Source organism: Ideonella sp. sgz306126 (genome assembly GCF_056032705.1).
This window is the reverse complement of sequence record NZ_JBVYWP010000006.1, coordinates 1-56,140: the sequence shown is the minus strand read 5'-3', so window position 1 is coordinate 56,140 and position 56,140 is coordinate 1. Positions and strand designations below refer to the sequence as shown.

General features: G+C 70.9%; 49 protein-coding genes and 1 riboswitch (1 of these 50 cut by a window edge). Of the genes, 25 read left to right on the top strand and 24 right to left on the bottom strand.

The features are described from left to right. The 3 genes in view from dapF to AC0N04_RS16485 are tightly spaced (at most 34 nt apart) and all read right to left on the bottom strand, a layout consistent with a single transcriptional unit that may run on beyond the window. On the bottom strand, positions 1–646 hold the 5' portion of the coding sequence (dapF, locus tag AC0N04_RS16495) for a diaminopimelate epimerase (RefSeq protein WP_474283363.1). Its footprint begins 212 nt before the window's first position; only the first 646 of its 858 coding nucleotides appear in the window; the start codon lies at positions 644–646; its stop codon lies beyond the left edge, outside the window. A gap of 34 nt (positions 647–680) precedes the next feature. Next, the gene (locus AC0N04_RS16490; protein WP_474283362.1) at positions 681–1,589 is read right to left on the bottom strand and encodes an LpxL/LpxP family acyltransferase; all 909 of its coding nucleotides are present in this window, start codon (positions 1,587–1,589) and stop codon (positions 681–683) included. Further along, positions 1,586–2,464, bottom strand: a complete 879-nt coding sequence (locus tag AC0N04_RS16485) for a lysophospholipid acyltransferase family protein (protein WP_474283360.1) — start codon at positions 2,462–2,464, stop codon at positions 1,586–1,588. The genes AC0N04_RS16490 and AC0N04_RS16485 overlap by 4 nt, the downstream gene beginning before the upstream one ends. 197 nt (positions 2,465–2,661) lie before the next feature. On the opposite strand from AC0N04_RS16485, the gene metK reads away from it, so the two are divergent. Continuing rightward, positions 2,662–3,843 (top strand): methionine adenosyltransferase, encoded by a 1,182-nt coding sequence (gene metK / locus AC0N04_RS16480; RefSeq protein ID WP_474283359.1) that lies wholly within the window; start codon positions 2,662–2,664, stop codon positions 3,841–3,843. A gap of 457 nt (positions 3,844–4,300) precedes the next feature. Next, positions 4,301–4,936: a c-type cytochrome gene (locus AC0N04_RS16475; RefSeq protein ID WP_474283358.1), complete on the top strand. Its 636-nt coding sequence runs from the start codon at positions 4,301–4,303 to the stop codon at positions 4,934–4,936. Between the two features lie 25 nt (positions 4,937–4,961). Here the strand turns inward: AC0N04_RS16475 and AC0N04_RS16470 are convergent, their stop codons facing one another. The 3 genes from AC0N04_RS16470 to purT all read right to left on the bottom strand — a co-directional run bounded on the left by AC0N04_RS16470 (position 4,962) and on the right by purT (position 8,088). Beyond that, complete coding sequence (locus tag AC0N04_RS16470) at positions 4,962–5,753, bottom strand: ProQ/FINO family protein (RefSeq protein WP_474283357.1); 792 nt, start codon at positions 5,751–5,753, stop codon at positions 4,962–4,964. Between the two features lie 110 nt (positions 5,754–5,863). After that, positions 5,864–6,829, bottom strand: a complete 966-nt coding sequence (locus tag AC0N04_RS16465) for a hypothetical protein (RefSeq protein WP_474283356.1) — start codon at positions 6,827–6,829, stop codon at positions 5,864–5,866. A gap of 56 nt (positions 6,830–6,885) precedes the next feature. Continuing rightward, complete coding sequence (gene purT / locus AC0N04_RS16460) at positions 6,886–8,088, bottom strand: formate-dependent phosphoribosylglycinamide formyltransferase (protein ID WP_474283355.1); 1,203 nt, start codon at positions 8,086–8,088, stop codon at positions 6,886–6,888. A 68-nt stretch (positions 8,089–8,156) separates the two neighbouring features. On the opposite strand from purT, the gene AC0N04_RS16455 reads away from it, so the two are divergent. The 7 genes from AC0N04_RS16455 (at position 8,157) to AC0N04_RS16425 (ending at position 16,877) form a co-directional block, all read left to right on the top strand. Beyond that, the gene (locus AC0N04_RS16455) at positions 8,157–9,239 is read left to right on the top strand and encodes a DNA glycosylase AlkZ-like family protein (RefSeq protein ID WP_474283354.1); all 1,083 of its coding nucleotides are present in this window, start codon (positions 8,157–8,159) and stop codon (positions 9,237–9,239) included. A gap of 207 nt (positions 9,240–9,446) precedes the next feature. Then, on the top strand, positions 9,447–10,616 hold the full coding sequence (gene ppk2, locus AC0N04_RS16450) for a polyphosphate kinase 2 (RefSeq protein ID WP_474283353.1): 1,170 nt from the start codon (positions 9,447–9,449) through the stop codon (positions 10,614–10,616). A 49-nt stretch (positions 10,617–10,665) separates the two neighbouring features. Then, positions 10,666–10,744, top strand: a riboswitch (S-adenosyl-L-homocysteine riboswitch). Positions 10,745–10,838: 94 nt separating this feature from the next. Beyond that, positions 10,839–12,287, top strand: coding sequence for an adenosylhomocysteinase (gene ahcY, locus AC0N04_RS16445; RefSeq protein ID WP_474283352.1), 1,449 nt, complete (start codon positions 10,839–10,841; stop codon positions 12,285–12,287). Positions 12,288–12,291: 4 nt separating this feature from the next. After that, positions 12,292–13,059 carry a TlyA family RNA methyltransferase gene (locus AC0N04_RS16440; RefSeq protein ID WP_474283351.1) on the top strand — a complete coding sequence of 256 codons (768 nt, stop codon included), beginning with the start codon at positions 12,292–12,294 and terminating at the stop codon, positions 13,057–13,059. Positions 13,060–13,064: 5 nt separating this feature from the next. Beyond that, positions 13,065–13,904, top strand: a complete 840-nt coding sequence (gene metF, locus AC0N04_RS16435; RefSeq protein WP_474283350.1) for a methylenetetrahydrofolate reductase [NAD(P)H] — start codon at positions 13,065–13,067, stop codon at positions 13,902–13,904. Between the two features lie 187 nt (positions 13,905–14,091). Further along, the gene (locus AC0N04_RS16430; protein ID WP_474283349.1) at positions 14,092–16,020 is read left to right on the top strand and encodes a methyl-accepting chemotaxis protein; all 1,929 of its coding nucleotides are present in this window, start codon (positions 14,092–14,094) and stop codon (positions 16,018–16,020) included. Positions 16,021–16,226: 206 nt separating this feature from the next. Beyond that, positions 16,227–16,877, top strand: coding sequence for an OmpW/AlkL family protein (locus AC0N04_RS16425; protein WP_474283348.1), 651 nt, complete (start codon positions 16,227–16,229; stop codon positions 16,875–16,877). Between the two features lie 99 nt (positions 16,878–16,976). Here AC0N04_RS16425 and AC0N04_RS16420 read toward each other — a convergent pair whose 3' ends face one another. Further along, the gene (locus AC0N04_RS16420) at positions 16,977–17,573 is read right to left on the bottom strand and encodes a 5-formyltetrahydrofolate cyclo-ligase (protein WP_474283347.1); all 597 of its coding nucleotides are present in this window, start codon (positions 17,571–17,573) and stop codon (positions 16,977–16,979) included. Positions 17,574–17,668: 95 nt separating this feature from the next. Here AC0N04_RS16420 and AC0N04_RS16415 point away from each other — a divergent pair, with 95 nt between their 5' ends. The 5 genes from AC0N04_RS16415 to AC0N04_RS16395 all read left to right on the top strand — a co-directional run bounded on the left by AC0N04_RS16415 (position 17,669) and on the right by AC0N04_RS16395 (position 23,088). Then, a complete protein-coding gene (locus tag AC0N04_RS16415) occupies positions 17,669–18,046 on the top strand; it encodes a TfoX/Sxy family protein (protein ID WP_474283346.1) in 378 nt (125 codons plus the stop codon). Positions 18,047–18,110: 64 nt separating this feature from the next. Further along, on the top strand, positions 18,111–18,791 hold the full coding sequence (locus AC0N04_RS16410) for a glutathione S-transferase family protein (protein ID WP_474283345.1): 681 nt from the start codon (positions 18,111–18,113) through the stop codon (positions 18,789–18,791). A 52-nt stretch (positions 18,792–18,843) separates the two neighbouring features. Continuing rightward, entirely contained in the window at positions 18,844–20,904 is a 2,061-nt protein-coding gene (locus AC0N04_RS16405; RefSeq protein WP_474283344.1) for a lytic transglycosylase domain-containing protein, read from the top strand. Positions 20,905–20,917: 13 nt separating this feature from the next. Continuing rightward, complete coding sequence (locus AC0N04_RS16400; RefSeq protein WP_474283343.1) at positions 20,918–21,868, top strand: complex I NDUFA9 subunit family protein; 951 nt, start codon at positions 20,918–20,920, stop codon at positions 21,866–21,868. Further along, the gene (locus AC0N04_RS16395; protein WP_474283342.1) at positions 21,865–23,088 is read left to right on the top strand and encodes a multifunctional CCA addition/repair protein; all 1,224 of its coding nucleotides are present in this window, start codon (positions 21,865–21,867) and stop codon (positions 23,086–23,088) included. The genes AC0N04_RS16400 and AC0N04_RS16395 overlap by 4 nt, the downstream gene beginning before the upstream one ends. Positions 23,089–23,108: 20 nt before the next feature. Here the strand turns inward: AC0N04_RS16395 and AC0N04_RS16390 are convergent, their stop codons facing one another. Then, on the bottom strand, positions 23,109–24,245 hold the full coding sequence (locus AC0N04_RS16390; protein ID WP_474283341.1) for a class I SAM-dependent methyltransferase: 1,137 nt from the start codon (positions 24,243–24,245) through the stop codon (positions 23,109–23,111). 20 nt (positions 24,246–24,265) lie between these two features. Here AC0N04_RS16390 and AC0N04_RS16385 point away from each other — a divergent pair, with 20 nt between their 5' ends. The 5 genes from AC0N04_RS16385 to glmU all read left to right on the top strand — a co-directional run bounded on the left by AC0N04_RS16385 (position 24,266) and on the right by glmU (position 28,548). Next, positions 24,266–25,099: an SDR family oxidoreductase gene (locus AC0N04_RS16385; protein ID WP_474283340.1), complete on the top strand. Its 834-nt coding sequence runs from the start codon at positions 24,266–24,268 to the stop codon at positions 25,097–25,099. Further along, on the top strand, positions 25,096–25,494 hold the full coding sequence (locus AC0N04_RS16380; protein WP_474283339.1) for a dihydroneopterin aldolase: 399 nt from the start codon (positions 25,096–25,098) through the stop codon (positions 25,492–25,494). Before AC0N04_RS16385 ends, AC0N04_RS16380 begins: the two co-directional genes overlap by 4 nt. Next, positions 25,494–26,432, top strand: a complete 939-nt coding sequence (ttcA, locus tag AC0N04_RS16375) for a tRNA 2-thiocytidine(32) synthetase TtcA (protein WP_474283338.1) — start codon at positions 25,494–25,496, stop codon at positions 26,430–26,432. Before AC0N04_RS16380 ends, ttcA begins: the two co-directional genes overlap by 1 nt. 34 nt (positions 26,433–26,466) lie before the next feature. Next, on the top strand, positions 26,467–27,087 hold the full coding sequence (locus AC0N04_RS16370) for a DUF4136 domain-containing protein (RefSeq protein WP_474283337.1): 621 nt from the start codon (positions 26,467–26,469) through the stop codon (positions 27,085–27,087). A gap of 81 nt (positions 27,088–27,168) precedes the next feature. Further along, a complete protein-coding gene (gene glmU / locus AC0N04_RS16365) occupies positions 27,169–28,548 on the top strand; it encodes a bifunctional UDP-N-acetylglucosamine diphosphorylase/glucosamine-1-phosphate N-acetyltransferase GlmU (protein ID WP_474283336.1) in 1,380 nt (459 codons plus the stop codon). Positions 28,549–28,552: 4 nt separating this feature from the next. Here the strand turns inward: glmU and AC0N04_RS16360 are convergent, their stop codons facing one another. The 3 genes from AC0N04_RS16360 to tsaB are packed head-to-tail and all read right to left on the bottom strand — an operon-like array spanning position 28,553 to position 30,805. Next, positions 28,553–29,428, bottom strand: coding sequence for a uracil-DNA glycosylase (locus AC0N04_RS16360; protein WP_474283335.1), 876 nt, complete (start codon positions 29,426–29,428; stop codon positions 28,553–28,555). A gap of 58 nt (positions 29,429–29,486) precedes the next feature. After that, positions 29,487–30,056 carry a ribosomal protein S18-alanine N-acetyltransferase gene (gene rimI / locus AC0N04_RS16355; RefSeq protein ID WP_474283334.1) on the bottom strand — a complete coding sequence of 190 codons (570 nt, stop codon included), beginning with the start codon at positions 30,054–30,056 and terminating at the stop codon, positions 29,487–29,489. Beyond that, positions 30,053–30,805, bottom strand: coding sequence for a tRNA (adenosine(37)-N6)-threonylcarbamoyltransferase complex dimerization subunit type 1 TsaB (gene tsaB, locus AC0N04_RS16350; protein ID WP_474283333.1), 753 nt, complete (start codon positions 30,803–30,805; stop codon positions 30,053–30,055). Before tsaB ends, rimI begins: the two co-directional genes overlap by 4 nt. Positions 30,806–30,935: 130 nt before the next feature. Here tsaB and dacB point away from each other — a divergent pair, with 130 nt between their 5' ends. Further along, positions 30,936–32,492 carry a D-alanyl-D-alanine carboxypeptidase/D-alanyl-D-alanine endopeptidase gene (gene dacB / locus AC0N04_RS16345; RefSeq protein WP_474283332.1) on the top strand — a complete coding sequence of 519 codons (1,557 nt, stop codon included), beginning with the start codon at positions 30,936–30,938 and terminating at the stop codon, positions 32,490–32,492. 88 nt (positions 32,493–32,580) lie between these two features. Here the strand turns inward: dacB and AC0N04_RS16340 are convergent, their stop codons facing one another. From AC0N04_RS16340 to purE, 6 genes are all read right to left on the bottom strand, one after another. After that, positions 32,581–33,255: an OmpW/AlkL family protein gene (locus AC0N04_RS16340; RefSeq protein ID WP_474283331.1), complete on the bottom strand. Its 675-nt coding sequence runs from the start codon at positions 33,253–33,255 to the stop codon at positions 32,581–32,583. A gap of 32 nt (positions 33,256–33,287) precedes the next feature. Further along, positions 33,288–34,382 (bottom strand): SGNH/GDSL hydrolase family protein, encoded by a 1,095-nt coding sequence (locus AC0N04_RS16335; protein WP_474283330.1) that lies wholly within the window; start codon positions 34,380–34,382, stop codon positions 33,288–33,290. Between the two features lie 137 nt (positions 34,383–34,519). Then, the gene (locus tag AC0N04_RS16330; RefSeq protein WP_474283329.1) at positions 34,520–35,473 is read right to left on the bottom strand and encodes an SGNH/GDSL hydrolase family protein; all 954 of its coding nucleotides are present in this window, start codon (positions 35,471–35,473) and stop codon (positions 34,520–34,522) included. A gap of 46 nt (positions 35,474–35,519) precedes the next feature. Beyond that, positions 35,520–36,512: an L-threonylcarbamoyladenylate synthase gene (locus AC0N04_RS16325; RefSeq protein WP_474283328.1), complete on the bottom strand. Its 993-nt coding sequence runs from the start codon at positions 36,510–36,512 to the stop codon at positions 35,520–35,522. 2 nt (positions 36,513–36,514) lie between these two features. Next, a complete protein-coding gene (locus AC0N04_RS16320) occupies positions 36,515–37,699 on the bottom strand; it encodes a 5-(carboxyamino)imidazole ribonucleotide synthase (protein ID WP_474283327.1) in 1,185 nt (394 codons plus the stop codon). Next, complete coding sequence (gene purE, locus AC0N04_RS16315; protein ID WP_474283511.1) at positions 37,696–38,160, bottom strand: 5-(carboxyamino)imidazole ribonucleotide mutase; 465 nt, start codon at positions 38,158–38,160, stop codon at positions 37,696–37,698. The genes AC0N04_RS16320 and purE overlap by 4 nt, the downstream gene beginning before the upstream one ends. A gap of 128 nt (positions 38,161–38,288) precedes the next feature. Between purE and AC0N04_RS16310 the strand changes: the two genes are divergently transcribed. Continuing rightward, positions 38,289–39,251, top strand: coding sequence for a tetratricopeptide repeat protein (locus AC0N04_RS16310; RefSeq protein ID WP_474283326.1), 963 nt, complete (start codon positions 38,289–38,291; stop codon positions 39,249–39,251). A 31-nt stretch (positions 39,252–39,282) separates the two neighbouring features. Here the strand turns inward: AC0N04_RS16310 and AC0N04_RS16305 are convergent, their stop codons facing one another. From AC0N04_RS16305 to AC0N04_RS16275, 7 genes are all read right to left on the bottom strand, one after another. Further along, entirely contained in the window at positions 39,283–40,386 is a 1,104-nt protein-coding gene (locus AC0N04_RS16305; RefSeq protein ID WP_474283325.1) for a hypothetical protein, read from the bottom strand. A gap of 13 nt (positions 40,387–40,399) precedes the next feature. After that, the gene (locus AC0N04_RS16300) at positions 40,400–41,296 is read right to left on the bottom strand and encodes a phosphoribosylaminoimidazolesuccinocarboxamide synthase (RefSeq protein WP_474283324.1); all 897 of its coding nucleotides are present in this window, start codon (positions 41,294–41,296) and stop codon (positions 40,400–40,402) included. Positions 41,297–41,501: 205 nt separating this feature from the next. After that, complete coding sequence (gene fba / locus AC0N04_RS16295; protein ID WP_474283323.1) at positions 41,502–42,566, bottom strand: class II fructose-bisphosphate aldolase; 1,065 nt, start codon at positions 42,564–42,566, stop codon at positions 41,502–41,504. A 167-nt stretch (positions 42,567–42,733) separates the two neighbouring features. Then, on the bottom strand, positions 42,734–44,164 hold the full coding sequence (pyk, locus tag AC0N04_RS16290; RefSeq protein WP_474283322.1) for a pyruvate kinase: 1,431 nt from the start codon (positions 44,162–44,164) through the stop codon (positions 42,734–42,736). Positions 44,165–44,286: 122 nt separating this feature from the next. Then, positions 44,287–46,605, bottom strand: coding sequence for an NADP-dependent malic enzyme (locus AC0N04_RS16285; protein ID WP_474283321.1), 2,319 nt, complete (start codon positions 46,603–46,605; stop codon positions 44,287–44,289). Between the two features lie 174 nt (positions 46,606–46,779). After that, positions 46,780–48,816 (bottom strand): acetoacetate--CoA ligase, encoded by a 2,037-nt coding sequence (locus AC0N04_RS16280; RefSeq protein ID WP_474283320.1) that lies wholly within the window; start codon positions 48,814–48,816, stop codon positions 46,780–46,782. A 45-nt stretch (positions 48,817–48,861) separates the two neighbouring features. Further along, the gene (locus tag AC0N04_RS16275) at positions 48,862–50,688 is read right to left on the bottom strand and encodes an ABC transporter substrate-binding protein (RefSeq protein ID WP_474283319.1); all 1,827 of its coding nucleotides are present in this window, start codon (positions 50,686–50,688) and stop codon (positions 48,862–48,864) included. 155 nt (positions 50,689–50,843) lie between these two features. Between AC0N04_RS16275 and AC0N04_RS16270 the strand changes: the two genes are divergently transcribed. The 4 genes from AC0N04_RS16270 to AC0N04_RS16255 all read left to right on the top strand — a co-directional run bounded on the left by AC0N04_RS16270 (position 50,844) and on the right by AC0N04_RS16255 (position 55,932). Beyond that, positions 50,844–51,782: an ABC transporter permease gene (locus tag AC0N04_RS16270; RefSeq protein ID WP_474283318.1), complete on the top strand. Its 939-nt coding sequence runs from the start codon at positions 50,844–50,846 to the stop codon at positions 51,780–51,782. A gap of 11 nt (positions 51,783–51,793) precedes the next feature. After that, positions 51,794–52,834: an ABC transporter permease gene (locus tag AC0N04_RS16265; RefSeq protein WP_474283317.1), complete on the top strand. Its 1,041-nt coding sequence runs from the start codon at positions 51,794–51,796 to the stop codon at positions 52,832–52,834. Further along, positions 52,831–54,534 (top strand): ABC transporter ATP-binding protein, encoded by a 1,704-nt coding sequence (locus AC0N04_RS16260; protein ID WP_474283316.1) that lies wholly within the window; start codon positions 52,831–52,833, stop codon positions 54,532–54,534. Before AC0N04_RS16265 ends, AC0N04_RS16260 begins: the two co-directional genes overlap by 4 nt. 120 nt (positions 54,535–54,654) lie before the next feature. Then, positions 54,655–55,932, top strand: a complete 1,278-nt coding sequence (locus tag AC0N04_RS16255) for a solute carrier family 23 protein (RefSeq protein ID WP_474283315.1) — start codon at positions 54,655–54,657, stop codon at positions 55,930–55,932. The last annotated feature ends 208 nt before the right edge of the window (positions 55,933–56,140 follow it).

Here is a 56,140-nt window from a genome sequence, read left to right as displayed (position 1 = left end):
GCAGCGCGATGTGGCTGCGGTCCTGCACCTGCATGAAGCCGGCGTTGACCTTGCGCGCAAAGCGCGGGTGCGATTCCACCAGCGGCCCCAGCTGGGCCACCGGCGTCTGGTTCAGGTCCTCCACCCGCTGCACCGCATGCGGGTTGCCCATCGAGACCAGCGCGACCTCGACCGTCGGCCCGCCCGGCAACGCCAGCGGCCAGAGCTCGAAACCATGGACCGGGCGCGGTGTCAGGCCACTGGCGTCGAACGGCAGGCTCTCGGGGTTGAAGCGGGGTTGGTTCATGTCGACGGTGACGCGGCCATCCGCCTGCAGCTGCAGCGTCAGCAGGTTGTTGACGGTCTCGACCCGCACCGTGTCCTTGTCGCTCAGGCCGCGATCGCGCACGTAGCGCACGAAGCAGCGCGCGCCGTTGCCGCAGTGCTCGACTTCGGCCCCGCTGCTGCCGTTGAAGATGCGGTAGCGGAAATCCACGTCGGGACGGGTCGGGCGCTCGACCACCAGGATCTGATCGGCGCCGACGCCGAAGCGCCGGTCGCCCAGGCGCTGCAACTGGGCCGCGCTGAGCGCGAACGGTGCCTGGGTGGCGTCGAGCACGACGAAGTCGTTGCCCGCGCCGTGCATCTTGGTGAAGTGCCATCGCATGGCGCGATTATCAGCGCTGGCCGGTGCCCCTCGCTCAGGCGTACAGGCTGGCCTCGCCCTCGGGACGGGTCTTGAAGCGCCGATGCACCCACAGGTACTGCGCCGGGTTGCGGCGCACCTCGGATTCGATCCAGGCGTTGATGCGGCGGGTGTCGGCCACCTCGTCGCCGCTGGGGAAGTCGGTCCAGGGCGGCAGGAAGCGAACGCGGTAGCCCTGGCCGCCCGGCAGCATCTCGGCCACCACCGGCTGCACCGTCATCTTCAGGCTGGCTGCCATGCGCGCCGGGGCCAGCAGCGTGGCCGCAGGCACGCCGAAGAAGGGCACGAAGGCCGCATCGCGAAGGCCGAAATCCATGTCCGGCAGGTTGAAGAACACCGCCCCGCGCTTGATCGCGCGCACCAGCGGCAGCGCGGTGTCGTGGCGCGAGAAGACCTCGCCGCCGCCGTGGCGCAGGCGGCCCTGCTTCATCGCCTGGTCGAACACCGGGTTGCTCTGCCGCTGGTAGATCGACCCGATCCAGCGCTGCTGGAACAGCGCGGTGGCCGCGCCGGCCACGTCGAGCGCGACGAAGTGCGGCACCAGCCACATCACCGCGCCGGCATGGCGCCCGGCGAAGCCCACGTCGCCCTCGACATGGATCAGCCGCCGCAGGCGCGCCGGGCTGGCGTACCAGAGCACGCCGCGCTCCAGGATGCTGCGGCCCAGCCAGCCGAAGTGGCGGCGCACCAGGGCTTCGCGCTCGCCGGCGTCCATCTCCGGCAGGCACAGCTGCAGGTTGCGCCGCGCGATGCGCCGACGCGAACCGCCCGCCCGGTAGAGCACCGCGCCCAGTCCCTGGCCCAAGGCGGCGAGCGCGCCCAGCGGCAGCCCATGCAGCAGCCAGAGCACCGCCAGCGCGAGCCGGGCGCCCCAGGCGGCGGCCCCGGTCGGCGACCGGCTCATGGCGCGGGCTCCGCCGCCGGGCCGCGGGGGTTCTTGTAGCGGTGGTAGCCCCACAGGTACTGCGATGGGCATTCCCGAATCAGGTCTTCCATCGCCCGGTTGATCGCGGTGGCCGCGGCCACCTGGGCCGCCTCGCTGGCGTCACCGGAAGCAGGCAGGGCGGCGCCGATCGGGCGGATGTGAACGACATAGCCCTCCCCGCGCGGCAGCCGTTCGCACCACAGCAGCAGCAACGTCGCGCCGGTCTGCTGCACCAGCCGGGTGGCCAGCGTCATCGTGTAGGCCGGCCGGCCGAAGAACGGCGCCCACACCCCCTGCCCCTGCGGCGGCACCTGGTCGGGCAGCAGGCCCACCATCTCGCCGCGTCGCAGTGCGCGCAGCATCTGGCGCACCCCGGCCAGCGAGGCTGGCGCGGTGGCCAACCCGGGCCGGTGGCGCGAGGTCTCCTCCATCTCGCGCAGCCAGGCCTGGCGCGCCGGGCGGTACAGCACGGTCAAGGGTTGGCGCGCGCCGAAACGCTCGACCACGGCCCGCGCCGAGACTTCGAAGCTGCCCAGGTGCGGCGTCAGGAACAGCGTGCCGCGGTGCTCGGCCAGCGCCCGCTCGATGTGCTCGGTACCGTCCCAGCGGACCCGGTCGGCGATCGTGGCTTCCGCCGGCATCAGCCACAGCCAGGGCACCTCGGCGACCATGCGGCCCGCTTCGCCGATGGCCCGCCGGCGCTCGGCCGCCGCCACGCCGGCCAGCTCCGCGTTGGCGCGCAGCCGCTGGCGGTAATCGGCCGACAAGGCCCAGGTCAACCAACCCAGCCCCGCCCCGACCGCGTGCAATAACCCCAGGGGCCAGCGTGAGATCCAGCGCAGCAACCACATCATGCTTCGGATAAAATCGGGCCCATCGCCGAGTTAACAGGACAACTTGCGGGGCGATGCCGGTCTTTTCCGAAAGGCCCGCCAGAGCGAGTCCGCCCGGAATCGCCTCTGACACAAATGCCGCTAAAGCGTTCGCCGCTCACCAGGTTGCCGAGTTGGACGACGCCGTCAGTCAACATGCAACCGAAAAAGTGAGCACCATGGCGAACGATTATCTCTTCACCTCCGAGTCGGTCTCGGAAGGCCACCCGGACAAGGTGGCCGACCAGATCTCCGACGCGATCCTGGACGCGATCTTCAAGCAGGACCCGCGCAGCCGCGTCGCCGCCGAGACCCTGACCAACACCGGCCTGGTCGTGCTGGCCGGCGAGATCACGACCAACGCCCACGTCGACTACATCCAGGTCGCGCGCGACACCATCAAGCGCATCGGCTACGACAACACCGAGTACGGCATCGACTACAAGGGCTGCGCGGTGCTGGTGGCCTACGACAAGCAGAGCAACGACATCGCCCAGGGCGTGGACCACGCCAGCGACGACCACCTCAACACCGGCGCCGGCGACCAGGGCCTGATGTTCGGCTACGCCTGCGACGAGACGCCCGAGCTGATGCCCGCGCCGATCTACTACGCGCACCGCCTGGTCGAGCGCCAGGCCCAGCTGCGCAAGGACGGCCGCCTGCCCTTCCTGCGCCCCGACGCCAAGAGCCAGGTGACGATGCGCTACGTCGACGGCAAGCCGCACAGCATCGACACCGTGGTGCTCAGCACCCAGCACCACCCCGACCAGAGCGAGACGCCGACGAAGATGAAGGCATCGTTCACCGAAGCCATCATCGAGGAGATCATCAAGCCGGTGCTGCCCCAGGCCTGGCTGAAGAACACCCGCTACCTGATCAACCCGACCGGGCGCTTCGTCATCGGCGGCCCGCAAGGCGACTGCGGCCTGACCGGGCGCAAGATCATCGTCGACACCTACGGCGGCGCCTGTCCGCACGGCGGCGGCGCGTTCTCGGGCAAGGACCCGACCAAGGTCGACCGCAGCGCGGCCTACGCGGCGCGCTACGTGGCCAAGAACATCGTGGCCGCCGGGCTGGCCAAGCAGTGCCAGATCCAGGTGGCCTACGCGATCGGCGTGGCCCAGCCGATGAACGTGACGATCTACACCGAGGGCACCGGTGTGATGCCCGACGAGAAGCTCGCCGCGCTGGTGCAGGCGCACTTCGACCTGCGGCCCAAGGGCATCATCCAGATGCTGGACCTGTTGCGCCCGATCTACGAGAAGACCGCGGCCTACGGCCACTTCGGCCGCGAGGAGCCGGAATTCAGCTGGGAAAGAACGGACAAGGCGGCCACGCTGCGCGCGGCCGCGGGCCTGTAAGGCCCCGAGCACGGCGAGCGTGTCTGATCTTGGTCTCTGCTCATATCCGCGCAGCGGATGTGAGCAGAGACCAAAGGCTCCCCCAGGCGCTGGGGGCAGCGGCCGGGCTGTCAGGCCCGGCGGTCGCACCGGCGAACCCTGGGACTTGGGGCGAAGTTCATGTCCGCGCAGCGGACGTGAACGCAGACCACAAGGCGGTCGCGCTGCGGGCAGCGGCCGGGCTGTCATGGCCGCCACACCGATGCCGGTCGGGCCGGGCATCCTGTGTCACGCTGACCTTTTTTCGAGACAGGCTGTCGCCGGGCCCGTTCGTCGCGGCACCCGTCCCCCGGCCGGCCGGTCTGCGCGCCTCCCCGGGCCACGGCGGCCGGAAGGCGTCGACGCGCTGCCCGGCCCCAGTCTTGCAACGCATCCGGCTGGCCTCGCAGCGGCGATGGCCTCTTGATCCGGAGGAGACATGCCCGCAAGCCCCAAGACCATCCGATGCCTCGCCCTGCTCGCCTGCCTGTGGGCGGCGGGAGGCGGCAGCGCCATGGCGCAAGACACCCCGACCGAGAACGAGACGGCGCGGCGCGCGATCCACGTCTGCGCGTCCTGCCATGGCGAGGGAGGACGCAGCACGACGACCGCCACCCCGGCGCTGGCCGGCCAGCCGGCCTTGTACATCGTGCACCAGCTGACCGACTTCCGCGCGCAGCAGCGCTCGGAGACCGATACCCAGGCCTACATGTGGGGCGTCTCGGCCCTGCTGGACGACCCGGCCATCCAGGCCCTGGCCGACTATTACGCGGCCCAGACGCCGCTGGCCGGACGCACCCAGGGCACGCGCGCACAGCGGCGTGAGGGCCAGCGCCTGTTCGCGCAAGGCCTGCCGGCCGTCGGCGTGCGCGCCTGCGCCGGTTGCCACGGCGACCAGGCCGAAGGCAGCGCCACCTTCCCGCGCCTGGCAGGCCAGCGGGCCGATTACCTGCTGCGCCAGTTGAAGGTGTTCGGCACCCGCCTGCGCCCGCACGGCGTGCTGATGAAGGCCGAGACCCGTCACCTCACCGTGGCGCAGATGCAGGCGCTGGCGGTCTACCTGCAGTCGCTCTGAACGACCGCCGGCCGGCGTCTGCGGTTCAGCGGCCGCCCGGCCGCTCTCGCCGCGGCGCGCCACCGGCCGGGCGCGCCCCGCGCTCGCCCGCAGGCCCCTGCGGCCGGCCGCCGCCGGGCCGGGCCGGGCGGCCGTCGCGCCGCTCGGGCATCGACGGGCGGCGTGCCTCCCACTCGGCCTTCTCGCGCCGGGCGATGTCCAGCAGGCCGTCCAGCTCGTCTTCGGCCACGCCCTTGAGCGCGCAGAAGTTGGCGCGGGTCAGCGTCGTGCTGTCGAAATCCCTCAGCAGGTGCGCCCGGTTCAGCCATTGCGCCTCCTCCTGGGCACGGCGCTCTTCGTGCAGGGCGCGGCGGCGCTTGAGCTCCTCGGCGGCCAGCTGGCGATGCTCGTCACTCAGCTCACCGGCCGGCTGGCCGTCGAGGTCGAAGCGCGACTTGGCCCGCGACAGCGCCATCAGGTAGCCGGTGCTGCCGGTGTGGCGGTGCAGGAAGATCGACAAGGCCTTCTTGCTGAACACGCCCGGCGCGCGCTGCTGGATGTCGGCCTGGATGCGCAGCTTGATCGGCTTGGGCGCGTCGCCGAACAGGGCCGGGAAGCGCGTCTTGAGCTCGCGCGCGCAGGCCGCCGGGCTGAGATCGCGCGGCGGCGCGCCGGCGCCGGCCGGCGGCTCGGCCGCCGGATCGACATCGGACGGCAACCGGCTCGCGTCAGGCGGCTCGGCAGCGCTCTCGGTCAGGGGCGACTCGGCGGCGTCCGGCGGCAGGGCGGCCGCGTCAGCAGCGTCGGGGGAAGGCGAGAGAGGGGGCGTCGGCGACATCGCGAGGCGGCACGGAGGCCGGCAAAAAGAGGGCACGGCAGATCGGCGCCGCGCCCGTATTGTCGTTCAGCCGCCGCCCACCTGCCCGGCGGCGGATCGCCTGTGCGGACTCAGGTGATCGACGACCAGCCCACCGTGGTCACGCTCTCGAAACTGCCGTCGCCGTTGGCATCGAGCGAGAGCTGGGCCTGGGTGTTGCTCAGCACGTCGATCTTCAGCGCCGAACCGGCGCTGCCGGTGACCAGCACCTCGCCCTGCGACGGAAAGCTGTCGCCGGTCAGCTGGACCAGCGGCACCGGGGTGCTGATCTGCACCGAGCCGCCGCCGAACTCGCTGCTGGCGAAGGTGCCGGACAGGGTTTCGCTGATCTGGCTGCCGCCGTCGGTGATGCTGGCCGCAAAGCCTTGCACGCTCACGGTGCGCGTGCCGGCCACGGTCACGTCGGTGGCGCTGAAGCTGTCGCTGGCCACCGTGTACTGGCTGCTGTTGGCCACACCGATGCTCAGGTTGCCGTTGATCGTCTCGGTCAGGCCCTGCGCCGCGTCGGCGTCGCTCAGGCCGGCGAAGTTCATCGCCAGAGAGAAGTTGCCGCTGTCGACATAGCGGGTCAGCTGCAGCGAGAAACTGCCGTTGATCACGTTGCCGGTGCCCTCGTCGCACTGGTAGGCCGTGATGCTGGCGCCCTCCCCCGCCAGGTCGAGCTTGCCGTCGCCGTTGAGGTCGGTGACGTTCGCGACGATCGAGCCCGATACGCTGCAAGTCAGCGTCACGCCGGCCGCGGTGCGCTGCGCCGCATTCACGGCCAGCGCCTGCGCCCGATGCGCCAGTGCGAGACCCGCGACGTTCGCGCTCCCGGCGACCAGCCCACCGCCCGTGCTGCCCGCCAGCTGGCCGGCATTGATGCCCGTCACCGCCGCCCGCGCGACCGCCGGCGCGTTGTCCGCGGTGATCGCCAGCGCGACCGCCGTGCCGCCGCCGGCGCCGCTCGAACCGCCGCCCCCGCCACACGCGCCCAGCAGCGAGAGCACCGCCGCCGCGGCCAGCGCGCGTCCCCCCGTCATCTTGGTCGATCGCATCGCGCCCTCCTGTTTTCCCTGTTGGAAAACCAGTGTAGGACGATGGCGGTACCCGCTCAAGCCTTGCGCGGACGCACCTTGGACGCGGCGAGCTTGGCCTGGCGCCGGGCCGTCTCCACGTCGGCGTCGTGCACCAGGGCCACGCCCATGCGGCGCTTGACGAAGCTCTCGGGCTTGCCGAACAGGCGGATCTCGCTGTGCGGCACGCGCAGCGCCTCGTCCACGCCGTCGAACACGATGCCGGCAGCCTCGACGCCGCCGTAGATCACGGCGCTGGCGCCCGGGCTCTTGAGCGACGTGTCGACCGGCAGGCCCAGGATCGCGCGGGCGTGCAGCTCGAACTCGTTCTGCCACTGCGTGATCATCGTGACCATGCCGGTGTCGTGAGGCCGCGGGCTGACCTCGCTGAACCAGACCTGGTCGCCCTTGACGAACAGCTCCACGCCGAACAGGCCCAGCCCACCCAGGTCTTGCGTCACCGCCTCGGCAATGTCGCGCGCCCGTGCCAGCGCCGCCGGCTGCATCGGGTGGGGCTGCCAGCTCTCGACGTAGTCGCCGCCGACCTGGACGTGGCCGATCGGGTCGCAGAACTGCGTCCGCACCTGCCCCGCGGCGTCCATCGCGCGCACGGTCAACAGCGTGATCTCGTAGTCGAAATCGATGAAGCCCTCGACGATCACGCGGCCATGGCTGACGCGGCCGCCGGCCATCGCGTAGTCCCAGGCCTTTTGCACATCGGCCGGGCCATCGATCTTGCTCTGGCCCTTGCCGGAGCTGCTCATCACCGGCTTGACGATGCAGGGGTAGCCGATGCCGCCATCGATCGCCGCCTGCAGCTCGGCCAGCGAATCGCAGAACCGGTAGGGGCTGGTCGGCAGACCCAGGGTCTCGGCGGCCAGTCGGCGGATGCCTTCACGGTCCATGGTCAGGCGTGCGGCACGGGCCGTGGGGATCACGCGCACCTTGCCTTCGGCCTCCAGGGCCTGCAGTTCGGCGGTGGCGATGGCCTCGATCTCGGGCACCACCAGCATCGGCTTGTCGGCCTCGATCAGCGCGCGCAGCGCCGCCGGGTCGCTCATCGCGAGGGTGCGGGCGTGGTGCGCCACCTGCTGGCCGGGCGCGTTGTCGTAGCGATCGACCGCGATGGTCTCGACGCCCAGGCGCTGCAGTGCGATCAGCACCTCCTTGCCGAGTTCGCCGGAACCCAGCAGCATCACGCGGGTGGCCGAAGGGGACAGGGGGGTTCCGAGGGTGGTCATGGCGGCGCTCGCGGCAAGTGGTCGGGGCGGCCATTTTCGCCCGGCCGCGCTGCGGCATCATCGGCGCCATGAAGACGCCCACCCTGGCCGACCTGCGCCGCCATGCCATCGCCCGCAGCCTGTTCAGCCCGACCACGCTGCCACGGGCGATCGCCCGCCTGGGCTTCGTCCAGGCCGACCCGCTGCGCGCCCCGGCCCGCGCGCAGGACCTGACGCTGCGACACCGCGTCAACGGCTACCGCGCCGGCGACCTGGAACGGCGCTACCCACGGTTGGGCGTCGAGGAGGACTTCTTCGTCAACTACGGTTTCGTGCCACGCGCCACCCAGGCCTTGATGCACCCGCGCCAGCCCCGCACCGCCTGGCCGGCGACGCAATGGCGGCAGGCCGAGGCGGTGCTGGCGTTCGTGCGCGAGCGCGGCGTGGTCCACCCGCGCGAGGTCGACGCGCAATTCGCCCACGGCAAGGTGCGGAACTGGTTCGGCGGCGCGTCGAACGCGTCGACGCAGCTGCTGGAAGGCATGCATTACCGCGGCCTGCTGCGCGTGGCGCGGCGCGACGGCGGCGTGCGGCTCTATGCCGCCCGCGACGCCACGCCCGAGCCGGCCGACCCGGTGGCGGCGATGGACGCGCTGGTCGACATCGTGGTGCGCAAGTACGCCCCGTTGCCGGCCGCCACGCTGGGCCAGTTGGTCAGCCACCTGGGCGGCGGGGCGCCGCAGTGGCGGACCGAGCGTGCCCGGGCCCTGGCCCGCGCCAAGGCGAGGCTGGCCGGCGCGACGATCGACGGCGTGGCCTGGTACTGGCCGGCCGACGAGCAGCCCGCGTCGCGGCGCCACCGGGTCGCCGACGCGGTGCGCCTGCTGGCGCCGTTCGACCCGGTGGTGTGGGACCGCCGCCGCTTCGAGCACTTCTGGGGCTGGGCCTACCGATTCGAGGCCTACACGCCAGCGGCCAGGCGGCTGCGCGGCCACTATGCGCTGCCGCTGCTCTGGCGCGACGCCGTGATCGGCTGGGGCAACCTCAAGGTGGAAGCGGGCCGGCTGATCCCCGAGCTGGGCTACGTGGACCGCCGACCGAGCGACGCCGGGTTCGGCCAGGCGCTGGACGAAGAACTGCAGCGCTTCAGCACGTTTCTGGGGCTGGACTGAAGGCCGGGCCGGGCGCTCTCGCCGACGCGGTCTGGCGCCAGCCGAGCGCCGGACACCTCGGCCAAGGCGGTCCGCGACGTCGGCCACCGAGACGAGGGGTGCCCGACCGGTCTGCGGCGCCTCGCCCGCGAACCTTGACCCGCATCAAGCGGACAAGCCACGCTGGATTCATGATGGGCGGCTTCAGGGTTTCCGGACACGATCTCGATGGCCACCACCTCCCGCTCCAAACGCCCGTCCCCCACCTCCAAGGCACCGCGAGGCAAGGGCGCCGCCGCCCGTCGCGCCAGCGGCGGCGACGTCGCACCGCGCAAGACCGCTCGCGGCCACCTGGACTACGCTGCCCGGGAAGCCACCGAGGCCGCCCGCGTGGTGCAGGCGGCCGTGGTCGGCGACCTGTTGACGCCGCCGGGCGCCAGCGCCCCCGACCCGGCGTGGCTGGGCCAGGTCAAGGCGCTGATCGACGGCGCGTCGCCGGACGACGTCAGGGCACTGCGCCGCACGCTGGTGCGCCACAAGGCGCCGACGCCCGGCGCGCTCGACCCCGATCTGGAGCTCTCGGCCGGCTGGCGCGAAGGCGCCTACCCGTACAAGAACCTGCTGTCGCGCAAGAACTACGAGCGACAGAAGTACCGGCTGCAGGTCGAGTTGCTGAAGCTGCAGGCCTGGGTCAAGGAAACCGGCCAGCGGGTGGTGATCCTGTTCGAGGGCCGCGACGCCGCCGGCAAGGGCGGCACGATCAAGCGCTTCATGGAGCATCTGAACCCCCGCGGTGCGCGCGTGGTGGCGCTGGAAAAACCCAGCGAGGTCGAACGCGGCCAGTGGTACTTCCAGCGCTACATCTCGCACCTGCCCACGCGCGGCGAGATCGTGATGTTCGACCGCAGCTGGTACAACCGCGCCGGCGTCGAACGGGTGATGGGCTTTTGCTCGGACCACGAATACGACGAGTTCCTGCGCCAGGCGCCCGAGTTCGAGCGCCAGCTGGTGCGCTCGGGCGTGCACCTGTTCAAGTTCTGGTTCTCGGTCAGCCGCGACGAGCAGCGCCGCCGCTTCAAGGAGCGCAAGCTGCACCCGCTCAAGCAGTGGAAGCTGAGCCCGATCGACATGGCCAGCCTCGACAAATGGGACGACTACACCCGCGCCAAGGAGGCGATGTTCCTGCACTGCGACACCTCGGACGCGCCGTGGACGGTGATCAAGTCGGACTGCAAGAAGCGCGCACGGCTGAACGCGATGCGCTTCGTGCTGCACCGCCTGCCGTACGGCAGGAAGGACCTCGCCGCGATGGGACCGGTGGACCCGCTGATCGTCGGCCGGCCCTCGCTGGTGCCCAATGGCTTCGAGGACCAGCTGGCCTCGGGCGGCAACAGCTGAGGTCCGTGCGGGCCGCCCACGGCGGCGGGCGGCCCGCTAGAATGGCGTCCGTTCCGAGGAGCGTTGCAAGGCTTCCCCGCGAAGCCCCAGGCTCGGAACCCTTCACAAGGCAACGGCGCTCACCCGCATCGCATCAACCGTGGGTGAGTCGTGTCCATCTCCCTCCCCGGCGTGGCTGCTCTGCAATGCGGGCCCCTCAGTTTTCTGATTGGAGCCAGGCCGATGAACGCGCCCGACAAGACCCAGCCCACCGAGGCCTACACCATTGCCGACCTGTCCCTTGCCGCATGGGGCCGCAAGGAGATCAGGATCGCCGAGACCGAGATGCCCGGCCTGATGGCGATCCGCGAGGAATTCGCTGCCAGGCAGCCCCTGAAGGGCGCCCGCATCACCGGTTCGCTGCACATGACCATCCAGACCGCCGTGCTGGTGGAAACCTTGCAGGCCCTGGGCGCCCAGGTGCGCTGGGCCTCGTGCAACATCTTCTCGACCCAGGACCATGCCGCCGCCGCCCTGGTCGAGCGCGGCACGCCGGTGTTCGCGTACAAGGGCGAGACGCTCAAGGACTACTGGGACTACACCCACCGCATCTTCGAGTTCGGCGCCGCCGGCACCGCCGGTGAAGGCCCGAACATGATCCTCGACGACGGCGGCGACGCGACGCTGCTGATGCACCTGGGCCAGCGCGCCGAACGCGACCTGTCGGTGATCGCCCACCCCAAGAGCGAGGAAGAGACCGAGCTGTTCGCAGCGATCAAGGCCAAGCTGGCGGTGGACCCGACCTGGTACACCCGCAAGAGCCGCGAGATCATCGGCGTCACCGAGGAGACCACCACCGGCGTGCACCGCCTGAAGGAGATGAGCGCCGCCGGCACGCTGCTGTTCCGCGCGATCAACGTCAACGACTCGGTCACCAAGAGCAAGTTCGACAACCTCTACGGCTGCCGTGAGTCGCTGGTGGACGGCATCAAGCGCGCCACCGACGTGATGATCGCCGGCAAGGTGGCCTGCGTGGCCGGCTACGGCGACGTGGGCAAGGGCTCGGCCCAGGCGCTGCGCGCGCTCAGCGCCCAGGTCTGGGTGACCGAGATCGACCCGATCAACGCGCTGCAGGCAGCGATGGAAGGCTACAAGGTCGTGACGATGGAGTACGCCGCCGACAAGGCCGACATCTTCGTCACCACCACCGGCAACAAGAGCGTGATCCGACACGAGCACATGGCGGCGATGAAAGACCAGGCCATCGTCTGCAACATCGGCCACTTCGACAACGAGATCGACGTCGCCTCGCTCGCCGGCTACGAGTGGGAAGAGATCAAGCCGCAGGTCGACCACGTGATCTTCCCGTCGCAGGATGGCAAGCCGGGCAAGCGCATCATCCTGCTGGCCAAGGGCCGGCTGGTGAACCTGGGCTGCGGCACCGGCCACCCCAGCTTCGTGATGTCGTCCAGCTTCGCGAACCAGACCATCGCGCAGATCGAGCTGTTCACCCACCCCGAGGGCTACGACGTGGGCAAGGTCTACGTGCTGCCCAAGCACCTGGACGAGAAGGTGGCGCGCCTGCACCTGAAGAAGGTGGGCGCGATGCTGACCGAGCTGACCGACGAGCAGGCCGCCTACATCGGCGTGCCCAAGCAGGGCCCGTACAAGCCCGACACCTACCGGTATTGACGCGGTGCGAGCCGACCAACTGATCGTCCAGCAAGGCCTGGCACCGACGCGTTCGGCCGCCCAGCGGCTGATTGCGCAAGGGGCGGTGCGCTGGCTCGGCCCGCAGGGCTGGCAGGTGCCCAAGAAATCGGGCGACGAATTGCCGGACGGCTGCCAGCTGGAGGTCACCGACGACGCCGAACTGCGCTGGGTCTCGCGCGGCGGCCTCAAGCTCGAAGGCGCGCTGCGCGAGGCCGGGCTCGACCTGCACGGCCGCATCGCGCTCGATGTCGGCCAGAGCACCGGCGGCTTCACCGAGGTGCTGCTGGCCGCCGGTTGCGCGCGCGTGGTCGGCGTCGACGTGGGCCACGGTCAGCTGCATGCCAAGCTGGCCGCGGACGAGCGCGTGATCGCGTTCGAAGGCGTCAATGCGCGCCACCTGACGACCGAGAGCTTCGGTCTGTACGCGCCGGGGGGCGGCTTCGGCTTCATCACCGGCGATCTGTCGTTCATCTCGCTGACCCTGGTGCTGCCGGCGCTGGCGCCGCTGCTGGCCGCCGACGGCACGCTGCTGATGCTGGTCAAGCCGCAATTCGAGCTGCAGCCCGCCGAGATCAGCAAGAAGGGCCTGGTCAAGCACGCCAGCGCCTACCCGCATGTCGAGCGGCGGCTGCGCAAGGCCTGCGAGAAATGCGGCCTCGCCGTCGTCGCGTGGCGCGACAGCCCGGTCAGCGGCGGCGACGGCAACAAAGAGTTTTTCCTCCAGGCGACGCGCCTAGCGGCTCCCGAGTGAACACGATGACTGCAACCCCCCATTTCCCGCTCAGCCTGGAGTTTTTCCCGCCCAAGACGCCCGAGGGCGTGACCAAGCTGGCCGCGGCGCGCGCCGAGCTGTATGCGCTGCAGCCGGTCTTCTGCTCGGTGACCTACGGCGCGGGCGGCTCGACCCAGGACGGCACCCTGCAGACCGTGCAGGCCATCCTCGACGAGGGCCGCAGCGGCGCGCCGCACTTCAGCTGCATCGGCGCCACGGCGCAGGCGATCCGCGACCGGCTGGCGCAGTTCAAGGCGATGGGCGTGCGGCGCATCGTCGCGCTGCGCGGCGACCTGCCCAGCGGCTACGGCAGCTTCGGCGAGTTCCGCCATGCCTCGGACCTGGTGGCCTTCATCCGCGCCGAAACCGGCGACCACTTCCACCTGGAGGTCGCCGCCTACCCCGAGATGCACCCGCAGGCGCGCTCGCCGGAGGCCGATCTGCGCGCCTTCCAGACCAAGGTCGCGGCCGGCGCCGATTCGGCGATCACCCAGATGTTCTTCAACGCCGATGCGTACTTCCGCTTCGTCGACGAGGCGCATGCGCTGGGGATCGACGTGCCCATCGTGCCCGGCATCATGCCGATCACCAACGCCAGCGGCATCCTGCGCTTCGCCGACAACTGCGGCACCGACGTGCCGCGCTGGATCCGGCTGCGCCTGCAGAGCTTCGGCGACGACGGCGCCAGCATCAAGGCCTTCGGCCTGGACGTGGTGACCGCGCTGTGCGAGCGCCTGCGCGGCCAGGGTGTGCCCGGCCTGCACTTCTACACGATGAACCAGTCGGCCACGGTGCTGGCGCTGTGCCGCCGCCTGGGGCTGTGACGCGGTACGGCGCGGTCACGCTGTTGACCTGCATCAAGCCGGAGCGGGTTATGCGCGAATGGGCGGCAAACGCCCCGCTGATCCGCTCAAGCGGGGGGTGAGTTCGGCCGAGAGTGGGGTCAGACGCGGGACGGGCCTTGCGTGACACCGCCATGCAGCCCGTCGCCGTCTCGATACAAGGCTGATCGTGACCTCCTTCCTCGCCCAACTGCGCCTGTCCGCCAAACTCGGCCTGCTGATCCCCGTCACCGCGCTGCTGGTGGCCGCCCCGACCGGGCTGTATCTCCAGGAGGCGCAGCAGGCCGTGGCCGGCATGCGCAGCGAGCTCGCAGGGATGCCACCGGTTCGCTCGCTGCTGCGCGTGATCCAGCTGACCCAGCAACACCGCGGGCTGTCGGCCAGCGTGATGGGCGGCAACGCCAACGCCGAAGCCCAGCGGCAGGCCCGGCAGGCGCAGGTCGACCAGGCCGTCAGCGCGTTCGACGCCCAGCTCAAGGCCGGGGACTTCGGCCCGCGCATCCAGGCCGATTGGGCGCGCGCCGTGGCGCAGTGGCAAAGCGTGTCGCAGGCCGTCAGTCACCGAGAGATCGACAGCGCCGCCAGCGGTGCGCGCCACACCGCACTGATCGCCAGCGAGATCGAACTGAGCGACCGCCTGGCCGATCGCTCCGGTCTGACGCTCGACTCGGACCCGGCCAGCTATTTCCTGGCCATCGCCACCTTGCAGCAGATGCCGCGCATGACCGAGGCGCTGGGCCAGGCGCGCGCGCTGGGCTCGCTGGTGCTGGCCAGAAAGGAAATTTCGCCCGACCAGCGGGCGGTCTTGACCAGCTTGCTGGCGCGTGCCGACGGCGGTCTGCACGACATGACGCTCACGCTGGACAAGTCCTTCGATGCCCAACCGGCGTTCAAGGCCGCGCTGGGTGGCGTGCTGCAGAGCGCGCATAGCCAGGTCGCCCAGGCCCTTCGTCTGGCCAAGCAGCAGGTGCTGGACACCGACGCGCTGAGCGCCTCGCCGGACGACTACTTCAGCGCGGTCACGTCCGCCATCGACAGCGTCTACGCGATCAATGCCGAGGCCAGCCGTCAGCTCGACACCACGCTGACCCACCGCCTGCATCAGACCCGCGCGGTCGAAGGCGCGGTGCTGGCCGGCATGGCGGCGATGACGGCGCTCGCGCTGTGGCTGGGCATGGCGATCGCCCGCTCGATCATCGCTCCGGCGCAGTCCGCGCGGGCCCTGGCGCAACGCATCGCCGAGGGCGACCTGACCGGCACGGTGAGCGTCTCGTCGCGCGACGAGATGGGCCAGATGCTGAGCTCGCTGAACGACATGCAGGTCTCGCTGACGCGGGTGGTGGGCAACGTGCGGCAGAACTCCGACAGCGTGGCCACCGCCAGCGCGCAGATCGCGCAGGGCAACCTGGACCTGAGCGAGCGCACCGAGCACCAGGCCAGCGCGCTGGAGCAGACCGCCGCCTCGATGGAGCAACTGAGCGCCAGCGTCCGGCAGAACGCCGACAACGCCCGCCAGGCCAACCAGCTGGCCCTGGGCGCCTCGACGGTCGCGGCCAAGGGGGGGCAGGTGGTGGGCCAGGTGGTGGACACCATGCGCGGCATCAACGATGGCAGCAAGCGCATTGCCGACATCATCGGCGTGATCGACGGCATCGCGTTCCAGACCAACATCCTGGCACTGAACGCCGCCGTCGAGGCCGCCCGCGCGGGCGAGCAGGGCCGCGGCTTCGCCGTCGTGGCGGCCGAGGTACGCAGCCTGGCGCAGCGCAGCGCCGCCGCGGCCAAGGAGATCAAGAGCCTGATCAACAGCAGCGTCGAGCGCGTCGAGCAGGGCACGGCGCTGGTCGACCAAGCCGGCGCGACGATGGCCGAAGTGGTCGGCGCGATCCGCCGCGTGACGGACATCATGGGCGAGATCAGCGCGGCCAGCACCGAGCAGAGCACCGGCGTCGCCCAGGTCGGCGAGGCCGTCGGCCAGATGGATCAGGTGACCCAGCAGAACGCCGCGCTGGTCGAGCAGAGCGCCGCGGCGGCCGAGAGCCTGAGGGCCCAGGCACAGCAGCTCGCCACGGCCGTGGCGGTCTTCCGGCTGGGCTGATTCGCGGGCACGTCCGCCGCGCAGGCTGTGGCGCGCACGCATCATCGTGCGGCGACGAAGTCTGACCGACATCAAAGCAGACCGGGCGGCACCGGCGGTTCGTCCCGCTTTTTGCGGCGCGGCAACTTGACGTCGGCAGACCCGGGTTGGAATGAATTCCAGATCGCATCTGATCCCGTATTCATCCAACCCAAAGAGGAGTTTTCATGCGCAAGTCCCTCATCGCACTGGCGGTTCTGGCCGCCGCCGCCATGCCCCAGCTCGCCGCCGCACAGGACACCGGCAACTGGATTGTTCGCGTGCGCGCCACCGACATCCAATCGGACAACCACAACAACGGCCAGTTGCTGGGCACGATGCAATCGCTGGGCTTCGACCACGCGGCGATCAACAACAAGTGGATCCCGGAAGTGGACATCAGCTACTTCTTCACGCCGAACATCGCGGCCGAGCTGATCCTGACCTACCCGCAGGAACAGACCTTGTACGCGGTCGCCGCGGACGGCACCAAGACCTCGCTGGGCACCTTCAAGCACCTGCCGCCGACGCTGCTGGCGCAGTACCACTTCACCGGTCTGCCGGTCGCACGTCCCTACGTCGGCTTGGGCGTCAACTACACCCGCGTGTCCGACGTCAACCTGAACACGGTTCCGTCGCTGGGCCTGGACCTGAGCCGCAACAGCTTCGGCCTGGCCGCCCAGGTGGGTGCTGATTTCCCGATCGGCGGTGGCTGGCTCTTGAACGTGGATGCCAAGTACGCGCAGCTCGGCGTGGACGTCCGGTCCAATGGCAACAAGGTCGGCGAGTTCGGCGTCAACCCCTGGCTGCTGAGCCTGGGTGTCGGCAAGCGCTTCTGATCCCGCGCCTCGGCCCGAGAGGCCGAGGGTCCGGAAGGGGTGGTCACGGCCACCCCTTTTTCATTTCAGCGCGCGTCGCTCCTTCTTGAGGGCCGGCCCTCAGGCTCCGCGTTGCCAGAACACGCCGTCCTCGGTCAGCAGCGCGTCCAGCGGCATGTCGTGCGGCTCGGCCGCCAGCCAGGGCAGGTAGGCATGCGAATACGCCAGACCCGCAGTGGCCGGCCGCGGGCTGATCGCCGCCAGCGTGCGGTCATAGAAGCCGCCGCCATAACCCAGCCGCACTCCGCCCGGGCCGAAGCCGACGCAGGGCACCAGCAGCAGTTCGGGATGAAAGGCCTCGGTGTCCTTGGGCTTGGGAATGCCGTAGGCGTCCTCCTCCATCGGGCAGCCCGGATACCAGACGTGGAAGGTCAGCTGCTTGGTCTCGCGGTTCATCACCGGCAGGCCGATGCGGCGCTGGCCGTCGGCCTCGCTCCAGCGGTACAGGGCAGGCAGCGCGTCGAATTCACCCTTGATCGGCCAATAGGCGCCGATCGTCTTCTCGGGGCGGCTGATCAGCCAGACCTGCAGCACCTCCTGCAGGTGCGCCGCGCGCTGGTGGCGGTCGAGCAGGCTCATGCGCTCGGCCTGCAGCTGCTTGCGCAGCACCGCCTTGTCGTGCGAGGGTTCGAGATTGATCTTGAACGGCAGAGTCATGGTGCGGCGCAGTGGCAGAGCCTGGATGGACACATTGTCAGGCAGCCGCTAACGCCTGACTACACTGGGCTCCCAACCACGAGCTTGAGTCCCCCATGGCCGATGACTTCGTCGCCTGGTGCAGCGAATTGCTGTCTTGCGTGGGCCATGTGCGGGTCAACCGCATGTTCGGTGCCCGCGGTTTCTACGTTGACGAGCTGTTCATCGCCATCGTCTCCGGCGAACGGCTCTACCTCAAGGTGGACGACGCCAGCCGCGCCCAATTCGAAGCTGCGGGCGGCGAGCGCTTCGTCTACACCACCACCCGGGGCGACCACGGCAGCCTGAACTACTTCAGCCCGCCAGCCGAAGCCCTGGATTCTCCGGCGCAGATGCTGCCCTGGGCGCGGCTGGCGCTGGCCTCGGCCTTGCGTGCCAGGGCCGCCAAGCCATCCGCCAAGCCACGCGCCAGGAAGGCGCCGCCGACCGCTTGAGCCCAACCCAGCTGGTGGGCCGGTGGCGCTAGCATCGCGGGTCCGCCCCACCCGAGGACTCCCCATGCAACTGCACATCGGCAACAAGAACTACTCGTCCTGGTCCATGCGGCCCTGGGTGCTGCTGCGCCATTTCGGCCTGCCGTTCGACGAGGTGATGCACCGCTTCGACAGCTTCGAACCCGGCTCGCAGTTCCGCCGCGAGCTGGCGGCGCTCTCGCCGACCGGCAAGGTGCCGCTGCTGGTCGATGGCGACCTGGTGGTGTGGGACACGCTGGCCATCGCCGAGACCGTGGCCGAGCGCCACCCCGGGCTGCCGCTGTGGCCGCGAGATCCGGCGCAGCGCGCCCGCGCGCGCAGCCTGTGCGCCGAGATGCACAGCGGCTTCGCGGCGCTGCGCTCGGCCTGCCCGCAGAACATCGAAGCCTCGCTGCCCGAGGTCGGCGCGCGGGTGCTGCGCGAACAGCCGGCGGTGCAGGCCGACCTCGCGCGGCTGTGCGCGATGTGGCGCGAGGCCTTGCAGGCCAGCGGCGGCCCGTTCCTGTTCGGCGCCTTCGGCATCGTGGACGCGTACTTCGCGCCGGTGGTCGGGCGGCTGCGCACCTACGCGCTGCCGGTGCCCCCCGAGGTGGCCGGCTACATGGACCGGGTCTGGGCCGCGCCGGGCGTGGCCGATTGGGTCGCCGACGCGCTGAAGGAGCAGGATTTCCGGGCCTTCGAAGAGCCCTACCGCAGCGCCCGGTGAGTCCGGGTTGACCCGGATGGAGCGGGGGGTGCTGCGGTACATTCGCCGCATCATGTTCCGTGCCCTGATTCCCCCTGCGCCACCTCGCCGGCCGCCGCGCTGGCGCGCCCTGCTGCACCCGCTGCTGGCGGTGCTGACGCTGCTGGCCGTTCTCGCGCCGCCGACCGCGTCCGCGCAGGACGGCGGCGACCTGATCCGCGACGCCCGCGACGCCTATGTCCACAAGGACAAGGCGAAGCTGGCCGCGCTGCGCATCGCCGCCGTCGACGCCAAGCTGCCGCTGGCCTACTGGGTCGACTACTGGGACCTGAGTTCGCGCATCACCGAGGCCAACGCCGCCGAGGTCGACGCCTTCTTCGCGCGCTGGCCCGGCACCTACGTCGAAGACCGGCTGCGCAACGACTGGCTGCTCGAGCTGGGCAAGCGCCGCGACTGGGCCACCTTCGCGCGCCAGATGCCGCGCTTCAAGATGAACGACGACCACGAGGTCAGCTGCTACGACCTGGTGGCCCGTTTCCAGGCCGGCGAAGCGGTGGCCGAGGCCGCCCGCCGCGCCTGGATGGCCGAGCGCGACATCGGCGACGGCTGCCAGCTGCTGGCGCAGACGATGTACGACGCCCGGCAGTTCAGCAGCGAAGACATCTGGCGCAAGATCCGCGTCGCGGTCGAACACAACCACCTGGGGGTGGCGCGCAAGGTGTCGGCCATCCTCGGTGGCGGCGTCCCCAAGGCCTTGAACGAGGCCCTCGACAAGCCGGCGCACTACCTGGCGCTCAGAGCCAGCGCGCTGGGCCAGAACCGGGCCGAGCTGAGCTCGGTGGCGCTGGCCCGGATGGCGGCGTCGGATCCCGACGCCGCCGCGCGCATGTTGAAGGACCGCTGGGGCGCGATCCTGGTCGGCCCGCATGGCGGCTGGGCCTGGGCGATGGTGGCGCGCCAGGCCGCGCTCGGGCTGCGCCCGGAAGCCCTGGAGTGGAGCCGCAACGCCTGGAGCGAATTGAAGCGGCGCGACGCCGAGCATCCCGACTGGAGCAACGACACCCTGGGCTGGCTGGCCCGCGCCAGCCTGCGTCTGGCGCCGGCACCCGAGCGCTGGACCCTGGTGCTGCGCTCGATCGACGCGATGAGCGACGACGCCCGCGCCCAGCCGACCTGGCAATACTGGCAGGCCCGTGCGCTGCAGGGACTGGCCGCCCCCGGTGCGGCCGGCGCCCGACAACGCGACCAGGCCCGCCAGATGCTGAGCGCGCTGTCGACGCAATTCAATTTCTACGGCCAGCTCGCCGCCGAGGATCTGGGTGCCCCCCAAGCCCTGCCCGGCCCCGCGGCGCCGCCCACCGACGCCGAACGCGAGGCCGCGCTCAAGCAGCCCGGGTTGCAGCGCGCGCTGCTGACGCTGGACCAGGGGCTGCGCTCCGAGGGCGTGCGCGAATGGAACTTCTCGCTGATCGGCATGGACGACCGCGCGCTGCTGGCGGCCGCCCAACTGGCCTGCGACCACGCGGTCTGGGACCGCTGCATCAACACCAGCGAACGCACGCGCGGCGAGGTCGATTTCGCGCAGCGCTACCCGATGCCGATGAAGGACGCGATGCTCGGCGCGGCACGCCAGGCCAGGATCGACCCGGCCTACGTCTACGGCCTGATCCGCCAGGAGTCGCGCTTCATCCACGAATCGCGCTCCGGCGTCGGGGCCTACGGCCTGATGCAGGTGATGCCCGCCACCGCCCGCTGGACGGCCAAGAAGATCGGCCTGACCGACTACCGCCCCGAGCAGCTGGCCGAGCCGGGCACCAACCTGCGCCTGGGCACCGCCTACCTGAAGCTGGTGCTCGACAGCCTGGACGGCTCCGAGGCGCTGGCCGCCGCCGCCTACAACGCCGGGCCGAACCGGCCGCGGCGCTGGCGCGACGGCCCGGTGCTGGAGCCGGCGGTCTGGATCGAGAACGTGCCGATCTCGGAAACCCGGGATTACATCAAGAAGGTGTTGTCGAACGCGACCTACTATGCAGGCCTGCTGGACGGCAGGACGGCCTCGCTGAAAGCGCGACTGGGCGCCAGCATCGGGCCGCGCCCCTCGGGCGAGGCGCCCTCCGGCAACGATCTCCCCTGAGCATCCCTTTCTCATGCACCCCCACTGGCTCGTTCTCGGCGGTACCGGTTTCGTCGGCAGGGCCTTCTGCGAGGCAGTCGCGCGCCAGCGCGACACGGCGGTGCACCTGGTCGTCCCGACGCGGCGGCTGGCGCGCGCGGCCGCGATCCAGCACCTGCCCACGGTCGAGCCGGTCCAGGCCGACCTGCACGACGACGCGACGCTGGATCGGCTGGTGGACGGCTGCGACGCGGTCGTCAACCTGGTCGCCATCCTGCACGGCAGCGAGGCGGCTTTCGAGCGGGTCCACGTCGAACTGCCGCGACGGCTCGCCGCCGCCTGCCAGCGCCGCGGCGTGCAGCGGCTGGTGCATGTCAGCGCGCTCGGCGCGGCGGTCGATGCACCGTCGCGCTACCTGCGCAGCAAGGCCCGCGGCGAGGCCGTGCTGCAGGCCGCCGGCCTGGCGCTGACGCTGCTGCGGCCCTCGGTCATCTTCGGTGCGCAGGACCACTTTCTGAACCTGTTCGCCGCGCTGCAGCGCCTGGCCCCGGTGATGCCGCTGGCCGGCGCCGAGGCCCGCTTTCAGCCGGTGTGGGTGGAGGACGTCGCCAGCGCGCTGCTGGCCTGCCTGCACCGGCCCGACAGCATCGGCCAGATCTACGAACTGGGCGGCCCCGACGTGATGACGCTGGCCGATCTGGTGCGCCTGGCCGGCCGGCTCAGCGGCCACCCGCGGCCGGTCTGGGCCTTGCCGCCGGCGCTGGGCCGCGCCCAGGCCGCGCTGATGGCCTGCCTGCCAGGCGAACCGCTGATGTCGCCCGACAACCTCGACTCGATGAAGCTGCCCAATGTCGTCGGCGGCTGGCAGCCGGGCCTGGCTTCGCTGGGCATCACGCCAGCCTCGGTGCGGGCGGTGGCCCCGCTGTACCTGAGCCCGGGGCAGGCATGCGCCCGGCTCGACGCGCTGCGCGCCCTGCACCGATGAAGGTCTACGAGGTCGGCGGCGCAGTGCGCGACGCCCTGCTCGGCCTGCCGGTGCAGGATCGCGACTGGGTGGTCGTCGGCGCCACCGCCGAGGCCATGATCGCTGCCGGCTACCGCCCGGTGGGTAAGGATTTCCCGGTTTTCCTGCACCCCGACAGCGGCGAGGAATACGCGCTCGCGCGCACCGAGCGCAAGACCGCGCCGGGCTACCACGGCTTTTGCTTCCACGCCTCGCCCGAGGTCACGCTGGAGGACGACCTGGTGCGCCGCGACCTGACGATCAACGCGATGGCGCGCGACGGGCAGGGCCGGCTGATCGACCCGCACGGCGGCCAGCGCGACCTGGCCGCCAGGACCCTGCGCCATGTCAGCCCGGCCTTCGCGGAAGACCCGGTGCGCATCCTGCGCCTGGCCCGCTTCGCCGCGCGCTTTGCCGATTTCGGCGTCGCCCCCGAGACCCGGGCGCTGATGCGGGCCATGGTGGCGGCAGGCGAAGTCGACGCGCTGGTGGCCGAACGTGTCTGGCAGGAGCTGGCGCGCGGCCTGATGGAAGCCCGTCCGAGCCGGATGTTCGAGGTGCTGCGCGACTGCGGCGCGCTGGCCCGCCTGCTGCCCGAGCTGGACCGGCTGTGGGGCGTTCCGCAGCCCGCCGAGCACCACCCCGAGATCGACACCGGCGTCCACGTGATGATGGTGATCGATCAGGCAGCGCGGCTGGACGCCCCGCTGGCGGCGCGCTTCGCCTGCCTGTGCCACGACCTGGGCAAGGGCACGACCCCGCGCGAGCAATGGCCGCGCCACATCGGCCACGAAGGCCGCGGCGAACACCTGGCCCGCGCGCTGGCGCAGCGGCTGAAGGCCCCGGGCGACGCCACCGAGCTGGCCGCGCTGGTGGCACGCGAACACAGCCACGTCCATGGCGCCCATGCATACGGTGCCGCCGCCGTGGTGCGCCTGCTGGAGCGCTGCGACGCCTTCCGTCGGCCTCAACGCTTCCACGAGGCCTTGCTGGCCTGCGAGGCCGACGCGCGCGGCCGCCTCGGGTTCGAGCAGCAGCCCTACCCCAGCCGCGCGCTGCTGGCGCAGGCCCTGGCCAGCGCGACCGGCATCGACGCCACCGCCGTGGCCGCCCAGGCCCAGGCCCGCGGCGCGAAGGGCCCGGAGATCGCCACCGCGATCCGCATCGCCCGCACCGACGCGGTCGCGGCGGCGCTGGACTGAGGCGTTGCCGCCGCGCCGTCCTACAACCGGTGCATCCGGTCACCCTGGGCAAAGCCCAGCGGCGTGAAGTCCAGTCCCTCGGTGGCCAGGCCGATGACCTTGAACAGCTCGCCCATCTCGTGCTCGTCGATCAGCCGGCGGGCCATCGCTCGCTCGCGCAGATCGGCGGCCTCGAGCAGCGCGGCGATGCCGCAGTTGATCAGGAAGCGGCCCTGGCTGGTGTAGCCGATCACCGTCAGCCCGGCGTTCTGGCCAGCCAGCGCAATGCCGGTGAAGTTGACGTGGGCGGTGATGTCCTTGTCGCCGACGTCGGCCAGCGGGTCGGGGTCGGCGCGGTGGGCGCGGTGGCACATCAGCGTGCCGCCCTGGCGCTGGTGGTGGTAGTACTCGGCCTCGGGGAAGCCATAGTCGATGAAGAACGCGACGCCGCGCTTGAGCTGTGCCGCCAGGGTCGTGATGAAGGCCTCGGCATGGCGGTGGATCTCGGTCACCGTGCCGGGCAGGAAGGGGCCCTGGAACGGCGGGTGCAGCGCGGTGTCCCGGTCTTCGTAGACGAAGGGCCGGCCCGCCTGGGCCGGGGCCAGCGCCTGCGGGTGCATCGCCACGCCGCGCTCCAGCCAGCATTCGCCGTCCCAGTGCAGCAGTTGCACCGGCATCGCATCCAGCACCTCGTTGCCGACCACCACGCCGTGCATCGCCTCCGGCCAGCTGTCCAGCCACTGCACCCGCTCGCCGAACCGCGCCAGCCGGGTCGCCTGACGCGCCCTGAGGGTGCCCGACAGGTCGACGATGGTGTAGCGGCGCAGCGGCTGGCCGGCCGCGTCGATCGCCGTGATCAGCTGCTCGGCCAGCGCGCCCGAGCCGGCGCCGAATTCGAAGATTTCGTCGGTCCCGCTGACCCGCAGCGCCTCGGCCAGCTGGACCGCGAGCGCGCGACCGAACAAGGTCGACAGCTCCGGCGCGGTGACGAAGTCGCTGCCGCTCTGGGGCATCAGGCCGAACTTGCGGCTGTGGTTGGCGTAATAGCCGCTGCCCGGCGTGTACAAGGCCAACGCCATGAAACGGTCGAAGGGCAGCCAGCCCCCGGCCGCCGCAATGGCCCCGGCGATTTCATCCGACAGGGGCACCGATACACTCTCGCCAGGGCTCAATGACATGGGCCGCGATTGTAGGTTTCATGTTGTCTCCCTCCGCTTGTCCCGATTCGCCCGCCGCGCCGGTGCGTCCCGTGGCGCTGGTCACCGGCGCGGCGCAGCGCATCGGCCGCGTCATCGCGCTGGAGCTGGCCGGCCACGGCTTCGACGTCGCGGTGCACTGCCACCGCTCGCGCAGCGCGGCCGACGCGACGGCCGCCGAGGCGCGCGCCATCGGCGCCCGGGCCGAGGTCTTCGTCGCCGATCTGGCCGACGACACCGCGTGCCGGGCGCTGCTGCCGGCGGTGGTGGCGCGCCTGGGCCGGGTCGATGCGGTGGTCAACAATGCGTCGCTGTTTCGTTACGACCACGCGCGGGACGCCGACCGGGCCCTGTTGGATGCGCACTGGCGCACCAACACCGCCGCCCCGGTCGCGCTGGCCCAGGCCCTGGCGGACCACGTGGCGGCACGCGCCGCGGTGGACGAGGCGGCACAGGGTTGCGTCGTGAACCTGCTCGACCAGACGCTGTGGAACCCGAACCCCGACTATTTTTCGTACACGCTGAGCAAGGCCGCGCTGCGCGAAGCCACCGTGCTGCAGGCGCAGGCGCTGGCGCCGCGGGTGCGGGTGGCCGGCGTGGCCCCGGGCGTCACGCTGCCGTCGGGGCCGATGAGCGAGGCCGAGCACGCCGCCGCCGCGCGGCTGACGCCGCTGGGCCGCTCCTCCACCCCTGAAGACGTCGCGCGCGCGGTGCGCTTCGTGATCGAATCCCCCGCCATCACCGGCAGCACCTTGCTGGTCGATGGCGGCCAGCACCTGAGCGCGCAGCCGCGCGACGTGCTGTTCCTGGCCGCCGGCCAAGGCACCTCCCCATGAACACTTCCCTGCTCCATCCCGGCCTGCGCGACTGCCGGCGCCTGTTCCTGCGCAATTACGAGGTCTGGATCAACATCGGCGTGCACGACTTCGAGAAGAAGGGCGAGCAGCGGGTGCTGATCAACGTGGATCTTTACGTGCCGCTCGCACGTTCGACACCGCGGCTGGATGAACTCCACGAGGTGCTCGACTACGATTTCATGCGCCGCAGCATCAGCGAGCGGGTGTCGCGCGGCCACATCCACCTGCAGGAGACGCTGTGCGACGAGGTGCTGGCCCTGATGCTGGCGCACCCCGACGTGCGCGCCGCCCGGGTGTCGACCGAGAAGCCCGACGTCTACCCGGACTGCGAGGCCGTGGGCGTCGAGGTCTTCGGCCTGAAGGAGGCGGCATGATGACCGCGGTCGTCGCCCCGGAGGCCGCCGCCGACGACGCTCGCAAGGCGAAGAAGGCCGCGTTCGAGGCCAACAAGCTCAGCAAGCGCCTGCACCGCCAGGTCGGCCAGGCGATCGGCGACTTCAACATGATCGAGGACGGCGACAAAGTCATGGTCTGCCTGTCCGGCGGCAAGGACAGCTACGCGATGCTCGACATCCTGCTGAACCTGCGCCAGCGCGCGCCGATCAAGTTCAGCATCGTCGCGGTCAACCTGGACCAGAAGCAGCCCGGCTTTCCGGCCGACGTGCTGCCGAACTACCTCAAGGGCCTGGGCGTCGACTTCCACATCGAGACCCAGGACACCTACTCGATCGTCAAGAGCCACATCCCCGAAGGCAAGACCATGTGCAGCCTGTGCTCGCGGCTGCGCCGGGGCATCCTGTACCGGGTGGCGCGCGAACTCGGCGCCACCAAGATCGCGCTGGGTCACCACCGCGACGACATGGTGGTGACCCTGCTGATGAACATGTTCTTCGGCAGCCGCATGAAGGGCATGCCGCCCAAGCTGGTGAGCGACAACGGCGAATTCGTGGTGATCCGCCCGCTGGCCTACGTGGCCGAGACCGATCTGGAGCAATGGGCCGTCCACCGGCAGTTCCCGATCATTCCCTGCAGCCTGTGCGGCAGCCAGCAGAACCTGCAGCGGGTGTTGACCAAGCAGATGATCCGCGACTGGGAAAAGCAGTACCCTGGACGGATTGACAACATGTTCAGCGCGATGGGCAAGATCACGCTCTCGCACATGATGGATCGATCGCTGTATCCCTTCACCGCGTTGAAGGCCACCGGCCGCCCGGACCCTCTGGGCGACAAGGCCTTCGACGACGATGACGAGCCCTGTGCGCCGCCGGCTGCCGCCGACGGGGTGCAGCCTGTTCGACTGGCCTGGGAGTGACCGCCCCCGGGCCGCTGACCTGAAAGGTGACGCGATGAACACCCCGACACTCCGCTCCCCGTCCGCCCGTCGGAACGCCTGGCTGGCGCTGGGCGCGGCCGCCATGCTGGCCGGCTGCGCCGCGTTCCAGACCTTCACCGGCGAGGTCAGCAGCTACGGCACCTGGCCGGCCGGCCGCGCCCCCGGCACCTTCGCGTTCGACCGCCTGCCCTCCCAGCAGGCCGACATGAACGACCAGAAACCGCTGGAAGAGGCGGCCCAGGCCGCCCTCCAGGCCGCCGGGTTCGCCCCCGTGGCCGCCGGTGGCACGCCGGACGTGATGGTGCAGATCGGCGCGCGGATCTCGGCCCAGGTCCGTTCGCCCTGGGACGATCCGCTGTGGTGGCATGGCGGCTACGGGCACTGGAACTGGCCACGCTGGGGCGGCCCGGCCTGGGGCTGGCACGCCGAGCTGAGCAGCCCGAGCTACGCCCGCGAAGTGGCCGTGCTGATCCGCGACCGCGCCAGCGGCCAGCCGCTCTACGAAGCCCACGCCCACAGCGACGGCGCCTCGCCCGGGGGCAAGACCGTGATCAACGCGATGTTCGCCATCGCGCTGAAGGAGTTCCCGGCCACCCGGCCGGAGCCGCATGATGTCAGCGTGAGCCTGCCCTGATCGGTCGGCGCGCGATCGTTCGCGCCGATAATGGCGGGCTGCGCGCCGGACCCCCGGTGCGACCGGGATGAGAACCATCGCATGGCGCTGAACATCGTGATCATGGCTGCGGGCAAAGGGACCCGCATGCGCTCCTCGCTGCCCAAGGTGCTGCACCGGCTCGCCGGCCGGCCGCTGCTGCAGCATGTGCTCGACAGCGCCATGGCGCTGGCCCCGCAGCGCACGCTGGTGATCTCCGGCCACGGTGCCGATCAGGTCGAGGCGGCGGTGGCCGGCAGCGGCGCGCAGTGCGTGCGCCAGCAGCCGCAACTGGGCACCGGCCACGCGGTGCAGCAGGCGGTGCCGGCCCTGGGCGACGATGGCGGCACGACCCTGATCCTGAACGGCGATGTGCCCTTGATCGCACCGGCCACCGCGCGCGCGCTGGTCCAGGCCTGCGGCGGCGAGCGCCTGGCGCTGCTGACGGTGACGCTGGCCGACGCCACCGGCTATGGCCGCATCGTGCGCGACGGCGAGCGCGTGCAGGCGATCGTCGAGCACAAGGACGCCAGCGACGCGCAGCGCCGGATCCGCGAGGTCTACACCGGCATGATGGCCGCGCCCACCGCGCTGCTCAAGCGCTGGGTGACGGCGCTGAAGAATGACAACGCCCAGGGCGAGTACTACCTGACCGACATCGTCGCGATGGCGGTGGCCGAAGGCGTGCCGGTGGTCACCGCCAGCGTCGCCGACGAGACCGAGGTGCTGGGCGTCAACAGCCCGCTGCAACTGGCCGATCTGGAGCGCCGGCTGCAGCGGCGCCAGGCCGACCAGTTCATGGAGGCCGGCCTGCGCCTGGCCGATCCGGCGCGCCTGGACGTGCGCGGGCAACTCATCTTTGGCAGCGACTGCGAGATCGACGTCAACGTGCTGATCGAAGGCCGGGTGCAGCTGGGCGCCAACGTGCGCATCGGCGCCAACTGCGTGATCCGCAACGCGGTGATCGCCGACGGTGCGGTGATCCATCCGTTCAGCCACATCGACGGCGACCGCGAAGGCGTTCAGGTCGGCGAAGGCGCGGTCGTCGGTCCGTTCGCCCGGCTGCGGCCGGGCGCGGTGCTGGGCCGCGAGGTCCACATCGGCAACTTCGTCGAGGTGAAGAACGCGACGCTGGCCGACGGCGCCAAGGCCAACCACCTGGCCTATCTGGGCGACGCCACGGTGGGCGAGCGGGTCAACTTCGGTGCCGGCAGCATCACGGCCAACTACGACGGTGCCAACAAGCACCGCACCGTGATCGGCGCCGACGTGCACGTGGGCTCGAACTGCGTGCTGATCGCGCCGGTCACGCTGGGCGCCGGCGGCACCATCGGCGGCGGCTCGACGATCGCCAAGGACACGCCCGAGGGGCAACTCACCGTGGCCCGCGCCAAGCAGGTCAGCCTGGGCGGCTGGACCCGTCCGGCGAAGACCAAGGCCTGATCCGTCAGCGGGCCGGCGGGTTCAGGCTGCGCTCGTAGACATCGGCGGCCAGCCGCAAGTCGCTCCAGGCCTTGGCCTTCTCGCTCGGCTGCCGCAGCAGATAGGCCGGGTGGTAGGTGACCACCACCGGCACGCCCTGGTAGCGATGCACCCGGCCGCGCAGCCGGCCGACCGGTTCGTCGCTGCCCAGCAGTTGCTGGATCGCGAAGCGGCCCATCGCCAGGATGATCCGCGGCTGCACCAGCGCGATCTGGCGCTGCAGGTAGGGCTCGCACCGCGACAGTTCCTCGGGCAGCGGGTTGCGATTGCGCGGCGGCCGGCATTTCAGCGTGTTGGCGATGTAGACCTGGCTCGCCGCCGCGGCCGTTTCGCCGGGCTGGCGTGACAGGCCCAGCGCGCGCAGCATCGCGTCCAGCAGCTGGCCGGCCGGACCGACAAAGGGCTCGCCCTGCCGGTCCTCCTGTTCGCCCGGCGCTTCGCCGACGATCATCCAGTGCGCCCGCTCGTGCCCGACACCGAACACGGCATGCTGGCGGCTGGCCCCCAGCGCACAGGCCTGGCAGGCGTCGACCGCGGCGCGCAGCGTGGCCCAGTCCATCGCGGCCACGGCCGCTTCGTGGCCCCCCGCCGCTCCAGGCGCTGAAAGAGGCTTGAGCGCCGACGCGACGGCATCCGCCACCGCGACCGGCGGCTGCACCGCGACCGGCCGGGGCACCGGCGATACCGGCGCGGTCGCGGTCGCGGTCGCGGTGACGGTGGACGGCCGCTCGGCGGGTGCGGGCGCCGCATCGGGGCCGGCCACCGGGCGGTCCGGCCGCGGGGCCCAGACCCGCAGGCCCATCACCTGCAACATGCGGCGCTGGCGGTCGGTCCAGCTCACCGGTCTATCCTCCGCGCCACGCGCTGCGGGATTCGCGCTGGAGAGCGGCCCGGCGCGCTCATGCGCCCGCCACCGTGGCCAGCCGCAGGCGCATCACGATCGCGTCCTCGCGCTGTCCCTGCGCCGCCGGATAGTAGGCCTTGCGCACCCCCACGCTCAGGAAACCCCAGTCCTCGTACAAGCGGCGCGCGCGGTCATTGCTTTGCCGCACCTCCAGCCAGAGCAGGCCGGCGCCGGCCGCGCGGCTGGCCTGCGCCAGGTGAGCGAGCATCAGGCGCGCCCACCCACGCCCTTGTTCTTCGGGCCGGACGGTGATGTTGAGCAAATGCATCTCGTCGACCCCCGGCATCGCCACGTAATAGCCCAGGCAGTGCGCTGCCGCCTGCGCCGACCGGCGCGCCGGGTCGGGCTCGCCGCGCCACAGCCCCTGGGCGAGGTAGCCCGAGGCCAGGGAGTCGGTGAAGTTGCCGCGCGTCCACGGGTGGCTGTAGGCCCGGTTCTCGATGTCGGTGACGGCGTCCAGGTCGGCCACCCCCAGCGGGCGCAGCGTCGCCGCCGTCGGGGCGCGAAACGGCGCGGTCGCCGGTGCAGCCTGGAGCCCTTCGGGTGGCCGTGCGGGCGATCTCATGAGCCCGTCCCCGCCTTGTCCTGGCGCAAGGCCTCGCGTTCGGCGGTGGTCAGCGCCACCTTGTCGCGCAGATAGACCGGCATCGCTTGTTCGGCGGGCAGGCCCTCGCCCGCGCGCCAGGCGGCCCGCGCCAGGTGCAGCAAGGCCGTGGCGCGGTCGGCCACCTGGGGCCAGCGCCGCGCCGCGCCCGGCGCCAGGCGATCGCCGAAGGCCGCGAGGGCGGTGCCGGCCACCTCGGCCGCGGGGGCGGCCTGCCACCGTGCGTTCAGGCTGGCCAGGTCCAGCAGCGCCGGCGCCTGGACGCCGCGCCAGCGCTGGCCGTCGTGCGCGTAGGACGCGGCGTAGACCTCGTCCATGCGGGCATCCATCGCGACCCAGACCTCGAACGGCGAGCCCGCCGGCAGCGCGGCCTGGCGGCGTGCGTCCTCGGCGACGATCAGCAGGCTGTCGATCGACAGCACCGGGCAGCCGATGCCGAACGCCAGACCCTGGGTCACCGAGACCGCGGTGCGCACGCCGGTGAACGCCCCCGGGCCACGGCCGAACGCGATGGCCTGCAGGTCGGGCGGCCGCAGACCGCGCCGGGACAGAAGGTCCAGCACGATGGGCAGCAGGTGCGCCGACGCCGCGGCCCCGCCTTCGGCGTTGACGCTCAGCGCAGCCTGCGGATCCGCCGCGTGATCGCCTTCGTCGTCGGCCAGCGCCACCGCCATCTGTTCGGTGGCGGTGTCCAGCGCCAGCAGCCTCATGGCGCGCTCCGCAAGGCCGCCGTTGCCGCGTTGCGCAGCACCCCGGCGCAGGCTGCCCACGGGGTGCCGGGCAGGGATTCGCGAGCAGTGAACGACATGCCGGCAGTGTAGCCGTGCGATCATTTCCGCCATGCCCCTGCCCCGTGAATCCCACCGCGCCACGCCATCGTGTACCCACGCCATCGACCGCCGCGGGCCCGCCTTGCGGGGACCGGCCCGGAACCGGCTGGCTGCGGTGGGTGTTCCGAGCGGCGGCGGACGGCACGGGACGGCCTGGCGCCGCTCCCTCAGCATGATCGCGGTGGCCTTGCTGCCGCTGCTCGCGCAGGCCCGGCCGCTGCCGACGGAGGTGCGTGCCGCGCTCCATCAGGCCGGCATCGCGCCGGGCGCGCTGGCCGTCGTGGTGCAGGACGTCGGCTCGGCGCGCAACCGGCTGGTCTGGAATGACCGGCAGCCCGTCAATCCCGCTTCGGTGTTCAAGCTGTTCACCACCTATGCCGCGCTCGACCGGCTCGGTCCGGCCTGGCGCTGGCGCACGCCGGTCTACCTCACCGGCCGCCTGCACGACGGCGTGCTCGATGGCTCGGTGGCGATCCGCGGCTCCGGCGACCCGACGCTGGTGATCGAGCGGGTCTGGCTGCTGCTGCGCCGGTTGCGCCAGATCGGCGTGACCGACATCCGCGGCGACATCCTGCTCGACCACGGCGCCTTCGCCCCGTCCGACATCTCGCCGGCCGCGTTCGACGGCGACCCGACCCGTCCGTACAACGTGCAGCCCGACGCCTTGATGCTGAACTTCAAGTCGGTGACGCTGGGCTTCACGCCCGATCCCGACAGCGGCCGCGCCATCGTCTCGGCGGAGCCGCCTCTGGCGGGCGTGCACGCCGACACCAGCGTGCCCCTGGCCGACGGCCCGTGCGGCGACTGGCGCAGCGCGCTGAAGGCCCGACTCGATGACCCGACGCAGCTGAATTTCGGCGGCCGCTACGCGGCCCGCTGCGGCGACCAGACCTGGCCGGTGGCCTACGCCGACGCCGCCCACTACGACGCCCGGCTGATCGCCGCGCTATGGCGTGAACTGGGCGGCCACCTGGCAGGCACGGTCCGCGACGGTGCGGTGCCCGACGGGGCGCGCCTGGCCTTCGAGGCCGCTTCGCCGCCGCTGCCCGAGGTGGTGCGCGACATCAACAAGTTCAGCAACAACGTGATGGCGGAACAGCTCTTTCTGAGCCTGCCCGCCGCGGTGGACGGGATGAGCGGACCGGTGCGCGACGACGACGCACGGGAGACGCTGAGGCGCTGGCTGGCCGAGCGCTTCGGCGATGCCGCCAAGGCCGCGGTGATCGACAACGGCTCGGGCCTGTCGCGCCAGACCCGCGTGACGGTCGAGCTGATCGCGCAGTTGCTGCAGCGTGCGTGGGCCGGGCCGGTGATGGCCGAACTGATGAGCTCGCTGCCGGTCAGCGGCCTGGACGGCACGCTGCGCCACGCCAGCGAGACGCCCGGCCTGGCGCACCTGAAAACGGGCTCGCTGCGCGACGTGGTGGCAGTGGCCGGCTACGTGCTGTCCGACAGCGGCCGGCGTTACGTGCTGGCCGCGGTGATCAACGCCCCCGGTGCGGAGGCCGCACGGCCCGCGCTGGACGCGCTGGTGCAGTGGACCATCCACGACGCGCCGGCGCGCTGAAGCGGCTGTCCCCCGCCCGCGCGACGGCGGGACGGGGGGCGGTTCTCGCCGCCCGCATCCGCCGCGGCGATCGCGGCGAATGCGACGGTCAGTAGCGGTAGCCCAGCGAGAGGCCGAACGAGATCGGGTCGAGCTTGGCGTCGATGCTCTGGCCGGTCGACAGCGTCGTGGTCGTCTTGAGGAAGGTCTTGATCAGCGACGCATCCAGGTACCAGTGCGGGTTCAGGCGCAGCGTCGCCCCCACCTGCGGCGACAGACCGAACGCCGAGTCGACCTTCATCGTGGTGGGGCTGCCGCCGGGGTTGGTCAGGGCGGTCAGCGTGCCCGAGCCCTCGGCGCCGTAGAAGTAGGCATAGGTCAGGCCGAGGCCCAGGTACGGCCTGAACGGCGCCTGCGAGTCCATGAAACGGTACTGCGCGAACAGCGTCGGCGAGACCTGCTTGATCGTGCCCAGCTTGCCGACCCCGGCAATCGCGCCGGCACCCTCGATGTCGTGCTTGTAAGGCGCACCGCCGTAGAACTCGACCGAGGCATGGTCGGTCAGCATGTAGGTGCCGGTCACGATCACCGAGCTGGCGGCCTTCACGTCGATCTGGGTGCCGGCCAGGCTGGGCGCCGACAGGTCGCCGCTGGAGACCTGCGGGCTGATCTGGTTGATGCCGATCTTGGCCGACCAGGTGCCGGCCGACTGGGCCGCGGCGGAGCCGGCCAGCAGCGCCAGCAGCGCACCGGCGAGCATCGAAAGCGTACGGGAGTTTTTCATGGAATGCATGTCCTTTGCGTGGCGCGACGGCTTCACAGCCAGCCCTTCTTCAGCATCTGATCGGTCACCAGCTGGGCGAGCAGCTTGTAGCCATAAGGCGTCGGGTGAACCGTGTCGGCGAAGTAGTAGTGCGACACATCGCCAGGGATCAGGGTCTGCGTCGTGCAGACCAGCGAGGTCGGCAGGCTGGCCAGCGCCCCGGTCAGGTCGCAGGCCGGCGTGCTGGCATTGGTCACGCCGTATTGCGCCGGGTTCGCGATCTGCTGTTCGAAGGCGGTGAAGGCATCGACCAGCAGCACGCCGGAGGTGCTTCCCAGCGCCGTGCTGAGCTGGGTGTTGTAGGTCGAGGTCATCAGCTTGATCAGCGCCTGGCTGGACGCCCCGAGCGAGACGGCAAACGGCGTCAGGCTGACATCGGGGATGTTGACCACCACCACGTGCTGCGCGCCTTTGGCCAGGATCATCTGCTGAACGTAACCGGCCATCTCCGCGCCGGCCTGTCCCATGGCCTGCACCGCCGCCTGCGCGGCCGCGTTCGGGTCGCCGCCGCCGGCCACGACGGCGTTGAGGGTGGTCAATTGCATGAACAGGTCGTTGGCGCCGGCCAGCACGGTCACCAGGTCGTTCGCGGCAAAGCTGCCACCGGTCGCCGCGAGATGGCGGGTGATCTGGTTGACCACCGGGTCGGTCAACTGACCCAGCGCGCCCGAGGAGTCGCCCATCGCCAGCAAGGCCGCGTTGCCCGGCCCGATCGGGTTGGTCACGCGGGCGCCGCCCTCGGCGTACCCATAACAGCCGCTGTGGTCGACCACCGGCACCGGCCCCCCCAGCTGCGCAACGGCATTCAGGCCGGTCTGCGCCGCGCAGGGCGCGGCCACGCCCGCCTGCGCTGCCAGCAGTTCGGTCCAGTTCTTCGCGGTCGGGCCGTTGACGGTGTACTTGCCGCCGCCCATCGCCTGCACGATCCCCACATCGTAGGTGCCCACGTCGCTCAGGCTGTCGCCGAACGAGACCAGCTTGTCGTACGTGACGCGGGACGACTGATCGCCATTGCCACCGCCGCCGCAGGCCGCCAGCAAGGCCGCGGCTGCCGCCATCGCCAACCAACTCAATCGCAGATTCTTCATGGACACCTCGTGGTTTTCAAAAAAACGAACGACCGTTCGATTCCTTGAAAAAATGATACGAGGCCCCTCCTGCCGCCACGAGGAGGGCAAACCCTGGCGCCCGAAAAACAACGCGCCGACGCCGAGCGGCGGGTCGATCAGAACGGCAGGGTCGTGACGCGGCTGACGGCCTGGTTGCCCAGTTGCTGCTGGAACGCGGTCCCGGGGTGCAGGTCATCGGCCCACAAGTAAGCGGCCGTCTTGCCCGACGCGGCGGATTCGACGGTGGCCGTGGTGCAGTTGGGCAGTGCGGTGGTGCAGATCGGCGTGACCACGTCGGTCAGCGCGTAGGCGGCAGGGACCCGCACCATGGCCCGGCTCAGGTCGTCGGCCAGCAGCAGGCCGATCTTGCTGCCGTCGTTGATCAGCGCCAGCCGCATGGACTTGTTGAAGTCGTCGGTCAGGCGCGTCAGCAGGCCCGGCCGGTCATCGCCCACATTGTTCTTCTCGTTGATCGCGAACGGCGTCAGACCCATGTCGGGCACGGTGCTGACCAGCACCTTGGCGCCGGTGCCGACGATGGTGTTGACCTGCTGCGCCAGCAATTGGCCCTTGATCGTCAGGGCGGCCGCCAGATCGGCCTCGTTGGTGCCGTCGTAGAGCGCGTACTGGTCCAGCACGTCGTGCATGCCCACCGCCACGGTCACCAGGTCATTCGACTGAAAGCCCGCGCCCGACAGGTAGTTGCTGACCTGGGTCGCCACGTCGTCCACCCGCGCATTCACGGCGGCGAGTTGCAGCGCCGACGCATCGGCGCCGATCACCGTGCCGATGCACTGGCTGAAGACCTTGTTGTAGTGCGACGCCAGGAACTGCACCCAGATCGGCGTCAGCGTGCAGTCCACCGTGTTGTCGGTGCCGAGCGAATTGACGGTGTACTTCAGGCCGCCCGAGGTCATGTAACTCAGCTCGTCGCCGAAGGCCAACAGACGGTCCGGCTGGAAGGCATTCACCTGCGAGGTGCCGCCGCCGCAGGCCGTCAGCAGGCTGGCGCCCAGCAGGGCTGCCGCCAGCGCGCGCCGGCCGCGTTGCGCCAGGGGGAAAAAATTCATGCTCACTCCAGTCCAGTTCGGGATTCGTCGGGCTCGGTTCGACGCGTCAGTCGGCCGATGCCCGTTGCAGGCGGTCTCGCACACCGTCCCAGGCCGCGCCGGCCGGGGGGGTCTCGACCCAGATCAGCGCCGCACCGGAGGCATCCAGCCACCGCAGCGCCGCGAACAGTTCACGCGCCGCCGCGGCCGGATCCGCCGGTTGACGACGAAACGGCAGCGCGGCATCGGCGGGCGTCAACGTGCGGGAATATACCGCCACCGCCGGCGCCGCCCCGGCGGTGGCCGGCCCCAGCAGATCCAGCGCCGCACGCAGCGCCTGCGCGTCCATCAGCCGGACACGGGCACGCGGCGCGTAGTGCGACGCCAGTGTGCCGGAAGCCCTTGGCGAGGACGCGTCGCGCGTGCCCAGCGGCTCGCCCAGCGCGGCCTCGATCTGCGCCGAGCTCACCGTGCCCGGGCGCAGCAGCACGGCTCGATCGCCGCGGCAGTCGACGATCGCCGACTCGATCCCGACCCGGCAATCGCCGCCATCCAGGATGCGCAGCGCGGCGTCGAATTCCTGCGCCACATGGGCCGCGCAGGTCGGGCTGACGCGGCCGAAGCGGTTGGCGCTCGGCCCCGCCACCCCGGCAACCCCCAGGCGAGCGGCCTCGACCAGCAGCGCATGGGCCACCGGATGGGCCGGGCAGCGCAGGCCGATGGAATCCTGCCCGCCCGCCGCCGCCGCCGCCCGGCCCGGCGCGCGCGGCACGATGAGGGTCACGGGCCCGGGCCAGAAGGCTTCGGCCAGACGACGGGCCCGCTCGGGCCAGGCTGACGCGAAGACCATGGCGCCGGAGGCGTCGGCCACGTGGACGATGAGCGGATGATCGGACGGCCTGCCTTTGGCGGCGAAGATCCTCGCCACTGCCGCGTCGTCGTCCGCCCGCGCACCGAGGCCGTACACGGTCTCGGTCGGAAACGCCACCAAGTCGCCCGCCGCCAGCGCCGCAGCGGCCTCGCGCACCGCCGCGGGATCGTTTCCGTTCAGCAAGGGCATCGTCAGAACGCCGGCAAACCCAGCCGTTCGCAGGCACGCAGCGCCGTCTCCCGCACCGCCGCCGCGTCGGCGCCGGTCAGCGTCAGGTGGCCCATCTTGCGGCCGGGCCGGGCCTCGGCCTTGCCATAGAGATGCAGGTGCGCACCCGGCAGGGCCAGCACCGCCGGCCAGGGCGGCGGCGTTTCGTTCCCGTCGCGCCACCACAGATCGCCCAGCAGGTTCAGCATCACGGCCGCGGAATGCAGGCGCGGCGCGGTCAGCGGCAGTCCGGCCAGGCTGCGCACCTGGAGATCGAACTGGGACAGGTCGCAGGCGTCGATCGTGTAGTGGCCGGAGTTGTGCGGGCGCGGCGCCATCTCGTTGGCCACCAGCGTCGGGCGGCCCTGGCCATCGTCGACGACGAAGAACTCGACGCACAGCACGCCGACATGGTCCATCTCGGCCGCGATCGCTCGCGCGCGCGCCACAGCCTGTGCGGCCAGATCGCCGGACACCCGGGGCGCGGGCACCTGGGTCACCGCCAGGATGCCGTCGCGGTGCAGGTTCTGCTGCACCGGGAAATGGACCATCGCCCCATCGGCGCCGCGCGCCAGCAGCACGCTCAGCTCCAGTTGCAGCGCAAGGCGCTTTTCCAGCACGCAATCCGCCTGCCCGAGCGCGGCCCAGCCGGCGACCAGCTCGGCGCGGTCCGCCACGCGGACCTGGCCCTTGCCGTCATAACCCAGGCGTGTGGTCTTGAGCACGCCCGGCAGCAGCTCGTCGGCGACCGTGTCCAGGTCGGCCGCGCTGCGGATCACCGCATACGGTGCGCAGGGCACGCCCGCGCGGGTGAAATGGGCCTTTTCGTCGGCGCGATCCTGGCAGATCGAGACGGTATCGGCCGCCGGGGCCACCGGCCGGTGTCGGGCCAGCGTGCGCAGGGCGTCCGCTGGCACGTTCTCGAATTCGGTCGTGATCGCGTCGGCCACCTCGGCCAGGCGACGCAGCGCGTCCGGGTCGAGGTAATCGGCGCACAGGTGGTGGTGCGACACCAGCCCGGCAGGACTCGCCGGATCCGGGTCCAGCACCGCGGTGCGATAGCCCAGGCTCTGCGCGGCATGCACGAACATGCGGCCCAGCTGGCCCCCCCCCATCACCCCCAGCGTCGCTCCCGGCAGCACCGGGTCGCGGTCAACCGATCGGGTCATGACAGGTCCCGGCTCATCGCCCGGGCGGCTTCGGTCTGCTGGACGCGGTAGGCCTGCAAGCGGTCCGACAAGGCCGGGTCCTGCGCCGCCAGCATCGCCACTGCGAACAGGGCCGCATTGGCGGCCCCGGCCTGGCCGATCGCAAAGGTGGCCACCGGAATGCCCTTGGGCATCTGGACGATCGAGTGCAGCGAGTCGACACCCTGCAGGTGGCGGCTCGCCACCGGCACGCCCAGCACCGGCACCACCGTCTTGGCCGCGAGCATGCCCGGCAGATGGGCCGCGCCGCCGGCCCCGGCGATGATCGCGCGCAGGCCGCGGCCCAGCGCCGCTTCGGCGTAGGCGAACATGTCGTCAGGCATCCGGTGCGCCGAGACCACCCGGGCTTCGTGCGGCACGCCGAAGTCGGCGAGAATCTGCGCAGCGGCCTTCATGGTGTCCCAGTCGCTGGACGAGCCCATGACGATGCCGACCACGGGCGAGGCGCTGTTCAAGGTGCTGGCTCCGGTCACAAAAGCCCGATTTTAGGCTGCGCTTGTATCGCGCCGCTTCACCCCCAGTTACCGGGGGTTCACGTTGAAGTTCCATCATGATTGACATCACCCTGCAAAACTTCGAAGCCGACCTGATCGCAGCCTCCATGCGCCAGCCGGTGTTGCTGGACATCTGGGCACCCTGGTGCGGACCGTGCAAGTCGCTCGGCCCGGTGCTGGAAAAGCTCGAGACGGCCTACGAAGGCCGTTTCGCCCTGGCCAAGCTCAACAGCGACGAGCAACCCGAGATCGCGGGCCAGCTGAGCCAGGCTTTCGGCGTGCGCTCGATCCCGTTCTGCGTGATGTTCTCGCAGGGCCAGCCGGTGGACGGCTTCGTCGGCGCGATTCCCGAAGCCCAGATCCGCGAGTTTCTCGACAAGCACGTGCCGACGCCCGATCAGGTCGAGGCCGATGCCGAGGTCGAACAGGCCGAGGCCTTGATGGCCGCCGGCGGCGACCCGGGCGCGGCCCTGACCCGACTGCAGGAGGCCGTGGCCATCGATCCGGCCAACGACAGCGCGCGCCTCGACTACCTGAAGCTGCTGCTGGAACTGGGGCGGGACGATCCCGAGCGGGTCGCACAGGCCCGGGCGGCGTTCGACCCGGTGGCCGCCAAGGTGTTGTCCGATCCGCGCTATGCCGCGGTGGCGTCGTGGCTCCAGGCCTGCGAGGCGGCACCCCGGGCCCGGGCGCCGGAGCAACTGGCCGCGGCGATCGCGGCCAACCGGCGCGATTTCGACGCGCGCTTCGAGTGGGCACAGCGCCTGTTCGCTGGCGGCGAGTGGACGGCCGCGATGGACGAGTTGCTGGAAATCCTGATGCGCGACAAGGCCTGGCACCAGGATCTCGCGCGCAAGACCTACGTGGCCATCCTCGAACTGATGACCAAGCCCGCCCCCAAGGCGACGGCGGCCACGGCGGGCAAGGGCACGCTGGAGTTGACCGGCAAGGCAGCCGTGGCCCCGGCCGACCCGGTGCTGGACCAGTACCGCCGCAAGCTCAGCATGGTGTTGTTCTGAACGCTGGCGGGACGCAGGGTGGCGGTCATCCTCACGCAGTCAGCGGAAGATCGACCGTGTCCAGCGCGGCTTGCAGCCGCGCCTGATGGGCGCGAAACGCCTGCAAGGCCAGCGCAGCCGCCTGCCGGTGCCGCGCGGCGCGCCCCGGCGCGGCGGACCCTTCGAACAATTCGGCCAGGCGGCGGTGGGCGACGAAGCGATCGTCGGGATCGCAGGCCGGCTTGAGGTGGCGCTCGGCCTCGTCGGCTTCGGCCAGGGCTTGTTGGCGGCTGCCCAGGTGCCACAGGCACCAGGCTCGCTGGGCGAGGTAGCGGGGCGTCCCGCCGCCCAGGCCCTCGCGCTGGGCGCGGCTGAGATTGCTGCGGTACAGGTCGGCCGCCTCCTCCCAGCGCTGGAGCGCGGTGAACAACTCGGCCCGCATCAGCGGTGCCATGGCGCCGAGGGCCTCGTTGCCCAGGCCGCGGTCCAGGTTGAAGATCGAGTCGTTGTCGATCAAAGTGCGCTGGGCATCGTCGCGGCGCGGCTGCCCCAGCAGTTCATCGAACACGATGCTTTCCGCCTGCCGCTGCGCTCGGTTGCAGAGCATGGCCGAGATCATCGCAAGGTCACCTTCGGCCACCGCGTGCCGGTGGGCGTCGCCGTAATGGCCCGCCGCACGCTCCGGGCGGCCCGCCAGATCAGCCGCCGAGGCCAGCACCAGCGCCACCCGGGCATGGGTGCCATGATCGCCCGGTGCCGCCCACTTCAGCGCGTCGCGCAACGCGTCGGCCATCGCCTCGAAGTGTCGCGCATTGAATTCGCTGGCGGCCATCCAGGCGCGGGCCAACCCTTGCAGGCGAGGATCCTCGGCCAGGGCGGCTTCACGCTGCGCGTCGGCAAATTTGTGGCGGGCCTCAGGAGCCAGCGCCGAGAAATGGTCGAGCAGACCGTCGACCAGATGCACCCAGGCCCGCAGTTGCGGCCGGCGGAAGCGGCGGGACTGAGTGCGCAGCCCGGCCAGCGCAAAGCGGGCCTCGTCCAGCAGCCCTTGACGCGCCAGGGCGGCGGCCCGCTCGGCATTCAGGCACTCGCGCTGGTAAGGGTCGCTCGCCTCATCGATCGCCCGGCCCAGGCGCTCCAGCAGCCGCGTCGCCATGGTCGGCCGGGGGTCAGCCCATGAGGCGCTCAAGCGCCTCGCGGTATTTGGCCGCGGTGCTGGCGATCACGTCCTGCGGCAGGCGGGGTGCCGGCGCAGCCTTGTTCCAAGGGGCCCCGTTGACTTGCGCCTGCTCCAGCCAGTCGCGCACGAATTGCTTGTCATAGCTGGGCGGGTTGCCGCCCTCGCGCCAGCTCTCGACGGGCCAATAGCGCGAGGAATCGGGCGTCAGCACTTCGTCCATCAGCGTCAGCGTGCCATCGGCATCGAGGCCGAACTCGAACTTGGTGTCGGCGATGATGATGCCCTTGGACAGCGCGAAACTGGCCGCCTCCTGGTACAGGCGGATCGACACGTCGCGCACCTTCTCGGCCAGGGCCGGGCCGATCTTGGCGGCCATCTGGTCGAAGGAGATGTTCTCGTCGTGCTCGCCCATCTCGGCCTTGGTGGCCGGCGTGAAGATCGGGTGCGGCAGCTTGGACGCATTCTTCAGCCCGGCCGGCAGCTTTTCGCCGCAAACCGATTGGCTGGCCTGGTACTCCTTCCAGCCGGAACCGGCCAGATAGCCCCGCACCACCGCCTCGACCGGCAGCGGCTGCAGTCGCTTGACCAGCATCGCGCGACCCTTGACCTGGGCCACTTCGTCGGCCGCCACCACGCTCTCGGGGGCCTCGCCGGTCAGGTGGTTGGGCACCACGTGTTCGAGCAGGGCGAACCAGAACAGCGCCATGCGGGTCAGCAACTCGCCCTTGCCGGGGATCGGTTCGCCCATCACGACATCGAACGCCGAAAGGCGGTCCGACGCGATCATCAGCAGGCGGTCGGAGCCCACGGCGTAGTTGTCACGAACCTTGCCGCGCGCGAGCAGCGGAAGGGAGTGCAGTGAGCTTTCGAACAGCGCTGGGTTCATGGCGTTACAACGGTTAACGAACAGGAATTGTAGGGGGGTCCCCCCCGCAGGCCACCACGGGCTCCGTGCGCGGGTCGCCGCAAAACCCCCTAGATGTAGGGGGTCGTGGTAACGACCGGTCCACGGTGCTGCGCCGGTCCAGGTGGGCTCTCGCCGCGGGGCCCCGCGGCGGGACGGCACGCGCCGTCAGGGTCAGCAGCGGTCGTCAGACCACCTGCTGCGCCAGACGGCCGGCCGCATAGGAGGCCGCCATGTCGGTCAGCGCCACCGCCTTGATCTTCGGCGCCTGCCCTTCGCAGCCGAACTCGAGGTAGCGCTGCTTGCAGATGGCCTTGGCCGCCTCGCGCGCCGGCTTGAGCCATTCGCGGGCGTCGAACTTGTCCGGGTTCTCGGCCAGGAACTTGCGCACCGCGCCGGTCATCGCCAACCGGATGTCGGTGTCGATGTTGATCTTGCGCACGCCGAACTTGATCGCTTCCTGGATCTCCTCGACCGGCACGCCGTAGGTCTCCTTCATCTTGCCGCCATACTGGTTGATGATCGCCAGCAGGTCCTGCGGCACCGACGACGAGCCATGCATCACCAGGTGGGTGTTGGGAATGCGCGCGTTGATCTCCTTGACCCGCGAAATGGCCAGGATGTCGCCGGTGGGCTTGCGCGAGAACTTGTAGGCACCGTGGCTGGTGCCGATGGCGATCGCCAGCGCGTCGAGCTGCGTGGCCTGTACGAAGCGGGCCGCCTCCTCCGGATCGGTCAGCATCTCGGCGTGGCTGAGCTTGCCGGCGGCGCCGATGCCGTCCTCTTCGCCTGCCTCGCCCGTTTCGAGCGAACCCAGGCAGCCCAATTCGCCCTCGACGGTGACACCCACCGCATGGGCCATCTGCACCACCTGGCGGGTCACGTCGACGTTGTAGTCGAACGAGGCCGGGGTCTTGCCGTCCTCGCGCAGCGAGCCGTCCATCATCACCGAGCCGAAGCCCAGGTCGATCGCGCCGCGGCAGATCGCCGGACTCTGGCCATGGTCCTGGTGCATCACCAGCGGCACCTGCGGATAGGCCTCGACGGCCGCCTGGATCAGGTGCTTGATGAAGGCCTCGCCGGCGTACTTGCGGGCGCCGGCGCTGGCCTGAAGAATGACCGGCGCGCCAACCTCGGCAGCGGCCGACATCACGGCCTGCACCTGCTCGAGGTTGTTGACGTTGAAGGCCGGAATGCCGTAGCGGTTTTCAGCGGCGTGATCGAGCAGCTGGCGCATGGAAACGAGTGGCATGGTGGAAACCCCGCAAATGAAGAAATCGCCGGTCGCGCGGTGGTGGTAACCGCGCCGTAACTGAGGCGATTCTACCGAGCGGCAGCTCGCCCGCGGCCCTTGTCCACGAGGGAAACCTTGCTTGCCAGACACCGCCGGCCGCCGCCCTGCCCGACGGCGATGGGGGTTCAGGCCACCCGGCTGACCTTGAGCATGTTGGTGCCACCCGGAAAACCCATCGGCTCGCCGCAGGTGATGGCGTAGGTGTCGCCGGGCTTGAGCACGCCGCGCGCCACCAGCAGGCGCTCGGCCTCGGCCAGCGCCTGATCGCGGTCGTTGAAGATCGGCATCAGCACCGGCCGCACGTTGCGGTACAGCGCCATGCGGGTCTGCGACGCGGGCTGGGTCGTCATGCCGAAGATCGGCACGTGGATGTTGTGGCGGCTCATCCACAGCGCGGTGGACCCCGATTCGGTCAGGGCGATGATGGCCTTGCAGCCCAGGTGGTGGGCCGTGAACAGCGCGCCCATCGCGATGCTCTGGTCGATGCGGCCGAAGATGCGGTCGCTGAAATTCGCGTCCAGCCTCACGTCTTCGGCGCGCTCGGCCTCCAGCGCGATCAGCGCCATCTGCTGCACCGTCTCGACCGGGTACTTGCCGGCGGCCGTCTCGGCGCTGAGCATCACCGCGTCGGTGCCGTCCAGCACCGCGTTGGCCACGTCGGACACCTCGGCCCGGGTGGGCACCGGCGCCAGGATCATCGACTCCATCATCTGCGTGGCGGTGATCGCGATCTTGTCCATCTCGCGCGCCATGCGGATCATGCGCTTTTGCAGCGCCGGCACCGCCGCGTTGCCGACCTCCACCGCCAGGTCGCCGCGGGCCACCATGATGCCGTCGCTGGCGCGCAGGATCGCCTCCAGGTGCGGGATCGCCTCGCTGCGCTCGATCTTGGCGATCATGCACGGCTTGTGGCGCCAGGCCTCGCCGGCGACGTTGGCCAGCTGGCGCGCCATTTCCATGTCGGTGGCGTTCTTCGGGAAGCTCACCGCCAGGTAGTCGCACTGGAAGCTCATCGCCGTCTTGATGTCCTCCATGTCCTTGGCCGTCAACGCCGGCGCCGTCAGGCCGCCGCCCTGCTTGTTGATGCCCTTGTTGTTGGACAGCTCGCCGCCGACCTTGACGGTGGTGTGGACCTGCTCGCCGCGCACGCCGACCACGGTCAGCACGATCAGGCCGTCGTTGAGCAGCAGCGTGTCGCCCGGCTTCACGTCGCGCGGCAGCTCCTTGTAGTCCAGGCCCACGCCATGCAGGTCGCCGGGCTCGGCGCGCGCGGCATCGAGCACGAAGGGCTGGCCGTTCTCCAGCAGCACCTTGCCTTCGGCGAACTTGCCGACGCGGATCTTCGGGCCTTGCAGGTCGGCCATCAGCGCCACCGTCTTGCCGACCCGCGCGGCGCACTCGCGCACCAGCCGGGCGCGGTCGATGTGGTCCTGCGCCTTGCCGTGGCTGAAGTTCAGCCGCACCACGTCCACGCCGGCCAGCAGCAGCCGCTCCAGCACGTCGACCTCGCTGGACGCAGGGCCGAGGGTGGCGACGATCTTGGTGGCACGGGGCATGGGCTGGGTCTCCGGTAAGTGGTCGCCTGATGTGGCGCGCTGGAATGCGGCGATTATCCGCAGCCCGCCACCCACCGGGTTACCGGCGGATTACAGCGGCAGCGGCGATGCGAACGCCGCGCTCAGCGTCCCCGCGCCGCCGCGCCGTCGGCCACCGCCAGCGCGGTCATGTTGACGACGCGGCGCATCGTCGACGACGGCGTCAGGATGTGCACCGGTGCCGCGGCGCCGAGCAGGATCGGCCCGACCGTCACGTTGTTGCCGCCGGTGACCTTGAGCACGTTGAACAGGATGTTGGCCGCGTCGATGTTGGGCAACAGCAGCAGGTTGGCGCTGCCGCTCAGCGTGGTCTCGGGGAGCACCGCGCGCCGGATCGATTCCGTCAGCGCCGCGTCGCCCTGCATCTCGCCGTCGCATTCGAAGTACGGCGCACGCGCCACGAACAGGTCGCGCGCGGCCCGCATGCGCCGCGCGCTGGCCCGGTTCGACGAGCCGTACATCGAGTGGCTCAGGAAGGCCAGCCGCGGCGGCAGGCCGAAGCGCAAGACTTCTTCGGCCGCCATCTGCGCGATCTCGGCCAACTCGGCGGCGTCGGGTTCCTCGTTGACGAAGGTGTCGGCGATGAACAGCGTGTGATGCTCCAGCATCAGCGCGTTCATCGTCGCCATCACGCCGCTGCCCGGGCGCGCGCCGATCACCGCCTTGACGTGCTCGAAGTGGGCGTCGAAGCGTCCGACCAGGCCGCACAGCATCGCATCGGCGTCGCCGCGCTTGAGCAGCATCGCCGCGATCAGCGTGTTCGAGCGCCGCAGCGCCGCCTTGGCCGCGTCGGGCGAGACGCCGTCGCGCCCCATCAGCCGGCGGTAGTCCTCCCAGCAGGCGCGGTAGCGCGGGTCGTCCTCGGGGTCGACGATCGCCACGTCGACGCCCGGCCGCAGCCGCAAGCCGGCGCGTTCGATGCGCGTCTGGATCACCGCCGGCCGGCCGACCAGCGTCGGCTGCGCCAGGCCTTCGTCGACCACCACCTGCACGGCGCGCAGCACGCGCTCGTCCTCGCCCTCGGCGTAGATCACCCGGGCGGCGCTCTTGGCGCAGGCGGACTTGGCGGCGCTGAACACCGGACGCATCAGCATCCCGGTCTGCGAGATGAAGCGGCTGAGCGACTGGCGGTAGACGTCCATGTCGGCGATCGGCCGGGTCGCCACGCCGCTCTCGGCGGCGGCCTTGGCCACCGCCGGCGCGATGCGCAGGATCAGGCGCGCGTCGAACGGCGTCGGGATCAGGTAGTCGGGGCCGAACTTCAGTTCCTTGCCGGCGTAGGCCGCCGCGACCTCGTCGGAGGCCTCGGCCTTGGCCAGCGCTGCGATCTCGCGCACGCAGGCCAGCTTCATCGCCTCGGTGATGCGCGCGGCGCCGCAGTCCAACGCCCCACGGAAGATGTAGGGGAAGCACAGGACGTTGTTGACCTGGTTCGGGTAGTCCGAGCGGCCGGTGGCGATGATGCAATCCGGCCGCACCGACTTGGCCAGTTCGGGGCGGATTTCCGGTTCCGGATTGGCCAGCGCCAGGATGATGGGCTGCGTGCCCATGGTCTTGACCATCTCGGCGCTCAGCACCCCGGCAGCCGAACAGCCCAGGAACACGTCGGCACCGGCCACCACGTCGGCCAGCGTCCTGGCCTCGGTCTTCTGGCAGTAGCGCTGCTTCGATTCGTCGAGCACGTCGCCGCGCCCTTCGCGGATCACCCCCTTGGAGTCGCAGACGAAGATGTTGGCCGGCGAGACGCCCAGGCTGACCATCAGGTCCAGGCAGGCGATCGCGGCCGCCCCGGCGCCCGACACCGCCAGCTTGACCTCGCCGATCTTCTTGCCGACCAGTTCCAGCCCGTTGAGCAGCGCCGCGCTGGAGATGATGGCGGTGCCGTGCTGGTCGTCGTGGAAGACCGGAATCGCCAGCCGCTCGCGCAGCTTCTTCTCGATGTAGAAGCACTCCGGGGCCTTGATGTCCTCGAGGTTGATGCCGCCCAGCGTCGGCTCCAGCGCGGCGATGATCTCGACCAGCTTGTCCGGATCGTGCTCGGCCAGCTCGATGTCGAACACGTCGATGCCGGCGAACTTCTTGAACAGGCAGCCCTTGCCCTCCATCACCGGCTTGCCGGCCAGCGGACCGATGTTGCCCAGTCCCAGCACCGCCGTGCCGTTGGTGACCACGCCGACCAGGTTGGCGCGCGAGGTGTATTCGGCCGCCAGCGACGGGTCCTGCTCGATCGCCAGGCAGGCGTAGGCCACGCCGGGCGAATAGGCCAGCGACAGGTCGCGCTGGTTGGACAGCGGCTTGGTGGCGTTGACCGAAATCTTGCCGCGCGTCGGCGCCCGGTGGTATTCGAGCGCAGCGTCGCGCAAGGCCCGTTCGGCGGGCGAGAGGTCGTCGTTCTTGGACATCGATGTCTCCTTAGGGGGGCGGAATTTAGCCTGCATTCGCCCCCCGCAGGTCGACCACCGCGCGGTCATGCCGCATTTGCATGAAGCGATGCGGAGCCGGCGCCCGCGGCGCTCGCTGGCCTGCCCTGCGCGCCACCCGCTGCGGGATTCGCGCTCGGGAGCGGCCCGGCGCGCTCAGACGCTGGCGCGGCGCCGGGCGAAGTCCAGGAACCAGTCCACCGTCTGCGCGTTGGCCATCGCGTCGCGGTGGAACACCGACGCCGCCGGCTGGCCCAGCAGCAGCTTCTTGACCGGCAGCTCCATCTTCTTGCCCGACAGCGTGCGCGGGATCGCCGGCACCTGCAGGATCTCGCTGGGCACGTGGCGCGGCGACAGCGCCGTGCGGATCGCCGCGCGCAGCCGCTGCACCAGGCCCTCGTCCAGCACCTGCCCGTCGCGCAGCACGACGAACAGCGGCATGTAGGACTCGCGGCCCAGGAACTCCAGGTCGACCACCAGGCTGTCGAGCACCTCCGCTTCGGCTTCGACGGCACGGTACAGCTCGGCCGTGCCCATGCGGATGCCATGGCGGTTGATCGTCGCGTCGCTGCGGCCGTAGATGATGGCGCCGGTCGCGCCGGCCTCCGGATGCGGCACCAGCCGCAGCCAGTCGCCATGGCGCCAGATGCCCGGGTACATGTCGAAATAGCTCTCGTGCAGGCGCCGGCCCTCGGGATCGTTCCAGAGGTACAGCGGCATCGACGGCATCGGGGCGGTGCAGACCAGTTCGCCCACCTCGTCGATCAGCGGCCGGCCGCGGCCTTGCGCATCCGGGTCCGACCAGGCCTCGACCGCCGCGCCCAGGCAGCGGCATTGCATCTCGCCCGCCACCATCGGCAGGGTCGGCGAGCCGGCCAGGAAGGCGCCGGCGAAGTCCGTGCCGCCGGAGATGCACGAGATCCAGATGTCGCGGCCGTCGACCTGGGGCAGGCTCTGCCAGATCCAGCGGTAGCTGTCGTCCGACAGCGGCGAGCCGGTCGAGCCCACCGCACGCAGCGCCGACAGGTCGGCCGCCGCCTGCGGTGCCACGCCGGCCTTCAGGCAACTGGCGTAGAAGGCCGCCCCGGCGCCGACGAAGGTGCAGCGCGCCAGCCCGGCGAAGCGCCACAGCGTGGTCCAGTCGGGCGCCTTGGCCGGACCGCCGGGCGCGCCGTCGAACAGGCAGACCGTGGTGCCGGCGAGCAGGCCCGCGACCTGGCTGTTCCACATGATCCAGCCGGTCGAGCTGTACCAGTGGTAGCGGTCGCCGGTCTCGGCCGACGGGCCCAGGTTGCTGTGCAACGCGCCGGCCTTCAAGGCCTCGATCATCACGCCGCCGTGGCCGTGGACGATGGCCTTGGGCAGGCCGGTGGTGCCGCTGGAGTAGACCACCCACAGCGGGTGATCGAACGGCAGCCATTCGGGTTCGACCCGGGCGTCGCCGGCGGTCAGCGCCTCCCAGCGGTGCAGCGCCACCTCGCCGCGCGACGGCGGCGCCAGCGGCTCGCCCAGCCCGGGCAGCTGGACCAGGTGCCGCAGCGTCGGCAACGCGGCGACGAGTTCGGTCACCACCGCGCGGCGGTCGTGCGCGACGCCGGCAAAGTGGTAGCCATCGCAGGCCAGCAGGACGGTGGGTTCGATCTGGCGGAAGCGGTCCAGCACCGCCATCGGTCCCATGTCGGGCGAGCACACCGACCAGATCGCGCCCAGGCTGGCGGCGGCGAGAAAGGCCACGGCCGTCTCGGGCCGGTTGGCGGCGAAGGCCACGACGCGGTCACCGCGCCGCACGCCCATCGCCCGCAGCGCGGCCGCCGCCGCCCCCACCTGGCGGCGCAGCTCCGGCCAGCTCAGCTCGTGCACCTGGCCGGCGGCCAGGCCGGCCTCGTCGGTCCAGACGATCGCCGGATGGCCTGCCGCGTGGGCCGCGTCGGCGTGGCGCAGCACCTGGCGCGCGTAGTTCAGCTGGGCGCCGGGGAACCAGCGCGCGCCGGGCATGCGGCGGTCTTCGAGCACGCAGCGGTACGGCGCCGCCGATTCGATCTCGAAGTAGTCCCACAGCGCGCCCCAGAAGGCATCGAGGTCGCTGACCGACCACTGCCAGAGCGCGTCGTAGGTGTCGAACTGCAGGCCGCGGGTCTCATGCAGCCAGCGGCGGAAACGGGTCAGGCGGGGTTCGGGCAAGGCGGTGTTCATGACCGCCAGCATAGGCAGCGCGGCGGCGCCGCGCCATCCGGGCGATCACGCGGGCCCGACGACGTCCACCCACATCCACCAGTCGACCCAGAACAAGGGGTGGCGGTAGCCGATCAGCTGCGGCTGGGCCAGGTCGCTGATGATCCGGTGGAAGCGGATCTTGTACGGCATCCAGACCACCGCCTGCCGCTTGGCCTGGAAGAACAGCGCCTGGCGTTCCGGGCCGTCGGGCAGGGCTTCGAGCTGGCGGTAGAGCGCGTCGACCTCGGGCCGGCGAAAGCGCGCCAGGTTCTGCCCGCCCTTCTGCCGGCTGTCGTAGGGCTGGAACTGCCCCAGGCTGTCGGGCGTGGACGACTGCAGCCCGACATGCCAGACCTGGTACTGCCCGGCCTGCGCGGCGCGCAGCAGCTCGGGCCATTTGCGCGGCTTGAAGCGGATCTTCACGCCGATCCGCGTCATGTCGTGCTGATACTGCTCGGCGATGTGGCGCGCACGCTGATCGGTCTCGATCGACCACACCAGCTCCATCGGCGAACCATCGGGCGCCTCGCGCCAGCCGTCGCCGTTGCGGTCGCGGTAGCCGTACAGATCGAGCAAGGCCTGGGCGCGCGCCGGGTCGTGGCTGCCCATCTCGCTGCGGAAGGCGGGGTCGTAGGCCGTCGTGTGCGGCACCACCGGCGATTGGGCGGGCAGGCCCTGGCCGTGGTGCACCAGCTCGATCTCGCGCTGCACGTCCAGGCCCAGCCCGATCGCGCGGCGCAGCGCAACCTTGTCCGCCGTGTAGCCGCCCACCACCGGGTCGTCGAGGTTGAAAAAGGTGGAATAGGCGTCCGGCCGCAGCTGCCGGAAGCCCTGCACGCCGCGCCGCGCCAGGTGGGGCGCGAGGCGGCCGTTGGGCAGGGCCAGCGGCGCGTATTCGGGCGGCAGGGCCTCGATCAGATCGTGCTCGCCGTTCAGGAAGGCCAGCCAGCGCGGCTGGCTTTCCTCGATGATGGACAACTCGACCCGGTCCACCATCGGCAGGCGCCGCCCCTTGAAGCGCGCCAGCAGCGCCTGGCCTTCGGCGTCGTCTTGCGCCGGCTCGGCGTCGTACCGGCGCTCGCGGTAATCGGGGTTGCGCCCGAGCACGATCAGCGAGCCGCGCCGCCACTGCCGCAGCACGAACGGGCCGGTGCCCACCGGGTGTTCGCTGATGCGTTCGCCGTAACGCTCGACCACCTCGCGTGCGACGGCGCCGAACAAATCGGTCTCGGCCAGGAACTCGGTGAAGCGCGGGCGCGGCTCGCGCAGCCGGATCTGCAGCGTGTGGCGGTCACTCGCGCGCAGGCCCTCGATCGGCGTGTCGTAGTCGAACGGCCGATGGCGGTCCATCGCGCGCTGGCGCGCCTCCTTCAGGCCGACGAAGCCGAACGTCTCGACATAGCTCCACAACGGACATTTCAGCGCCGGATCGGCAAAGCGCTGGATCGCGTAGACGTAGTCCTGCGCCACCAGCTCGCGCCGTCGGCCGCCGAAGGCCGGGTCCTCGGCGAAGTAGATGCCGGGGCGGATGCGCACCGTCCAGTCGCGAAAATCGTCGCTGTGCGAGGGCATCTCCGCGGCGGTCAGCGGGCGGATCTTGGCCGGCCGGGCGAGCGGGTCGTAGGTGCAGGGCGACTCGAAGATGTGCGCCGTGACGGTACGCGAATACAGGTCGCTGATCTGGCTCGGATCGAAGCTGGTCTCGGCCGCCGGAAAGGCATAGCGCAGCACCTTCTCGGCGCCGGCCTCGCGCGCTGGCGATGCCGCCGCCCGCGCGCCCTCGCTCCAGGCCAGGCCGGCTGCGGCGGCCGCCAGGACGCGGCGGCGGTGGAGGGGTCGTGGTTCGGTCATCGGCGGCGCCGGTGGCGGTCACGGCGCCGCCGGCGAGGCCAACGATAGTCGAAACCGCGCCGGCACCGCATCCGGGAAGCTCCGTGCCGCGACCTGACGCCGACATCAATGCCGGCGCCCCTACACTGCGGCCACCCCGACCCCGAAAGGAGACGATGGCCACCTACCTGTTCCGACGCCTGTGGCAGATGCTGCCCACGCTGCTGGGCGTGGTGCTGCTGGTGTTCGGGCTGTTCAAGGTCTTCGGCGGCGACCCGGCGGTGATCCTGGGCGGCCTGAACGCCACGCCCGAGCAGGTCGACGCGATCCGCGAGCAACTCGGCCTGAACCGGCCCTGGTGGGTGCAGCTGGGCTTGTTCATCGGCCAGATCCTGCGCTTCGACTGGGGCCAGAGCTGGGCCACGCACGAGAGCGTCAGCCATTTGTTCGCCACCCGCTTGCCGGCCACGCTGACCGTGATGCTGCCCATCTTGCTGCTCGACACGCTGGTGGCGATCCCGATCGCGCTGGGCGTGGCGGTGGTGCGCGGCTCGCTGACCGACCGCGCGCTGATGGTGGTGGCCACGGTGGCGCTGGCGATCTCGTTCCTGGTCTACGTGATCGTCGGCCAGTACCTGTTCGCCTTCCAGCTGGGCTGGTTTCCGGTGCAGGGCTGGAGCGATTCGCTGGCCACCAACCTGACCCATTACGCGCCGCTGCCGGTGCTGCTCGCGGTGGCGGTGGGCGTGGCGCCGCAGACCCGGCTGTACCGCAGCTTCTTCCTCGACGAACTGGGCCAGGACTATGTGCGCACCGCCCGTGCCAAGGGCCTGGGCGAGGGCCGGGTGCTGTTCAAGCACGTGCTGCGCAATGCGCTGATTCCCATCCTGACCAACGTCAGCCTGGCGCTGCCGGGGGTGTTCGTCGGCTCGTTCCTGATCGAGGTCTTCTTCTCGATCCCGGGCCTGGGCCGCGAGGTGCTGCTGGCGGTCAACCGCAGCGACTATCCGGTGATCCAGGCGGCCGCCGTCTACCTGGCGGCGCTGACGATGCTGATCAACCTGGCCACCGACCTGCTCTATCACTGGGTCGACCCGCGGGTGGTGTTGCGGTGAGCGCGGCCGCGATGACGACCGCTGCCGGAGCCGCCGCGCCGAGCTCTTCCGAGGGCGTCTGGCGCGCGGCCTGGCGGCGCTTCCGTCACGACCGGGTCGGCCTGGTCTGCGCCGCGATCGTCGTCGCCTACCTGATCCTGATCGCGCTGGCGGCGTCCGGCGTGGTGGCGGGGCATTGGCAGCAGGAGGTGGGCGTTCCCAACGCGCCGCCCAGCCTGCTGGGGCCGAGAGCGCCCGAGGCCAGCGCGGCCCTGGCAGGTCCGCAGGGCCCGCCGGTGGACCTCTCGGACATCGACCCGCTGGCGCCCCGCTACGCCGCGTGGGCCGAGCGCGCCAAGGTCTACACGCAGCATGCGACGCCGCGGGCGCTGACGCTGCCGCTGGGCGGCGACCGCCTGGGCCGCGACGTGCTGGCCAAGGCCATCAAGGGCACCGAGGTGTCGGTGTTCGTCGGCGTGCTGGCCGCCGTGGTGGCCACCGCGCTCGGCACCTTGCTCGGCGCGCTGGCGGGCTATGCCGGCGGCTGGCTGGGCGACCTGCTGGAGTGGGTCTACAACGTGTTCACCGCGATCCCCGACATCCTGCTGATATTCGCCTTCGCGGCCGTGCTGGGCCGCGGCGTCGGCACGGTGGTGCTGATCCTGGGCCTGGTCGGCTGGACCGGCCTGTACCGCCAGGTGCGCGCCGAGTTCATGAAGCACCGTGCGCGCGAGTACGTGCGCGCGGCCGAGGCCATCGGTGCGAGCCACGCGGCGCGCATGTTCCGCCACATCCTGCCCAATGTCAGCCACGTGATCCTGGTGCGCATGAGCCTGCTGGTGGTGGGCTTCATCAAGAGCGAGGTGATCCTGTCCTACCTGGGCCTGGGCGTGCCGGTGGACCAGGTCAGCTGGGGCACGATGCTGGCCGAGGCGCAGAGCGAGCTGATCCTGGGCGACTGGTGGCAGCTCGCCGCCGCCACGGCCTTCATGGCCGTGTTCGTCACCGCGTTCTCGCTGCTGACCGACGCGGCGCGCGACGCGCTGGACCCGAAGCTGCAGATCCGGCGATGAACGCCATGGCCCCACCGCTGCTGAGCCTGCGCGACCTGAGGGTGGCGTTTCGCGCTCGCGGGCCCGACGGCCAGGTGCAGCGCGCCGAGGCGGTGGGCCGAGGCGGGCAAGGCATCAGCTTCGAGGTGCCAGCGGGCGGCACGGTGGCGTTGGTGGGCGAATCGGGCTCGGGCAAGAGCGTCACCGCGATGTCGGTGCTGAACCTGCTGCCCGACAACGCCGAGCGCCACGGCCAGGTGCTGTGGCAGGGGCGCGACCTGCTCAAGGCGACGCCCGCCGAACTGCGCCGGGTGCGGGGCCGCGAGATCGCCTGCGTGTTCCAGGACCCGATGTCGTCGCTGAACCCGGTGTTCACGGTGGGCCAGCAACTGGTGGAGCCGCTGGTCGTGCATCTGGGCCTGGGCGGCCGGGCGGCCCGCGCGCGGGCCGAGGCCTTGCTGCACGAGGTGGGGCTGCCCGAGCCCCGGCGGCGGCTGGGCGCCTATCCGCACCAGCTCTCAGGCGGCCAGCAGCAGCGGGTGATGATCGCGATGGCGCTGGCCTGCGAACCGAAGCTGCTGATCGCCGACGAGCCGACCACCGCGCTGGACGTGACCGTGCAGCGCCAGATCCTCGACCTGCTGGCCGGGCTGAAGACCCGCCTGGGGCTGGCGATGCTGTTCATCAGCCACGACCTGGCCCTGGTCGGCGAGATCGCCGACCAGGTGGTGGTGATGCGCGAGGGCACGCTGCGCGAAAGCGGCCCGGCGGCGCAGATCTTCAACGCGCCGCGGGACGCCTACACCCGCGCGCTGCTGGCCTGCCGCCCGGGCCTGGAGGCCCCCCCGCCGCGCCTGCCGGTGATCGACGACCTGCTCCACGAACGCAGCGCGCCCCGGCCGGCGCCGCCCAAGGACCCGCACGCGGCGGTGGTGCTGGCGGTGCGCACGCTGTCCAAGGGCTTCGCGCTGCGCCAGGGCTGGTTCGGCCATCGCGAGTTCAAGGCGGTGCAGGACGTGAGCTTCCAGCTGCGGCGCGGCCACACCCTGGGCGTGGTGGGGGAGTCGGGCTCGGGCAAGACCACGCTGGGCCTGACGCTGCTGCGGCTGCACACGCCCAGCGCAGGCCAGGTCTGGCTCGATGGCCACGACCTGTTCGCCCTCGGCGACGCCGAACGCCTGGCGATGCGGCGACGCATCCAGATCGTGTTCCAGAACCCGTACGCGGCGCTGAACCCGCGCTTCACGATCGCGCAGACGCTGATCGAACCGATGCGCATCCACGGCCTGGGCAGCGACGACGCGGACCGGCTGCAGCGCGCCGCAGGCTGGCTGGAGCGCGTCGGCCTCGGCGCGCAGGCGCTGGGCAAGTACCCCCACGAGTTTTCGGGCGGCCAGCGCCAGCGCGTGGCGATCGCCCGCTGCCTGACGCTGAGCCCCGAGGTGCTGGTGCTGGACGAGGCCGTCAGCGCGCTCGATGTGTCGGTGCAGGCCCAGGTGCTGAACCTGCTGCGCGACCTGCAGGACGAACTCGGTCTGGCCTATGTCTTCATCAGCCACGACCTGGCGGTGGTGCGCTTCATGGCCGACGAGGTGCTGGTGATGAAGGACGGCGTGGCGGTGGAGCAGGCGCCGGTGGAACAGGTGCTGCAGTCACCGCAGCAGGATTACACGCGGCGCCTGATCGGCGCCGTGCCGCGCGGCTGGTCGCCGCCGACCTGATCGCACCACGCCGGCTGGCGACGGGCGCGAAAGTTGCATTGCGCCTCTACACTGCTCGCCGGCATGGAAGCGCCCGCCCGGCGCCTGCCGCGAGCCGAACCCAACAACCGAGGAGCCCCGATGTCTTTGTTTCCCCGATGGCGAGAAGTATCCGTGCCGGCTGGCGGCGTGGTGGCACCGGACGAACGCCTGCCCTGGCCGCAGACCGCGGTGCTGGGCGTGCAGCACGTGATCGCGATGTTCGGCGCGACGGTGCTGGGGCCGATCCTGATGGGCTTCGACCCGAACGTCGCGATCCTGATGTCGGGCATCGGCACGCTGATCTTCTTCTTCGTGGTGGGCGGCCAGGTGCCCAGCTACCTGGGCTCCAGCTTCGCCTTCATCGGCGTGGTGATCTCGGCCACCGGTTTCGCCGGCAGCGGCGCCAACGGCCAGATCCCGCTGGCGCTGGGCGGCATCATCGCCTGCGGCGCGCTGGTGGCGCTGGTCGGCCTGCTGGTCACGGCCATCGGCACGGCCTGGATCGAATCGCTGATGCCGCCGGTGGTCACCGGCGCGGTGGTCGCCGTGATCGGCCTGAACCTGGCCGGCGTGCCGATCAAGAACATGGCACCGACCGATTTCGACAAGTGGATGCAGGCCGTCACCGTGGTCTGCGTCGGGCTGGTGGCGGTGCGCACCCGCGGCATGCTGCAACGGCTGCTGATCCTGGCCGGGCTGATCCTGGCGAGCATCGTGTACGCGGTCCTGACCAACGGTCTGGGCCTGGGCAAGCCGATCGATCTGACCCGGCTGGCGCAGGCCGCCTGGTTCGGTGCGCCGCACTTCAGCACGCCGGTGTTCGACGCCAAAGCGATGCTGCTGATCGCGCCGGTGGCGCTGATCCTGGTGGCCGAGAACCTGGGCCATGTGAAGGCCGTCAGCGCGATGACCGGCCGCAACCTCGACCGCTTCATGGGCCGCGCCTTCCTGGGCGACGGCATCGCGTCGATGGTGTCCGGCGCCTCGGGCGGCACCGGCGTCACCACCTACGCCGAGAACATCGGCGTGATGGCGGCGACCAAGATCTACTCGACCGCGATGTTCGTGGTGGCCGCGCTGATCGCGATCGTGCTGGGCTTCTCGCCCAAGTTCGGCGCGCTGATCCAGACGATTCCGCTGGCGGTGATGGGCGGCGTGTCGATCGTGGTCTTCGGCCTGATCGCGGTGGCCGGCGCGAAGATCTGGGTCGACAACAAGGTCGACTTCTCGGTCAACTCGAACCTGATCGTCGCCGCGGTCACGCTGGTGCTGGGCACCGGTGACTACACGCTGAAGTTCGGCGGCTTCGCGCTCGGCGGCATCGGTACCGCGACCTTCGGCGCGATCCTGCTGAACCGGCTGCTGCGCTCGCGCTGAGGCGGCGGGCGCGCAGGCCGGCGCCGGGCCGCTCCCCAGCGGCCGGCGCATCCGCGCGGCGGGTGGTTGCGGTACGCCGCAACCGGGTGCTTCATGCCGCGCGCCGGCTGAGGATCTCGAAGGCCGGCAAGGTCTTGCCTTCGAGCACTTCGAGGAAGGCGCCGCCGCCGGTGGAGATGTAGCCCACGTCCTTGTCGATGCCGTACTT

Bases quoted from the DNA above. Each gene is read 5' to 3' on its own strand.
- AC0N04_RS16490 (WP_474283362.1), bottom strand. From the start codon at position 1,589: ATGAGCCGGTCGCCGACCGGGGCCGCCGCCTGGGGCGCCCGGCTCGCG.
- AC0N04_RS16485 (WP_474283360.1), bottom strand. From the start codon at position 2,464: ATGATGTGGTTGCTGCGCTGGATCTCACGCTGGCCCCTGGGGTTATTG.
- metK (WP_474283359.1), top strand. From the start codon at position 2,662: ATGGCGAACGATTATCTCTTCACCTCCGAGTCGGTCTCGGAAGGCCAC.
- AC0N04_RS16475 (WP_474283358.1), top strand. From the start codon at position 4,301: ATGCCCGCAAGCCCCAAGACCATCCGATGCCTCGCCCTGCTCGCCTGC.
- AC0N04_RS16470 (WP_474283357.1), bottom strand. From the start codon at position 5,753: ATGTCGCCGACGCCCCCTCTCTCGCCTTCCCCCGACGCTGCTGACGCG.
- AC0N04_RS16465 (WP_474283356.1), bottom strand. From the start codon at position 6,829: ATGCGATCGACCAAGATGACGGGGGGACGCGCGCTGGCCGCGGCGGCG.
- purT (WP_474283355.1), bottom strand. From the start codon at position 8,088: ATGACCACCCTCGGAACCCCCCTGTCCCCTTCGGCCACCCGCGTGATG.
- AC0N04_RS16455 (WP_474283354.1), top strand. From the start codon at position 8,157: ATGAAGACGCCCACCCTGGCCGACCTGCGCCGCCATGCCATCGCCCGC.
- ppk2 (WP_474283353.1), top strand. From the start codon at position 9,447: ATGGCCACCACCTCCCGCTCCAAACGCCCGTCCCCCACCTCCAAGGCA.
- ahcY (WP_474283352.1), top strand. From the start codon at position 10,839: ATGAACGCGCCCGACAAGACCCAGCCCACCGAGGCCTACACCATTGCC.
- metF (WP_474283350.1), top strand. From the start codon at position 13,065: ATGACTGCAACCCCCCATTTCCCGCTCAGCCTGGAGTTTTTCCCGCCC.
- AC0N04_RS16425 (WP_474283348.1), top strand. From the start codon at position 16,227: ATGCGCAAGTCCCTCATCGCACTGGCGGTTCTGGCCGCCGCCGCCATG.
- AC0N04_RS16420 (WP_474283347.1), bottom strand. From the start codon at position 17,573: ATGACTCTGCCGTTCAAGATCAATCTCGAACCCTCGCACGACAAGGCG.
- AC0N04_RS16415 (WP_474283346.1), top strand. From the start codon at position 17,669: ATGGCCGATGACTTCGTCGCCTGGTGCAGCGAATTGCTGTCTTGCGTG.
- AC0N04_RS16410 (WP_474283345.1), top strand. From the start codon at position 18,111: ATGCAACTGCACATCGGCAACAAGAACTACTCGTCCTGGTCCATGCGG.
- AC0N04_RS16405 (WP_474283344.1), top strand. From the start codon at position 18,844: ATGTTCCGTGCCCTGATTCCCCCTGCGCCACCTCGCCGGCCGCCGCGC.
- AC0N04_RS16400 (WP_474283343.1), top strand. From the start codon at position 20,918: ATGCACCCCCACTGGCTCGTTCTCGGCGGTACCGGTTTCGTCGGCAGG.
- AC0N04_RS16395 (WP_474283342.1), top strand. From the start codon at position 21,865: ATGAAGGTCTACGAGGTCGGCGGCGCAGTGCGCGACGCCCTGCTCGGC.
- AC0N04_RS16390 (WP_474283341.1), bottom strand. From the start codon at position 24,245: ATGTCATTGAGCCCTGGCGAGAGTGTATCGGTGCCCCTGTCGGATGAA.
- AC0N04_RS16385 (WP_474283340.1), top strand. From the start codon at position 24,266: ATGTTGTCTCCCTCCGCTTGTCCCGATTCGCCCGCCGCGCCGGTGCGT.
- AC0N04_RS16380 (WP_474283339.1), top strand. From the start codon at position 25,096: ATGAACACTTCCCTGCTCCATCCCGGCCTGCGCGACTGCCGGCGCCTG.
- ttcA (WP_474283338.1), top strand. From the start codon at position 25,494: ATGACCGCGGTCGTCGCCCCGGAGGCCGCCGCCGACGACGCTCGCAAG.
- AC0N04_RS16370 (WP_474283337.1), top strand. From the start codon at position 26,467: ATGAACACCCCGACACTCCGCTCCCCGTCCGCCCGTCGGAACGCCTGG.
- glmU (WP_474283336.1), top strand. From the start codon at position 27,169: ATGGCGCTGAACATCGTGATCATGGCTGCGGGCAAAGGGACCCGCATG.
- rimI (WP_474283334.1), bottom strand. From the start codon at position 30,056: ATGAGATCGCCCGCACGGCCACCCGAAGGGCTCCAGGCTGCACCGGCG.
- tsaB (WP_474283333.1), bottom strand. From the start codon at position 30,805: ATGAGGCTGCTGGCGCTGGACACCGCCACCGAACAGATGGCGGTGGCG.
- dacB (WP_474283332.1), top strand. From the start codon at position 30,936: ATGCCCCTGCCCCGTGAATCCCACCGCGCCACGCCATCGTGTACCCAC.
- AC0N04_RS16340 (WP_474283331.1), bottom strand. From the start codon at position 33,255: ATGAAAAACTCCCGTACGCTTTCGATGCTCGCCGGTGCGCTGCTGGCG.
- AC0N04_RS16335 (WP_474283330.1), bottom strand. From the start codon at position 34,382: ATGAAGAATCTGCGATTGAGTTGGTTGGCGATGGCGGCAGCCGCGGCC.
- AC0N04_RS16330 (WP_474283329.1), bottom strand. From the start codon at position 35,473: ATGAATTTTTTCCCCCTGGCGCAACGCGGCCGGCGCGCGCTGGCGGCA.
- AC0N04_RS16325 (WP_474283328.1), bottom strand. From the start codon at position 36,512: ATGCCCTTGCTGAACGGAAACGATCCCGCGGCGGTGCGCGAGGCCGCT.
- AC0N04_RS16320 (WP_474283327.1), bottom strand. From the start codon at position 37,699: ATGACCCGATCGGTTGACCGCGACCCGGTGCTGCCGGGAGCGACGCTG.
- purE (WP_474283511.1), bottom strand. From the start codon at position 38,160: ATGGGCTCGTCCAGCGACTGGGACACCATGAAGGCCGCTGCGCAGATT.
- AC0N04_RS16310 (WP_474283326.1), top strand. From the start codon at position 38,289: ATGATTGACATCACCCTGCAAAACTTCGAAGCCGACCTGATCGCAGCC.
- AC0N04_RS16305 (WP_474283325.1), bottom strand. From the start codon at position 40,386: ATGGCGACGCGGCTGCTGGAGCGCCTGGGCCGGGCGATCGATGAGGCG.
- AC0N04_RS16300 (WP_474283324.1), bottom strand. From the start codon at position 41,296: ATGAACCCAGCGCTGTTCGAAAGCTCACTGCACTCCCTTCCGCTGCTC.
- fba (WP_474283323.1), bottom strand. From the start codon at position 42,566: ATGCCACTCGTTTCCATGCGCCAGCTGCTCGATCACGCCGCTGAAAAC.
- pyk (WP_474283322.1), bottom strand. From the start codon at position 44,164: ATGCCCCGTGCCACCAAGATCGTCGCCACCCTCGGCCCTGCGTCCAGC.
- AC0N04_RS16285 (WP_474283321.1), bottom strand. From the start codon at position 46,605: ATGTCCAAGAACGACGACCTCTCGCCCGCCGAACGGGCCTTGCGCGAC.
- AC0N04_RS16280 (WP_474283320.1), bottom strand. From the start codon at position 48,816: ATGAACACCGCCTTGCCCGAACCCCGCCTGACCCGTTTCCGCCGCTGG.
- AC0N04_RS16275 (WP_474283319.1), bottom strand. From the start codon at position 50,688: ATGACCGAACCACGACCCCTCCACCGCCGCCGCGTCCTGGCGGCCGCC.
- AC0N04_RS16270 (WP_474283318.1), top strand. From the start codon at position 50,844: ATGGCCACCTACCTGTTCCGACGCCTGTGGCAGATGCTGCCCACGCTG.
- AC0N04_RS16265 (WP_474283317.1), top strand. From the start codon at position 51,794: ATGACGACCGCTGCCGGAGCCGCCGCGCCGAGCTCTTCCGAGGGCGTC.
- AC0N04_RS16260 (WP_474283316.1), top strand. From the start codon at position 52,831: ATGAACGCCATGGCCCCACCGCTGCTGAGCCTGCGCGACCTGAGGGTG.
- AC0N04_RS16255 (WP_474283315.1), top strand. From the start codon at position 54,655: ATGTCTTTGTTTCCCCGATGGCGAGAAGTATCCGTGCCGGCTGGCGGC.